Here is a 41,879-nt window from a genome sequence, read left to right as displayed (position 1 = left end):
GAGACGGGGTGGGAGAGTAGGTCGCCGCCGGACAACCATTCACCAAAGGCCCACCCCTCACGGGGTGGGCCTTTGGCGTGCCTGTGACCTACCGGGCAAGCCCCCACGACCCTGCTCGTGGGATGATGAACGTCAGTGCATATCGAAGGGACACCGCTGTGAACGACAGCCCAGAACGTCACGCCGACGACCGCGACCGTAGGTCTTCCGGGGCAGGGCGGTCCGGCGACACCGGTCGTTCCTCCGGCTCTCAGGGCCGTGGTCAGGGAGCGCCCCGTCGCGACGGAAGCTCGAGCAAGCCCCCGCGCGCCGGCGGCGACCGCCGCCAGGACTCCGGCGAGCGCCGTTCCTACGGTGACCGCCCCCAGTCCTCGGGCTCCGGCGAGCGTCGCTCTTACGGTGACCGCCCTCAGTCCGGTGGCGGGTCCTACGGTGGCGGCGAGCGCCGTTCCTACGGTGACCGTCCGCAGTCCTCGGGTTCCGGTGAGCGCAAGAGCTACGGTGACCGTCCGCAGGCTGGTGGCGGGTCCTACGGTGGCGGCGAGCGCCGTTCGTACGGTGACCGTCCGCAGTCCTCGGGTTCCGGTGAGCGCAAGAGCTACGGTGACCGTCCGCAGTCTGGTGGCGGGTCCTACGGTGGCGGCGAGCGCCGTTCCTACGGTGACCGCCCGCAGTCCTCGGGCTCTGGCGAGCGCCGTTCCTACGGTGACCGTCCGCAGGCTGGTGGTGGGTCCTACGGTGGCGGCGAGCGTCGCTCTTACGGTGACCGTCCGCAGTCTTCGGGCTCTGGTGAGCGTCGCTCCTACGGTGACCGTCCGCAGTCTTCGGGCTCTGGCGAGCGCCGTTCCTACGGTGACCGTCCGCAGTCTTCGGGCTCTGGCGAGCGCCGTTCCTACGGTGACCGTCCGCAGTCCTCGGGTTCCGGTGAGCGCCGTTCCTACGGTGACCGTCCGCAGTCCGGCGGTGGCGAGCGCAAGAGCTACGGCGACCGCCCGCAGTCCGGTGGTGGGTCCTACGGTGGCGGCGAGCGTCGCTCTTACGGTGACCGTCCGCAGTCTGGTGGTGGGTCCTACGGTGGCGGCGAGCGCCGCTCCTATGGTGACCGTCCGCAGTCTGGTGGTGGGTCCTACGGTGGCGGCGAACGCCGTTCCTACGGTGACCGCCCGCAGTCCGGCGGTGGCGAGCGCCGTTCCTACGGTGACCGCCCCCAGTCCGGTGGTGGGTCCTACGGTGGCGGCGAACGCCGTTCCTACGGCGACCGCCCCCAGTCCGGTGGTGGGTCCTACGGTGGCGGCGAACGTCGCTCCTACGGTGACCGTCCGCAGTCCGGCGGTGGCGAGCGCAAGAGCTACGGCGACCGCCCGCAGTCCGGTGGCGGGTCCCACGGCGGCGGCGAGCGCCGTTCCTACGGTGACCGCCCGCAGTCCTCGGGCTCCGGTGAGCGCAAGAGGTACGGCGACCGCCCGCAGCGTGCAGGAGACCAGGGCGAGCGCCAGTCGCGTCCGCCGCAGGACCAGCGTCACGCTGGCCCTGAGATCGACGAGGCCGTGCAGTTCTCGGACCTCGATCGCGACGTGCGCGGTCGTCTGCGGACGCTGAGCAAGGAGAACGCGACGGTCGTCGGGCGCCACCTCGTCATGGCCGGCAAGCTGATCGACACCGACCCCGAGCTGGCTTACGAGCACGCACAGGCTGCGGTGCGCCGCGCCGGCCGCGTCGACGTGGTCCGTGAGGCCGCAGGGCTGACGGCTTACCAGACGGGCCGGTATGCCGAGGCGCTGCGCGAGCTGCGCACCGTGCGTCGTCTCAACGGATCGTCGGAGCACCTGCCGATCATGGCGGACTGCGAGCGCGGGCTGGAGCGCCCCGAGCGAGCGATCGCCCTGGCCGCCTCGGAGGAGGCGAGCACCCTCGACGCCACGGGTCGTACGGAGCTCGCTCTCGTCGTGAGCGGTGCGCGCGTCGACCTCGGCGAGTTCGAGGCCGCACTCGCGGTGCTCGACCAGATCCCCGCGGCCGACGCCACGGGTGATCTCGCCCTTCGTGTGCTGCAGGCCAAGGCCAGCGTCCTGGAGGCCGCAGGCCGCACCGAGGAAGCGGCTGCGATCCTCGCGGACGTCGACCCCCGTGCGCTGGCCGCTGCCCTCGGCACGTCCCTCGACGAGGACGTCGTCGTCTACGACCTGACCGAGGACGCCGTCGAGATCGACGACGAGGCGGACAGCGACGACGAGACCGACGACTCGGCCGCGACGTCGACGGACGAGCCCGCGGACGAGAAGGACGCTGCGGCGTCGGGCGTGGAGAGCGACGAGGAGACCAAGTGAGCCTGGGGCTGATCTCGAGCGACGTCCCGCTCGCGGAACGCTACGACCTGGCCCTCGTCGACCTCGACGGCGTCGCCTACCGCGGGCACGAGCCCATCCCGAACGCCGCGACCGGCCTCGGGGGAGCTCGTGCCGCGGGCATGCGCCTCGTGTTCGTGACGAACAACGCGTCGCGCGAGCCGCAGTCGGTGGCCTCGCAGCTCACCGAGCTCGACATCCCCACGTCGTCCGACGAGGTCATGACCGCCGCACAAGCAGCGGCCGCGCTCCTGCGGACTCGCCTGGAGCCGGGCGCCCGTGTCCTGGTGGTCGGTGGTGCGGGCCTGTTCACGGCCGTGCACGACGCGGGCTTCGTGATCGTCGAGAGCGCCGACGAGGAGCCGGTCGCGGTCGCGCAGGGGTTCGCCCCCGAGCTCGGCTGGGCCCAGCTCGCCGAGGCCGCCTACGCGGTCCAGCGGGGTGCTTGGCACGTCGCGAGCAACCTCGACCTGTCGCTGCCCACGGCTCGGGGCTTCGCGCCGGGCAACGGCTCGCTCGTGCGTGCCGTCCAGGCTGCGACGGGGGTCGAGCCGTCGAGCGCGGGCAAGCCCTCGCCGACGATGTACCGGCTCGCGATCGAGCGAGCGGGAGCGTCCTCACCGCTCGTCGTGGGTGACCGCCTGGACACCGACCTCGCGGGCGCCCGCTCGGGCGGCTACCCGGGCCTGCACGTCCTGACGGGTGTCAACGGGGGCCGCGACGCGGTCCTCGCCGAGCCTGGGCTGCGCCCGCACTACATCGGTGCGGACCTCCTGAGCCTCCTCGAGCCGCACGCGGCGCCCACCCAGGGCGGCGAGGGCTGGTGGACGTGCGGCGACTCCGCCGCGCGTGTCACGGACGGCTCGCTCGAGCTGACCGGCCCCGAGGGCGTCGACCTGATCCGTGCCGCGTGCGGCGCGGCCTGGTCGACGGTCGACACGGGCGGCACGGTCGACGCCGACACCGTGCCCGAGCTGGCTGTCGGTAGCCGCTGAGATCCTGTCCCGACCGGTAGCGTTGCACCGGTGCGGCGACGCGCGCCCCTCGTGGCGGCGCCCGCCGTGCCGGTGCGACGCACCGCACCCTGGACACGGACTGGAGGTACACGCATGGCGCAGGACACCGTCGACGACGGCGTTCCCACCTCAACCCCCGTCCCCACCCCCGGGGACGTGCGGACCGGTGCGACGGCGTCGGGCAGCGACCCGGGCGACGACGCGGTCGCGGCGGCGCTCGGCCGGCTCGACGAGCTGGCCGAGGCACCCCTGACCCACCACGTCGCGGTGTTCGACGCGATCCACGAGGCCCTGCAGGCGCGCCTCGCGGACGCGGAGGACTGAGCGTGGGCACACGCGTCGACGCCGAGCTCGTCCGCCGCGGCCTCGCCCGGTCACGGCGCCAGGCCGCCGACCTCGTCGCCGCCGGACGCGTCACGATCGACGGCCGGACCGTCGCCAAGCCCTCGCTCACCGTGACGCAGGCGCAGTCGATCACCGTCGAGCTGGACCCCACGGACCCGGGCTACGCCTCCCGGGCCGCGTTCAAGCTCGCCGGAGCGCTCGACGCGATCACCGCCGCGGCCCCGGGCAGCGCCCCACGGGTCGCGGACGCGTCGTGCCTCGACCTGGGCGCCTCGACGGGCGGCTTCACCGACGTCCTGCTGCGCCGTGGTGCGCGGCGGGTCGTGGCGGTCGACGTCGGGCACGACCAGCTCGTGCCCGCCCTGCGCGAGGACCCGCGCGTCGTGGTCCGTGAGGGCTTCAACGTCCGCGACCTCGCCCCCGGTGACCTCGACGAGACCCCGGACGTCGTCGTGGCCGACCTGTCGTTCATCTCGCTGCGTCTGGTCCTGCCGCCCGTCGCCGCGGTCGTGGCTCCCGGCACGCACCTGCTGCTCATGGTCAAGCCGCAGTTCGAGGTCGGACGCGAGCGCCTCGGCACCGGGGGAGTGGTCCGCGACCGGACCCTGCACGCCCACGCGGTGCTCGACGTGGCCCTCGACGCAGCCGCGCTGGGGCTCCGGCCCGTCGGCGTGGTCCCCAGCCCGCTGCCCGGGCCCAGCGGCAACCGCGAGTTCTTCGTGTGGTTGCGCGCGACGGACGCACCCGCGCCGCCCGACGTGCCGGCGCTCGAGCGCGCGGTCGAGGCCGCGGTGTCCTCGACCGTGACGACCGTCCCCGTCGTGGCACTGGTCGGCGGGAGCGTCGCCCACGTCACGTCGCCGCCGGACGCGCGCGGGCGCGCGGACCTGACAGACTCGCAACCGGTGCCCGACGACGGCGCGCCCACCCAGGACCGCGGCACCGCCGTGGACCCACGACCGACCGGAGGAGCCCTGTGACCAGGAGAGTGCTGATCGTCACGCACGGTGGACGGCCCGAGGCGGTCGTCGCGCTGCACGAGGCGGTCAAGGAGCTCCAGGACGCGGGCTTCGAGGTCGGGCTGCACGACGACGACCTCGCCGAGACGTTCGGCGACCACATGGCCCAGCTGCGCACGAGGGAGGGCGTCGCGGAGTCCGAGGTCGTCATGGTCCTCGGTGGTGACGGGACGATCCTGCGTGCCGCCGAGCTCACGCACGGCACGGGGGTCCCGCTGCTCGGAGTGAACCTCGGCCACGTGGGCTTCCTCGCCGAGGCCGAGCGTGAGGGCCTGCCCGCCGCCGTCCAGCGCCTCGCCGCCCGCGACTACGTGGTCGAGGAGCGCGGGGTGCTCGAGGTCCGCGTCACGCTGCCCGGCGAGGACGAGCCACGGATCGGCTGGGCGCTGAACGAGGCGACGGTCGAGAAGGCGTCCCGCGAACGCATGATCGAGGTCGCGATCGGGGTCGACGGCCGGCCGCTGTCGTCGTTCGGCTGCGACGGCGTGGTCATGTCGACCGCGACCGGCTCGACGGCGCACGCGTTCTCGGCCGGGGGACCGGTCGTATGGCCCGACGTCGACGCGATGCTGCTCGTCCCGCTCGCGGCGCACGCCCTGTTCGCGCGCCCGCTCGTCGTCGGCCCACGCTCGACCTTCGCTCTCGAGCTGCTGCAACGCTCGGGCGCCGCGGTGCTCACGTGCGACGGTCGTCGCCGCATCGACCTGCCGGCAGGCGCCCGCGTCGAGGTCTCGCGCGGGGACTCACCGATCCTCCTGGCCAGGCTCTCCACGGCTCCCTTCACGGACCGGCTCGTCTCCAAGTTCTCGCTGCCGGTGGTCGGTTGGCGCGGCCGCGTCGCCGAGGACGCCGCGGACGCTGTCCGCGTCGCCCGCCAGGCCGCAGCCGACGCCGTCGACGCCGCACGGCTGGGCAGCCCGCGTCCCACCGCTCCCGACCCGAAGGAGGACTGACCGTGCTCGAAGAGATCTCGATCGAGAACCTCGGCGTCATCCGCTCCGCGCGCGTCCCCCTCCACCCCGGACTGACCGTCATCACGGGCGAGACCGGCGCCGGCAAGACCATGGTCCTGACCGGCCTGGGCCTCCTCATGGGCGGCAAGGCCGACCCGTCGTCGGTCCGCCCCGGCGCGACCGGTGCCGTGGTCGAGGGGCGCCTGCGAGTGAGCGGGCGCGACGCCGTCGGGCAGCGCATCGACGAGGCCGGCGGGAGCGTCGACGACGACGGGACGGTCGTCGTCCTGCGCACCGTCGCGGCCGAGGGGCGCTCGCGCGCGCACCTGGGCGGCCGCAGCGTGCCCCAGGGCGTGCTCGCGGACATCGCCGACGACCTCGTCACCGTCCACGGCCAGGCCGACCAGCTGCGCCTGCGCACGCCGAGCCACCAGCGCGTCGCGCTCGACGCGTTCGCGGGGCGCGCGCACGCCGAGCTGCTCGACGAGTACCGGGCGGCGTGGGCCGAGCGCACCGGCCTGCTCGAGGAGATCGCCGACCTCACGGCCCGCGCCCAGGAGCGCGCGCGCGAGGCGGAGCTCCTGCGCATCGGCCTCACCGAGATCGAGCGGGTCGACCCGCAGCCCGGCGAGGACACCGAGCTGACGTCGCTCGTCGCGCGTCTCGGGAACGCCGAGGAGCTGCGCCTGGGAGCCCAGGCGGCCCACGACGCGATCGTGGGTGACGACGCCCTCGACGGGACGGACGCGCCCGGCGACGCGACGTCGGCCGTCGAGCGCGCCCGGCGTGCGCTCGAGACCGCGAGCCACCTCGACCCGAGCCTGGCCGGGCTCGTCGAGCGCATCGCGGGCGTCGGCTACGCGCTCGCCGACATCGCGACCGAGGTCTCGGGCTACGTCGAGGACCTCCAGGCAGACCCCGGGGGCCTCGAGCAGGCGCACACGCGCCTGGCCGCCCTGGGCGGGCTCACCCGCACCTACGGCGAGACGATCGACGACGTCCTGGCCTGGGCCAGCGACGCCGGGCTGCGACTGCTGGACCTCGACGACGGCGGCGAGCGCCTGCGCTCGATGACCGAGCGGGCCGACGAGCTCACCGCGACGCTGTCCGATCTCGGCGCCCGGATCACCGCCGCACGCACCGCGACGGGGGAGCGCCTCGCGCGCGCCGTGACGGACGAGCTCGCGGGGCTCGCCATGACCGGTTCGAGCCTCGTGGTCGACGTGACCCCCGCCGACGAGCCCGGCCCGTGGGGCGCCGACGTCGTGACGCTCTCGCTCGTCCCGCACCCCGGCTCCCCGCCGCGCCCGCTCGGCAAGGGTGCCTCGGGCGGTGAGCTGTCCCGCGTGATGCTCGCGATCGAGGTGGCGCTGGCCACGTCGGGCGCGGACGCGGGCACCGACGACGCCGCACCGCTGCCCACGTTCGTCTTCGACGAGGTCGACGCGGGCGTCGGCGGCCGGGCGGCCGTCGAGGTGGGCAGACGCCTCGCGTCCCTGGCCCGCACTGCCCAGGTGATCGTCGTGACGCACCTCGCGCAGGTCGCCGCGTTCGCCGACTCCCAGCTCGTGGTCACCAAGTCGCCCGGTGGCGCGGACGGTGTCGACCCGGTCACGGTCACGGGCGTGCACGAGGTCACGGGCGAGGACCGCGTCCGCGAGCTGGCGCGCATGCTCTCGGGGCAGGAGGAGTCCGACGCCGCCCGCCAGCACGCGCTCGAACTGCTCGAGTCCTCGGTCGTGGGACGATAGCGGCGATGAGAATCACTCTGCGCAGAACTACGTCCGACGTGGCGGAACCGGGAACCAGGGGTCCCGCCCGCGTCGATGCCCGCACCAAGGCACTCACCAAGCGGCTCAAGCCCGGTGACGTCGCGGTCATCGACCACCTCGACATCGACCGGGTCGCGGCCGACGCCCTCGTCACCGCCAAGCCCCTCGCGGTGCTCAACGCCGCGAAGTCGATCTCGGGCCGCTACCCGAACCTCGGTCCGGAGATCCTGGTCGACGCCGGGATCATCCTGATCGACGACCTCGGCAGCGGCATCATGAGCATCTCGGACGGTCGCGAGCTGCGCCTCGAGGACGGCAAGGTCTACGCGGGCGAGGACCTGCTCGCCGAGGGCGTGCGGCAGACCTCCGAGACGATCGCGGTGAGCCTCGACGAGGCCCGTGCAGGGCTGTCCGAGGAGATCGAGCGCTTCGCCGAGAACACCATGGACTACATGCGGCGCGAGCGGGAGCTCCTGCTCGACGGCGTGGGCGTCCCGGACATCCGTACCGACATCGAGGGCCGGCAGGTCCTCATCGTCGTGCGCGGCTACCACTACCGCGAGGACCTCGCGACGCTGCGCCCCTACATCAAGGAGTACCGCCCCCTGCTCATCGGGGTCGACGGCGGCGCCGACGCGATCCTCGACGCCGGCTGGAAGCCCGACATGATCGTGGGCGACATGGACTCGGTCTCGGACCGCGCGCTCTCGTGCGGTGCCGAGATCGTGGTGCACGCCTACCGTGACGGCAAGGCTCCGGGGCTCGAACGGGTCCAGGCGCTCGGCGTCGAGCCGGTGGTCTTCCCGGCGACGGGCACGAGCGAGGACATCGCGATGCTCATGGCCGACGACAAGGGAGCAGAGCTCATCGTCGCCGTCGGCACGCACGCGACGCTCGTGGAGTTCCTCGACAAGGGCCGCTCGGGCATGGCCTCCACGTTCCTCACGCGCCTGCGCGTGGGCGGCAAGCTCGTCGACGCCAAGGGCGTCTCGCGCCTCTACCAGCACCGGATCTCGAACCTGCAGCTCACGCTGCTGTCCCTCGCGGGGCTCTTCGCCGTGATCATGGCGATGTGGTCCACCGCCGCCGGACAGACGGTCTTCGGCATCATCGGCGCCCGGTTCGACGACTTCGTCTCGTGGATCGGCGCACTGTTCGGGGGCGCATGAGCCGCCGGACGACCGACCTCATCTCCCTGACGCGCACCGATCGCACGTCGCCCCGTACGGACACGAAGGACGCAACAGCACAGTGATCGACTTCAGGTACCACATCGTCTCGTTGATCTCGGTCTTCCTGGCGCTGGCGGTCGGGATCATCCTGGGCGCGGGTCCGCTCCAGGGTGCGATCGGTGACCAGCTCACGGGACAGGTCGAGCAGCTGCGGCTCGAGCGCAACGAGCTGCGCGACCAGCTCGACGCCACGAACCTCGAGGCCGCCGACAACGAGGAGTTCATCGTCGCGGCCGGCCCCCAGCTCGTCGCCGGCTCCCTCCAGGACCGCCGGGTCGCCGTGGTCGACCTCGGCAAGGTCGACGGCGACCGCTACGAGGCCGTGCAGAAGCAGCTGGAGAGCGCCGGCGCGAGCGTCGTCGGGCACGTCCGGCTCCACGATGCCTGGACGTCGAAGGACCAGACGGACGCACGCAAGACCGTCGCGACCGAGGTGACCAACCTCGTGTCCGGTGTCGAGGACGCCGGGACCGACGAGAAGCTGGCTGCCGCGCTCGCCACGTCGCTCAGCGCGAAGCAGCTCGCCGCCCCCGAGGCCCGCACCTCGGAGGCCGTGCTGATCGAGCAGAAGCTGGCCGAGGCAGAGCTCCTCGAGGTCGTGCAGCAGCAGGACGTGCCCGCCGACGTCATCCTTCTCCTGGAACCCCAGCCGAAGGCCGTCCCTGCGGCCGGCACGACGGAGGAAGCCTCCGTCGACGAGGCCAAGGCCTACGCGGTCGACATCGAGGTCCTGCTCGCCCAGGCAGCGCAGGCGCGGTCCGAGGGCTCGCTCGTCGCGGGCTCGACCCCCGTGCCGGGCGACCTGATCTCGACCATCACGGCCGACGCCGACCTCGCGGCGGTCCTCTCCACGGTCAGCGGTATCGAAGAGCCTGCCGGTCAGATCTCGGTCCCGCTGGCTCTCGCGGCACGCCTGGGCGACAAAGTCGGTCAGTTCGGCTTCGAGGAGGGCGCGACGGCGGTCATCCCGCCGGCCGTCCAGCTCCCGCCCGTCGACCGCGCGCCCCTCGGGGCCCCGGGCACGGCCACCGACACCGGCGACACCGGCACGACAGGCGACACCGGCACGACCGGCGAGCAGACGGAGGGCTGAGACCAGTGGGCACCTTCCTGCGCGCCGTCGGCGCCGCACTCACCTCGGCCACGGCCACGGCGACCGCCCGCGCGTACCTCGACGCCACCCCGCCCGGTGGGGACGAACGCTGGACCCGGACCAACCACCGTGGGGAGCCCATCAGCCTGCTCGAGGGCCCGGCGGTCGCCGCGGGTCTCGTGGCAGGGGCTCTCGTCGCAGGACCCGACGCCCGCACCCGCACCGCGGCCGCACTGGCGACCGTGGGAGGCGGCGCGTTCGGGCTGGTCGACGACCTCGCCGAGGACGCCTCGACCCGGACCAAGGGCATCAAGGGGCACGTCGGTGCGCTGCTCGAGGGGCGAGTGACCACGGGGGGCCTCAAGGTCCTGGGGATCGGGACGACGTCGCTCACGGCGGCCTTCGTCGGTACGCGCCGGACCGGCTCGGCCCTCGGGTACCTGACGGACGTCGCGGTCAACGGCTCGATCGTCGCGCTCAGCGCCAACCTCTTCAACCTTCTCGACCTGCGTCCCGGGCGCGCGCTCAAGGCGGGCGCCGCCCTGGCGGTCCCGCTCGCGGCCACGCCCGTAGGAGCGACGTCGGGCGCGGTGCTCGGTGCGGCGGCCGCAGCCGCTCCCGGCGACCTGGGCGAGCGCGACATGCTCGGCGACGGGGGCGCGAACGCGCTCGGCGCTCTGGTCGGCACGCAGATCGCGTTCGGTGCGCCACGGCCGGTGCGCCTGCTCGCGCTCGCCGGCATCCTGGGCCTCAACGTGGCGAGCGAGAAGGTCAGCTTCTCGAAGGTCATCGACGGCAACCGGGTGCTGCGCCGCGTGGACCAGTGGGGCCGCCGTCCGGCGTCCACCACTGGGGCGTCCACCACTGGGGCGTCCACCACTGGGGCGTCCACCACTGGGGCGTCCACCACCGCCACCCCCGCCAGCACCGCGACGACCACCGACCCGTCGCCGTCCGGACAGGACGCACCGGCTTGAGCGAGGACGTGACGCCGGGCCCGGAGACCGCGCCCGCGCCACGACCCGCACGCGGCTCCCGGCTGCGTGCGGGCACGCAGACGCTCGCGGGCGCGGCGCTCATGATCACGGTCGTGACGATCGCGAGCCGGCTGGTCGGCTTCGCCCGGTCGCTGGTCATGGCGTCGGCGGTCGGCACCGAGGGCATCGGGACGGCGTACACGTCGGCCAACATCCTGCCCAACGTCCTGTTCGAGGTCGCGGCGGGCGGTGCGCTCGCGGGCGCGGTCGTCCCGCTGCTCGCCGGGCCTATCGCGCGAGGTGCCCGCGTCGACGTCTCGAAGATCGCGTCCGCGCTGCTCGGCTGGACCCTCCTGGTCCTGGTCCCGCTGGGCGCCCTCCTCGCTGCGCTGGCGTACCCCATCGCGTACGTGCTGATGGGCAAGCACCCCGATCTGGTCGACGTCACGGCGCTCTTCGTGCGCGTCTTCGCGCTGCAGATCCCGATGTACGGGTTCGCCGTGATCCTCGGCGGGATCCTCCAGGCCCACAAGCGCTTCTTCTGGCAGGCCTTCGCACCGCTCGTCTCGAGCCTCGTGGTCATCGGGGTGTACCTGGTGTTCGCGGGCTTGGCGGACGGGGACCAGAACGACGTGGCGGCGCTGTCGTCGAGCGCGATCGCGTGGCTGGGCTGGGGGACGACGCTCGGGGTCGCGGCGCTGGCCCTGCCTCTCGTCCTGCCCGTCGCGCGCACCGGCACCCGGCTACGCCCGATCCTGCGCTTCCCTGGCGGTGAGGGCGTCCGGGCCCGCAACCTCGCGTTCGCCGGGGTCGGGGCGCTCGTCGCGCAGCAGGTCTCTGTGCTCGCGGCGATGTACGCGGCGAACACCTCCGGGCCCGAGGCGACCTTCCCGACGTACTTCTACGCGCAGCAGGTCTACCTGCTGCCGTACGCGGTGCTCGCGTTCCCGCTCGCGACGAGCGCGTTCCCTCGCCTGGCCGAGCACGTCGCCCAGGGGAGCCGCGAGCTCTTCGACGGGCTGCTGGCGTCGACGACGCGCACCCTGCTCCTGGTGTCCGGGGTGGGTGTGGCGGCGCTCGTGGCGGCCTCGGCCGCGGTCGAGTCGGTCTTCGACGTCGTCACCGGCTCGTCAGTTGAGGGCCTGGGCGTGGCCACGGCCACCATGGCGCCGGGCATCGTGGGCTTCGCCCTGATCCTGCACCTGTCGCGCGCTCTCTACGTCCTGGACCGTCAGCGCGCGGCCGTCGTGGCGACCGCGACCGGCTGGGTGGTCGTCGCCGTGCTGGCGGTCGTGGGCCCCGCGGCGCTCGGGGAGGGCGACCAGGTGAGGGTGCTGGCGCTCCTCGGCCTCGCGACCGCGGTGGGCATGACGGTCGCGGGCCTTCTGCTCCTGCTCGCGGTGCGTCGGCACGCCGGCCCGGAGGCGGTGGCCCACGTGCCGCGCACCGTCGCCGTCGTGATCCTGGGCGTGGCGCTCGGCAGTGCGGCAGGACGGGGCCTCAGCGCGGTCCTCCTGCCCGACGACGCGCACGTTGCGGCGGCGCTCGCCGTCGGCGTCGGGGTTGCCGTCCTGGCGGCCCTCGTCGTGGTCGGGCTGGCGTTCGTCGCGGACCGGTCGTCCGTCGTCGGGCTGGTGCGGCGCGGGCGGGGCACGGCACCCGCCGACGCGAGCCCGGACGCCTGACGGGCTGGGCGGTACCCGCCCGCCGGGCGCAGACTGGAGGGCGAACAGCCCGACTGAGAGTCATCCCACGGTCGCGGACCCCCGGATCCGGAGCGGCCCCGACGAGTCACTGTTAGGATGGAGTTCCGTGGCAGATCACCTGAACAGACCCCACGCCCTCACCGGCGGCCGCTCGGACCACAGCACCCGGCACATCTTCGTGACCGGCGGCGTGGCCTCCTCTCTCGGTAAGGGGCTGACGGCTTCGAGCCTGGGTCGCTTGCTCCGATCCCGTGGCCTGAGCGTCACGATGCAGAAGCTCGACCCCTACCTCAACGTCGACCCCGGCACCATGAACCCGTTCCAGCACGGCGAGGTCTTCGTGACCGAGGACGGCGCCGAGACGGACCTCGACATCGGGCACTACGAGCGATTCCTCGACGTGGAGCTCCCGGCCTCGTCCAACGTGACGACGGGCCAGGTCTACTCGCAGGTCATCGCCAAGGAGCGTCGCGGCGAGTACCTCGGCGACACGGTGCAGGTCATCCCGCACATCACCGACGAGATCAAGTCGCGCATGCGCGCCCAGGCGGGCGAGGGCGTCGACGTGATCATCACGGAGATCGGCGGCACGGTCGGCGACATCGAGTCCCAGCCCTTCCTCGAGGCCGCCCGTCAGGTCCGGCACGAGCTCGGCCGTGACGACGTCTTCTTCCTGCACGTCTCCCTGGTGCCGTACATCGGCCCGTCGGGCGAGCTCAAGACCAAGCCGACGCAGCACTCGGTCGCCGCGCTGCGCTCGATCGGCATCCAGCCCGACGCGATCGTGCTGCGCGCGGACCGTGTGGTCCCCGAGCCCGTGAAGCGCAAGATCGCGCTCATGTGCGACGTGGACAACGAGGCCGTGGTCAACGCGATCGACGCGCCGAGCATCTACGACATCCCGCGCGTGCTGCACTCGGAGGGCCTCGACGCGTACGTCGTGCGCCGTCTGGGCCTGGCGTTCCGCGACGTGGACTGGGACGGGTGGTCGCAGCTCCTCGAGCGCGTGCACCAGCCCGAGCACCAGGTCGAGGTCGCGCTCGTCGGCAAGTACATCGACCTGCCGGACGCCTACCTGTCCGTGACCGAGGCGCTGCGTGCGGGTGGCTTCGCCAACGACGCGAAGGTCACGATCCGCTGGGTCCCCTCGGACGACTGCCAGACGCCCGAGGGCGCCGAGGACGCGCTCGGCGGGGCCGACGCGATCCTGGTCCCGGGCGGCTTCGGCGTGCGCGGCATCGAGGGCAAGCTCGGCGCCCTGCGCTGGGCCCGCGAGAACAAGGTCCCGACGCTCGGCATCTGCCTGGGCCTGCAGTCGATGGTCATCGAGTACGCGCGCAACGTGCTGGGCATCGAGGACGCGTCGTCGAGCGAGTTCGACCCGGAGAGCAAGAACCCCGTCGTGGCCACGATGGAGGAGCAGCTCGCGATCGTCGACGGTGGGGGCGACCTGGGCGGCACCATGCGTCTGGGCTCGTACGAGGCCGCGCTGCGTCCTGGTTCCGTGGTCGCCAAGACCTACGGTTCCGAGTCGGTCACGGAGCGTCACCGTCACCGCTACGAGGTCAACAACGCCTACCGTGCGCGCCTCGAGGAGGCCGGCCTGGTCATCTCGGGCACCTCGCCCGACTCGTCGCTCGTCGAGTTCGTCGAGCTCCCGGCCGACGTGCACCCGTACTACGTGAGCACGCAGGCGCACCCCGAGTTCAAGAGCCGCCCGACGCGTGCCCACCCGTTGTTCGCGGGCCTGGTCGCGGCGGCGCTCGAGGCTCGGACGGCCTGACGTGAGCGTCCGCCCGCTCGCTGACGTCCCGGTGGCCCGGGACGTCAGCGCGGAGCGTGTCCTGCACGCGGGCCGCATCTTCGACCTGCGCTCGGAGTCCGTGGACCTGGGCGAGGGCGGCGTCGTGACGCGCGAGTTCGTCGACCACCCCGGTGCGGTCGCGATCGTCGTGCTCGACGAGGACGAACGGGTCCTGCTGCTGCACCAGTACCGGCACCCGGTGCGGCGCGAGCTGTGGGAGCCGCCGGCCGGTCTGCTCGACGTGGACGGGGAGGACGCGCAGGCCGCGGCCGCCCGGGAGCTGCTCGAGGAGGCGGACCTGCGCGCTGCGCGCTGGGACGTCCTGGCGGACTACTACACGTCGCCGGGCGGCAGCAACGAGGCCCTGCGGGTCTTCCTCGCGCGTGACCTGTCGCAGGTCCCCGAGGCCGAGCGCCACGAGCGTGAGGCCGAGGAGCTGGGCATGGAGCTGCGCTGGGTGCCGCTCGACGAGGCCGTGTCCGCGGTCCTTGCGGGGGACCTGCACAACCCGTCGGCCGTCGTCGGGATCCTGGCGGCCGCCGCCGCGCGCGCGACCGGCTGGTCCGCCCTGCGCCCGGCCGACAGCCCGTGGCCCGAGCGGCGCGGGGGAGACCCGCGCGCCTGAGGCGCGTACCGCAGCACTGCCACGAAGGGCCCGACGGCGTCACGCGCCGTCGAGCCCTTCGTCGTACCCCCGGGGTGGTGGCCCGGGGTGCTCGCCTCAGCTCGTGACCGTGAAGCCCGCCACGAGCAGCGCCTCGTCGCGCGACGACGGTCCGACGAGCAGCTCGAACGCGCCGGGCTCGACGACGCGCCGACCCTGGGCGTCGACGAGCGTGCAGTCCGCGACGGCGACCTCGAGGTCGACCACGAGCGACTCGCCCGGGGCGAGGTCGACCTGCCGGTACGCCTTGAGCTCCTTCTCGGCCCACGTCACGGACGTCACGGTGTCGCGCACGTAGACCTGGACGGTCTCCCGGGCCGGCCGCGCGCCCGTGTTGGTGACCGTGACCTGCGCGTGCACGGTGTCGTCGAGCCCCAGCGCGGTGTCGAGGACGGTCAGCGCCGAGTACTCGAGCGTCGTGTAGCTCAGGCCCTCGCCGAACGCGAAGGGCGGGCGCTGCGTGAGGTCGGCGTAGCGGGTCCCGTGCTGGCCGGGGAGCTGGTTGTAGTACACGGGAAGCTGCCCGACGTGCTCCGCGAACGACAGGGGCAGGCGGCCCGACGGCTCGACCAGACCGAGCACGAGCTCGGCGATCGCCCGCCCGCCGCGCATGCCGGGGTTGGCGGCCCACACGATCGCGGCCGCGTCGCGTGCCGAGGGCGGCAGGACGAGCGGCTTGGACGCGAGCACCACGACGACCAGCGGGGTCCCGGTCGCGGCGAGCGCGTCGAGGAGCGCGACCTGTGCGCCCACGAGGTCGAGCGTCGCGGTCGACCGTCCCTCGCCCACGAGCTCGATCCGGTCCCCGACGACTGCCACGACGTAGTCGGCGTCGTGCGCGGCCGCGACGGCCTCGGCGATCAGGTCGGCGTCCGGTGCGGCGGGCAGCACGACCTGGGGGCGGGGCTGCCCGTCGGGGAACAGCTCGCCGTCCGGGTCGGGGACGAGCGTCAGGATGTCGGCACCTCGTGCGTGCGTGACGGTCCACCCGGCGGGGACGTGGTCGCGGAACCCGTCGAGCACCGTCTGGGTCATCTCGCGCGGGTGCCCGTCGGGCAGCCAGTCGGCCTGACCGGACCGTCCGGCCCAGTCGCCGAGCTGGGTGTCCGGGTCGTCCGCGTTGGGCCCGACGACCGCGATCCGGCGTACGGGGCGCCCCGGGGCGTCGGCGCGGACCGCGCGTCCGTCCGGCCCGGCGACGTGCCCGCCGTCGAGCGGGAGGGTGCCGTCGTTGGTGAGCAGGACGAGCGAGCGCCGCGCGACCTCGAGGTTGAGGTCCGCGTGCTGCGCGCAGCCGATGACCTCGGCCTGCCGGGCCGGGTCGGGGCGGCGTGGGTCCTCGAACAGGCCGAGCTCGAACTTCAGGGTGAGGATGCGTGCCACGGCGGCGTCGAGGTCGACCTCGTCGAGCAGCCCCTGGCGGACGGCGTCCTGCGCTCCCTCGAAGAACTGCGGGGTCGTCATGACCATGTCGTTCCCCGCGCGGACCGCCGCGGCCGCGGCGTGGGTGTGGTCGGGCTGGATGTGCTGCTCCCAGACCATGCGTCCCACGTTGTCCCAGTCGGTGACGAGGGTCCCGGTGTAGCCCCACTCGCCGCGCAGCACCTCGCTCAGGAGCCAGTCGTTGACCGTGATCGGGACGCCGTCCATCGATTGGTAGCCCAGCATGAAGGTTCGGCACCCCTCGCGCGCGACGCGCTCGAACGGCGGGAGGAACCAGGAGCGCAGCTTGCGTCGTGAGATGTCGGCCTCGCTCGCGTCGCGCCCACCCTGGGTCTCGGAGTACCCGGCGAAGTGCTTGGCGGTCGCGAGGATCGCCGTCGGGTCGCTCAGACCCTCGCCCTGGTACCCGCGGACCATCGCGGACGCGAGCTCGCCGATGAGGAACGGGTCCTCGCCGAACGTCTCGCTGACCCGGCCCCAGCGCAGGTCGCGCGTGATGCACAGGACGGGCGAGAAGGTCCAGTGGTTGCCGGTCGAGGCGACCTCGACCGCTGTGGCCCGGGCGACCTGCTCGAGCAGCCCGGGGCTCCAGGTCGCGGCCATGCCGAGCTGGGTCGGGTAGATCGTCGCCCCCTCCCAGAACGAGTGCCCGTGGATGCAGTCCTCGGCGATGAGCAGGGGGATCCCGAGGCGGGTCGCGGACGCGAGCTCGTGGGCGCGCAGGACGTTCTCGGGGGAGGTGTGCAGGATCGAGCCGACGTGGATCTCGGTCACGAGCCGCTCGACGCCGTCGGCCGCGTTGAGCTGCATCATCTGTCCGACCTTCTCCGCGAGCGTCATGCGGCCGACGAGGTCGGCCACGCGGGAGGGCACCGGGAGGGTGGGGTCCTGGTAGAGGAGGCGGTCGGGCATGGGGTGTCCCTTCGAGACGACGACGGTGGCGCGGGGCGGAGGTCCGGGGCGGTGGGCCGGGGGGCGTCCGCGGGCGGTCCGAGAAAACCATACACTGATAGGTAAATGGTCCGACGCGAAGGAGCGAGAGGGTGGAGGGACGCCGCCAGAACCCCCGGCGCGGCCGTGGACTAGGGCCGCGCCAGGCCGAGCACGTCGTACAGCAGCGTGTCGAGCGGGCCCTCGAGGCTCGCTTCGTCGTCGACCATCCACTGGAGCTGCGCTCCGTCGGCGGTCGCCAGGATCAGACGGGCGAGAGCGTCGGGGTCGAGGCGCCCGGGCAGCTCGCCGGCCTCCTGCCGGGCGACGACGTCGTCGCGCAGCGTGGCCCGCAGACCCGCGTACCGCTGGGCCAGGACCTCGTGCGCCGGGTGCTCACGGTCGCGGGCCGCGGCCGTGAGGGACACGAACAGCTCGACGAGGCCGGGGCGCTCGGCGTTGCCCCGGACGTTCTCGGCGAGCGTGCGGGGAGCGTCGTGGTGCAGGGGCCGACCGGTCTGGTCCCGTCGCACGATCACCTGGGTCAGCAGGTCCTCGCGCGAGTCGAAGTAGTGCATGACCCCCGCGACCGTGAGCCCGCAGCGCGCCGCGATGGTCCGCAGGCTCGTGCCGCGGTACCCCTCGTCGGCGAAGACCTCGAGCGCGACGTCGAGGATCTCCTCGCGCTTGAGCCGCCCCTTCGCGTACACCCCGTCCCTCGCCACCCGACGATCCTATGCGTGACCGCACCCTGCCGACCGGTAGCGTGCGACGCCCACCGAACGACCAGGAGACCACGATGACCACCGAGCAGTACCGCTCCGTCCGAGCACGCATGAACACGGGCGAGCCCTACGTGGACTTCGGAGACGGCCTGGAGCAGCTCGAGGCCGAGCGCGTCGCGGGCAAGGAGCTCGCCTACGACTTCAACCACTCACGACCGGGCCAGGTCGCCGAGCGTGCCGCCATCCTGGGCGAGCTGTTCGGGTCGATCGGCGAGGGTGTGTGGATCGAGCCGCCGCTCAGCGTGTCCTACGGGTCGCACGTGCACCTCGGGGACCACGTCTACGCCAACTTCGACCTGGTCCTCGTCGACGACGCCGACATCCACGTCGGTGACCGGGTCCTGTTCGCCCCGCACGTCACGATCGCCACGGCCGGCCACCCCCTCTCGCCCGAGGCCCGTCGCGGCGGGTCCCAGTTCTCGCTGCCCGTGCGCATCGAGGACGACGTCTGGATCGGGTCGAACGTCGTCGTCCTGCCCGGGGTCACGATCGGCGCGGGCTCGGTCATCGGCGCCGGCAGCGTCGTGACGCGCGACGTCCCGCCGCGCGTGCTCGCGCTCGGTTCGCCGTGCCGTGTGGTGCGTCCGGTCGACGACCAGGACCGCGAGGCGCTCGCCGCGGGGACGCCGGTCGCCTGACGCGGACGGACCCGTGCCCGACGGCGTCGCGCTCCGTCGGGCCCCGGCGTCACCTCCAGGGTGCGCGGCCCGCGCGCACTAGAGTGTGGCGGGTGTCCTCGTCGGTTCCGCGCCCTCGCGCTCTCGTCCTCGGGCCGGTAGTCGTCGAAGGGCGCCACGGGGCCCTCGTCGCTCCCTCCAGCGCTCGCGCGAGAGCCCTGGTCGTCGCGCTCGTGCTCGCGCAGGGTCGGACCGTGAGCGCCTCGGCGCTGATCACGGACCTCTGGCCCGACGAGCAGCCGGCCGACCCTCGTGCGGCGCTCCAGAGCCTCGTCTCCCGCACGCGCGCCGTGCTGGCCGAGGGGGCGCTCGTCTCGGCCCCCGGCGGCTACGTGCTGCTCACCGAGAGCGACCTCGACGTCGCTCGCGAGCGCACCCGTGAGGCCGCGGTCGCGCTCGCGGCGGGAGACGCCCTCGGGGCCGTCGCGTCCGCACGCGCGGCGCTCGACCTGTGGCGGGGCGAACCCGGCGACGACCTGCTCGACCTGGTCGGCAGCCCGGTCGGTGAGGATCTCGTCGCGACGGCCGAGCGCCGCCGCGCCGAGGCAGAGCAGGCCCTCCTCGACGCCCTCCTCGCCGCGGGCGACCACCAGGACGCCGTCGGGTGGGCCGAGCGAGCGGTCGAGCGGGCGCCGCTCGACGAGGACGCGCACCTCGCGCTCCTGCGCGCCTACGTGGGCGCCGGCCGCTTCGCCGACGCGCTGCGCACCTTCGGGGCGCTGCGCACCCGGCTCGCCGACGAGCTGGGCGCCGACCCGCGTGCCGACCTGGTCGCGCTCAACACGGGCATCCTGCAGGGCACCGCCACGACCACCGCCACCACTCCCGTCGCCGCCGGCAGCGGCAGCACCGACGGCACCGCAGCCCTCGCGCCGTCGTCCCGCCCACCACGCCGCGGCACGGTGCTCGGTCTGCGTGCGGCGCCCAACGCCCTGGTCGGGCGCGAGGCCGACGTCGTCACGATCCTCGGCCTGCTCGCGCGCTCCCGGCTCGTCACGGTGCTCGGGCCGGGCGGGATGGGCAAGACCCGGGCCGTCCAGGAGGTCGCGCGCCGCGCGGGCGCGACGACCCCGCTCGTGGCCGTCGTCGAGCTCGCCAGCGTGCGCACGGGCCAGGACATCGGCCTGGCCCTCACGTCCGCCCTGGAGATCCGTGACACGCGCGGCCTGCGGCTCGGGGACCAGGTCGCGCGCACCGAGGTCCACGAGCTCGTCGCGGACCGCCTCGGGGAGGCCGAGACCCTGCTCGTGCTCGACAACTGCGAGCACGTCGTGGACGAGGCCGCCGCGTGGGCCGCCGAGCTCCTCGCCGTGGCCCCCGGGCTCACGATCCTCACGACCAGCCGGTCACCCCTGCAGGTCGGCGGCGAGCAGGTGCACCCTCTCGAACCGCTCGCGACGACCGGCGTCGTGGGCGGCGGGGCAGGGCCCGCCGTCGAGCTCTTCCGCGCCCGGGCGCTCGCGGCCCGCCCCGGCGCCGACCTGCCCGACGACGTCGTCGAACGGCTCTGCGCGCACCTCGACGGCCTGCCGCTCGCGATCGAGCTCGCTGCGGCGCGCGTGCGCACGCTGTCCGTCCAGGAGATCGAGCGCCGCCTCGACGCCCGCTTCGCGCTGCTCACCACGGGCGACCGCAGCGCCCCCGCGCGCCACCGGACCCTGCACGCCGTCATCGACTGGAGCTGGAACCTCCTCACCGCACCCCAGCAGGAGCTGCTGCGCCGCCTGTCCTTGCTGCCCGACGGGTTCGGCGTGCAGACGGCCCAGGCGGCCTCCGCCGTCGGGCTCGACGATGTCGAGGCGCTCGTCAACCAGTCCCTCCTGACCGTGACCGACGAACCTCTGTGCCGCACCGTGCGCTACCGCATGCTCGAGACCGTGCGTGAGTTCGGCGCGCTCGCGCTCGACGAGGCCGGTGAGCGCGAGACCGCCCAGGAAGCGACCTACCGATGGGCGGTCGACCTCGCACGTCGCGAGGTCGCCCGCCTCGAAGGGACCACGCAGGTCCCCGCGATGCTCGCCCTGCGCGTCGAGCAGGAGAACCTCCTGCACGTGCTGCGCACGGTGCTCGCGGCCGACCGCGCCGACGTGGTCCTGCCCGTCTTCCACGCGCTCGGCCTGCACTGGTCCCTGCGCGGTGCGCACACCGAGGTCGTCGGGCTCGGCCGCGACGTGCTGCGCGTCGTCGCGGGCTGGCAGGGCAGGCTCGTGCGGGGCATACCGGACGTCCCCGTCGAGCAGCTCACGCGCGAGGCGGGCATCGTGCTGTTCCTGCTCACCGCCTCGACGCCCAACGGGGACCCGGCCACCGGGGTCCGGGCCGCGGCGAGGCTGCGGCGCCTGCACCGCGACGCCGACATCGGCTCGCGCGCGGCCGCGCTCACCGACCTCCTGGCCGACGCGGGCGACCCGCTCGGCATGGGGCCGCGGCTCGCCGAGCTCCACACGTCCGACGACCCGTTCGTCGCGCTCGTGGCTCATCTGCTCAGCGCGCAGCTCTCGGAGAACAACGGACGCCTCGACGAGGCGATCGCCCAGGTCACGGTCGCGCACGGGTTCGCGACGCGCACCCAGGACACGTGGGGAGCCGCGACGTCGGCGCTCTTCCTCGCCCAGCTCGCGAGCGAGCAGGGCGACGCCGCGCGGGCGCTCGAGTGGGTGGACACGGCCCGCGAGGGGCTCGGCAGGCTGCACGCCGACGAGGACCTGCGCCAGCTCGACTGGCTCGAGGCGACCAACCTCGCGCTCGTCGGGCGCGTCGCGGAGGCAGAGCCGCTGTTCACGTCGCTCGTCGAGACCGACGACGACCCCGTGCCCTCCGGGATCGGGGGGACCGCGCACGAGCTGCGCTCGATCGGGCACGCCGGGCTGGCCGAGATCGCCGTCGCCCGCGGTGACCACGCGCGCGCCCTGGCCGAGCTCGAGGCCGCCAACGCGGCGGTCGGGAGCGGGGCCGCGCGGCGCTCGCCCTGGTACACGATGTTCGCGGCCGGCTGGCTGTCGACCCTGCTGCTGCCCGCGCCCGGGACGACCGGGCCGTGGGAGCCGGACGCGTTGCCCTCGGCCCAGGCCGAGCGCCTGGCCCGCGAGCTGCGGGTGCGGATGATCGCCGGTCATCGCGCCGCGCCCGGCATGGTCGACTACCCCGTCCTCGGCACGGCCGCGCTCGCCCTCGGGGCGTACCTGTGGGCCTCCCCGGGCCTCGACCGGGTCGACGACGGGCTCACCCTCCTCGAGCTCGCGCGCCGCATGGGAGCACGCCAGGACGTTCCCTCGCTCCGCACGCCCGCGCACGTCGCCTGGGCGCGCACCCTGCACGGTGACGCGCACGTGGACGAGGTGCGCGACGCCGTGGGGCAGCTGGGGCACGACGACCTGCCCGACCGGGTCATCAAGATCCTGCGCACCGCACCCTGGACCCGGCCCACGGCATGACGGGCGGGCGGTGCCCCGGCAAGATCCGCCGGGGCCCCCCCCCCCCCCCCCGCCCGTGGTCGATCGCGACGCTCAGGCCTTGCGCATGTACGCCCGCACCGTGAGCGGGGCGAAGACCGCGACGATGACCGCCGCGCCGACGAGCGAGATCACGGCGTCCGCACCGAGCACCCCGTCGTTCGTCAGCTCGCGCACCGCGGTGACCAGGTGCGAGACAGGGTTGAGGTTCACGAAGCCCTGGAGCCAGCCCGGCATGGTGTCGGGCTGGACGAACGCGTTCGACAGGAAAGTGAGCGGGAACAGGATGATCATCGAGATCCCCTGGACGCTCGACGCCGTCCGGGCGATCACGCCGAAGAACGCGAAGATCCAGCTCACGGCCCACGAGCACACGATCACGAGCAGGCCGGCCAGGACGACCGAACCCAGGCCGCCCGCCGGGCGGTAGCCCATGGCGTAGCCCATCGCGAACGTGAGCGTCGTCGCGATGCCGTACCGGACGGTGTCCGCGAGCAGCGCGCCCGACAACGGCGCGATGCGCGCGATCGGCAGCGAGCGGAAGCGGTCGAACACGCCCTTGTCCATGTCCTCGCGGAGCTGGACGCCCGTGACGACCGACGTCGTGATGACGGTCTGCACGAGGATGCCCGGGATGATGGTCGGCAGGTAGCTCACGACGTCGCCCGCGATCGCGCCGCCGAAGATGTACGTGAACATGAGCGTGAACAGGATCGGCTGGACCGTCACGTCGACGAGCTGCTCGGGCGTCCGGCGGATCTTGAGGAGCCCGCGGTACGCCATGGTGACCGTGTGGCGGACCGTCTGGCCGACGCTCGTGCGGTTGGACAGGCTGCGGTCGGAGCCGGCCTGGATCTGCTGACGGGGAGCGGTGAGGGTCGTGGTCATCGCAGGGCTTCCTCTCGCGTGCTGGTGGTGGCGTGGGCGACGTCGCCGGCGGCAGCCGTGCCCGGGCTGTCGTCCTCGACGTCGGCCGCGACGCCGTGGCCCGTGAGGGTCAGGAACACCTCGTCGAGGCTCGGCTTGTCCATGCTGATCGAGTCGACCGCGATGCGGGCCTCGCGCAGCCGGACCAGGAGGTCCGTGACCTCGTCGGGGCCCGTCACCGGGACCGTGATGCGCCGGGCCTCGGGGGACGTGGTCGCGGGCACGCCGAACGTCGTCACGATGTCGAGCGCCGACCCCAGGTCCGCGGCCGCGACGAGCCCGAGCTGGAGCGACTGGTTGCCGACCGCGTCCTTGAGCTCGTCGGCCGTGCCCTCCGCGACCACGCGGCCCCGGTCGATGACCGCGATCCGGTCCGCGAGCTGGTCCGCCTCGTCCAGGTACTGCGTCGTGAGCACGACCGTCGAACCCGTCGCGACGAGCTCGCGGATCGTGTCCCACATCTGCGCGCGGGTGCGAGGGTCGAGGCCCGTCGTGGGCTCGTCGAGGAAGATCAGCGGCGGCTGCGCGATGAGGCTCGCCGCGAGGTCCAGGCGACGGCGCATGCCGCCCGAGAAGTTCTTCAGGGGGCGCGTGGCCGCCTCGGTCAGGCCGAACGTCTCGAGGAGCTCGGCGGCCTTGCGTCGAGCCTCGGCCCGACCCAGTCCGAGCAGGCGCGAGAAGATCACGAGGTTCTCGGTCGCGCTCAGCGTCTCGTCGACCGAGGCGTACTGGCCCGTGACGCCTATGAGCTGGCGCACGACCTGGGACTCGCGGACGACGTCATGCCCGAAGACCCGGGCCTCGCCCGCGTCGGGGCGCAGGAGCGTCGCGAGCATGCTGATGGTGGTGGTCTTGCCGGCGCCGTTCGGGCCGAGCACGCCGTACACCGAGCCGGTGCGGATGCTCAGGTCGACGCCGTCGACCGCCCGGTTGTCGCCGAACGTCTTGACGAGGCCGTGTGCCTCGACCGCCCATTCGTGGGTCATGGATTCCTCCTGGTGGCTGATGGACCCAGCCTCCGGGAGGTGCCTGTCACGGCGGTGTCAGGGCGCTGTCACGTCGCTGTCGCCGCCGGGGCCCCCGGCGGCTCCCTGGACGCAGAAGGGCCACCGTCCCGAGGGGACGGTGGCCCATCTGGAACGCCGTGCGGCGCCCGGAGCGGTCAGTCGCGGACGCGGAACGAGAGCAGCGTCCAGGTGAGCGACGTGATGAGCAGGCCGGCGCCCAGCATGTGCGCCGCGACCAGGATCTCCGGCAGGCCCGTGAAGTACTGCACGTAGCCGATCAGGCCCTGCAGGAGCGTCACGGCGACCAGCACCACGACGGCCTTGCGGGCACGGGCGGGCGCGTCGGCCTGTCGGAGGACCCGCACCGCGAGCACGACGAGCACGATCAGGAAGAGCCACACCGAGGCCGCGTGGAGCTTGCTGACGAGCGCCGGGTCGAGGGCGAAGCGGTACGCGACCTCGTCGTCGCCCCCGTGCGGGCCCGAGCCCGTGGCCAGGACCCCCAGGACGAGGAGCGGCACCGAGACGGCCGCGAGCACGCGACCCACGACACGGGTGCCCGCGTCGACGACGGCCACAGGCGCCTTGTCGCCCTCGCCGTGGCGGTAGAGCAGGTACGCCGAGACCCACACGAGCGCGGCCGAGACGAGGAAGTGGAACCCGACGACCGCGGGGTGCAGGTGCAGCAGCACCGTGATGCCGCCGATCACGGCCTGCGCCGCGACACCACCGAGCGGCGCCCAGCCGAGTCGCCGGTACGAGGACGAGCGCGAAGCGTCCGTCCACACGAGCAGCAGGAGCGCGACCGCGATGATCCCCAGCACGCCCGTGAGCGTGCGGTTGCCGAACTCGATGATCGGGTGGATCGACATCGCGGAGTGGAACTCGGGCGTGAAGCTCCCGGGCTCGCACAGCGGCCACGTCGAGCAGCCGAGCCCGGAGCCCGTCAGACGCACCGCGCCCCCGGTCACGATGATGCCGATCTGGCCGACGAGGTTCGCGACGAGGACCGGTCGGGTCCAGCGGCGGAAGCGGCCGACCTTCGCGTACCAGGCGGGGGAGGTGGGTACGGGGGCGAGTTCTGCGCTGCTCACCGTCCAAAGGTAGCCGCGCGCGGAGCGGCGCCCGCCATCCGGGCGCGGCGTCCGGGTGTGATGTTGGCCCGGATCGGGCGCGGGGCCGCGGGAGAGCGAGCGGGCAGGCTCCGAGAGGCGAGCGTCGAGCAGGCGAGTTCTTGACACGACCGATACTCTGACGAGACTTTTTCTCGACCGTCCAGGGGGTTCGCATGGTTGCTCGCCGTCCATCCGTCGTCGCTCGGCCCGGCCGCCTGCTGGCGGTGACCCTGACCCTGGGCGTCCTCGCAGGCTGCACGTCAGGGGACCAGGCGCAGCCGGGCCCGAGCGCAGCGCACGCGACGGACGGTGGAGGGACGAGCGCGCCGTCGGACCCGACGCCGAGCCCGACCTCGACCGCCGTGGACGGAGCAGGGGACGGCACCCAGGAACCGCCCGTGGTGACAGGACCTGCGGACGGCCCCGACGAGCACGTGCCGGACCCCGAGGAGCTGCGCCGGGTGCTGGTCGACACCTACACCCCGCTCATGGTGCTCCAGCCCCAGGGGTTCTCGGTGTCCCACAGGTTCCAGGCCCGTGACGGGTGGACCGTCCTGAGCTCGAACGGGAGGTGCGCCCTGTCCACCACCACGACCGCGGCTCCGACCGACGGCCCGACGGACGACGTCCCGGGCGCCGCACGGGACGCGTCGTTCGCGGTGCTCCGGGACGTCCTCGCCGCCGAGCGGGGTGCGAAGAACGTGTCCGCCGAGTTCGAGTCCCTCGTGCTCGGGGAGGAGCGGACCGAGCCACGGAAGGGCACCAACGTCGCGACCCAGGAGTGGACCGTCGACCGCGCAGGGTCGCCGGTCCGGAGCAGGGTCCTCGTCCGGGCGAGGACGTTCACGAGCTACTCCGGGGTGGCGATGCGGACCAGCACCGTCCTGTCCTTCGAGTGCACTGGCACGACGATCGACGAGAAGGCGTGGACCGCCGTGCTGGAGTGGCTGCGCCTGCCCGCCACGGCGGCAGAGGCCGCGGGGGCCTGGCCCGGCGCCTGAGGCGACCTGGGGCCGGCGGCCCCTCGGTGCCGGCAGACCCTCAGTGCCAGCGGAACAGCTTGCCCGCTCCCCACCCGAGGGCCGCGGTCCAGCCGAGCAGCACGACCACCGAGAACGCGGGCACCTCGCCGAGGAGCAGCGCTCCCCGCATGGCCTCGCCGAGCGCGCCCGACGGCAGCAGCAGCGCGACCTGCTCGAGCGCCCCGGGGAGCTGGGCCGCAGGGACGAGCACGCCGCCCGCGACGGTCAGCAGGACGAGCAGCAGGTTCGCGACCGCGAGCACGCCCTCGGCGCGCAGCGTCCCCGCGAGCAGGAGTGCGAGGCTCGTGAACGCCGCGGTGCCGAGCAGCACCGCGAGCAGCGCGGGCAGGATCCCCGCCGGGTCCGGGGACCAGCCCAGGGCGAGCGCGACCCCGCCGAGCACGACCACCTGGACCACCTCGACCGCGAGCACCCCGAGGATCTTCCCCGCGAGCAGGCCTCCGCGGCCCAGCGGCGTCGTGGACAGCAGCCGCAGGACGCCGTTGCGACGGTCGAACGCCGTCGCGATGGCCTGCGACGTGAACGCCGTCGACATGACGGCCAGCGCCAGGACGCCCGGGGTCACGAAGTCGATGCGCGAGTACCCCTGCGTGTCGAGGTCGATGAAGGACGTGCGAGCGAGCCCGACGAGCAGCATCACGGGCAGGATGATCGTCACGAGCAGCTGCTCACCGTTGCGCAGGATCATGCGCGTCTCGAACGCCGTCTGCGACGCGACCCGGCGCCACGCGGGGGCGGCTCCGTCTGTCGCGGCCGGCGCGGCGGGGTCCGAGGCGACCGGGCCGGCCGTCGTCTGGTCGGTCATCGGAGCTCTCGTCCTGTCAGGTCGAGGAACACGTCCTCGAGGGTGCGGCGGCCGATCGTCAGGCGCGAGGCGAGCGCTCCCTCGTCCGCGAGCCACGCGGTCACGACGGCGACGGTCGACGGGTCGACCGGCCCGGTCACGCTGTACGAGCCGGGCTGCGTCTCGGTGACGGTCCACGCCGAGGCGGGCGACGTCGTCGGGCCGGACTCGACCCGCTTGCGGAGCGCACCGGTGTCCAGGCCCTCGCGGGCCTCCAGGCGCAGCGTGCGGTTCCCGTCCGCGGACGGGCCCGCGTGCAGGAGCTCGGCGGTCGCGCCCGAGGCGATGACCTGCCCGTGGTCCACGATGTACACGTGGTCCGCGAGGTCCTCGGCCTCGTCCATGAGGTGCGTCGTCAGGACGATCCCGACGCCGTCCGCGCGCAGCTCGCGCACGAGCTCCCACACCGCGTGGCGGCTCTGGGGGTCCATGCCCGCGCTCGGCTCGTCGAGGAACACGACCTCGGGGCGGCCCACGATCGCCGCGGCGAGCGCGAGGCGTTGACGTTGACCGCCCGACAGGCGCCGGACCGTCGTCCGGGCGAAGCTCGCGAGCCCCAGGCGTTCCGTGATCTCCGCCACGTCGCGAGGGTTCGCGTACATCGACGCGACGTGGTGCAGCATCTCCAGCGCGCGCACGCCCGTGGGCAGCCCGCCGTCCTGGAGCATGACCCCGACGCGCGGGCGCAGGTCGCGCGCGTTCAGCAGGGGGTCGAGGCCGAGGACCCGCACGCTGCCCTCGTCGGGGGCGCGCAGGCCTTCGCAGCACTCGATCGTGGTGGTCTTGCCGGCCCCGTTGGGGCCGAGGACGGCGGTCACGGCGCCTCGGGAGGCGGTCAGGCTCAGGTGGTCGACGACCGCCCGGCCGTCATAACGCTTGACCACGTCCTGGAGGACGACGGCGGGGGAGTCGGGCACGGTGGCGATTGTAGGGGAGCCGGCTGGGGGTGGCTGTGAGGTACGCCTTGCTTGCGTCGGAACAATTAGCGCATGAGACTGTTACCTATATCGATGACGCCTCCCGGGATCTTTGCGCGCCCGTGGGCCAGGCGGAAGGAACCCAGCAGGCCGACGACGTGGAGGTGAGGAATGAGCGACGACGCACCTACCTCCCGCGCCGTGCCGCCCGCAGGACCCCTCGCCCTCCAGGGCCCGAACGACATGCACGCCCCAGTCGACGGGGACGGCACCACGCGCGAGCGCGTGCTCGCGCTCATCGTCTCCGACGGTCCCGTGAGCGCTGCCTCGCTCGCGACCGACCTCGGCCTCACGCCCGCAGGCGTCCGCCGTCACCTCGCCCAGCTCGAGACCGACGGGCTCATCGCCGTCCACGAGTCGGGCGCGGGCACCGGGATGCGCGGGCGTCCTGCCCGCCACTACGTCGCCACGAACCGCGGCCAGTCCGAGCTCTCGGGCGCCTACCCCGACCTCGCGACGCAGGCGCTGCGCTACCTGCGGGACGTCGCCGGGGAGGACGCGGTCGAGGAGTTCGCGCACCGCCGCCTCGAGGAGCTCACCGACCGCTACGCGAGCCGCATCACGGCCGACGACGTCGCGGGCCGTGCCGAGCAGCTCGCCACGGTCCTCGCGGAGGACGGGTTCGCGGCGAGCGTGCGCCCCGTCGCCGGGACCGCGACCGTCCAGCTCTGCCAGGGGCACTGCCCCGTCCAGCACGTCGCCGAGGAGTTCCCCCAGCTCTGCGACGCCGAGGCCCAGGTCTTCTCCCAGCTCCTCGGCTCGCACGTCCAGCGGCTCGCGACCCTCGCGGGCGGCGGGCACGCCTGCACGACCAACGTCCCCGTGCTCCCCGCGGTGACCCGCGCCCCCGAGGCGAGCGACGCCGTCGGGTACCAGACCACCGGACGCCGTGCCACCGCGCGCGGACCGCGCGCCCCGGCGCACCCCCCAGCACGACACCCCGAACCGACAGGTTCATCGACCATCGCCCCACCGCCCCCCTCCGTCGTCGACGGAACGTGGAAGGAATGACATGAGCGCTCCCACCCAGGACACCGCCGGCGTGTCCCAGAGCACCGGCCAGTCCGACGAGGAGATCATCGCCTCGATCGGCTCCTACGGCTACGGCTGGCACGACAAGGACGACGCCGGCGCGACGGCGCAGCGTGGCCTCTCCGAGGCGGTCGTGCGCAACATCTCCGCGCTCAAGAGCGAGCCCGAGTGGATGCTGAACTACCGCCTCAAGGCCCTGCGCCTGTTCGACAAGAAGCCCATGCCCAACTGGGGCAGCGACCTGTCGGGCATCGACTTCGACAACATCAAGTACTTCGTGCGGTCCACCGAGAAGCAGGCGACCTCGTGGGACGACCTGCCCGAGGACATCAAGGAGACCTACGACAAGCTCGGCATCCCCGAGGCGGAGAAGCAGCGCCTCGTCGCCGGCGTCGCGGCCCAGTACGAGTCCGAGGTGGTCTACCACCAGATCAACGAGGAGCTCGAGAAGCAGGGCGTCATCTTCCTCGACACCGACACCGCGCTGCGCGAGCACCCCGAGCTCTTCCAGGAGTACTTCGGCACCGTCATCCCCTCGGGTGACAACAAGTTCGCCGCGCTCAACTCGTCCGTGTGGTCCGGCGGCTCGTTCGTCTACGTCCCCCCGGGCGTCCACGTCGAGATCCCGCTCCAGGCCTACTTCCGCATCAACACGGAGAACATGGGCCAGTTCGAGCGCACGCTGATCATCGCGGACGAGGGCTCGTACGTGCACTACGTCGAGGGCTGCACCGCCCCGATCTACTCGAGCGACTCGCTGCACTCCGCGGTCGTCGAGATCATCGTCAAGAAGAACGCCCGCGTGCGTTACACGACCATCCAGAACTGGTCGAACAACGTGTACAACCTCGTCACCAAGCGTGCGACGGCCGCCGAGGGCGCGACGATGGAGTGGGTCGACGGCAACATCGGCTCCAAGGTCACCATGAAGTACCCCGCGATCTACCTGCTCGGCGAGCACGCCAAGGGCGAGACGCTGTCGATCGCGTTCGCGGGCGAGGGCCAGCACCAGGACGCGGGCGCCAAGATGGTGCACGCCGCCCCCCACACGTCCTCCTCGATCGTCTCGAAGTCCGTGGCGCGCGGCGGTGGGCGCACGTCCTACCGCGGTCTCGTCCAGGTCCTCGAGGGAGCGGAGCACTCCGCCTCCACCGTTCTGTGCGACGCGCTGCTCGTCGACCAGATCTCCCGGTCCGACACCTACCCGTACGTCGACGTCCGCGAGGACGACGTGTCGATGGGTCACGAGGCGACCGTGTCGCGCGTGAGCGAGGACCAGCTGTTCTACCTCATGTCCCGAGGCATGGCGGAGACCGAGGCCATGGCCATGATCGTGCGCGGGTTCGTCGAGCCCATCGCCCGTGAGCTGCCCATGGAGTACGCGCTCGAGCTCAACCGCCTCATCGAACTGCAGATGGAAGGGTCCGTCGGCTAAATGACTACTACTGCGAGCACCACACAGACCGAGCCGGTCGGCCTGAGCACGGACCACTCCCAGGCCGTCCAGGACGGCGCTCACTCGCACGGGGTCGGCGGCACGCCGCAGGGCTCCCGCGCCGAGCGCATCACCTCGTTCGACCCGGCCGTCATCACCGAGCCCACGGGCCGCGAGGAGGAGTGGCGCTTCTCCCCGGTCAAGCGCCTCGCCCCGCTGTTCTCGACCCAGCTCGGCAGCGCCGGCGTGCGCACGACCGTGGTCGAGGCCCCCGAGGTCAACGTCGCGATCGTCGGCCGTGACGACGAGCGCCTCGGCCGTGCGGGCGTCCCGGGCGACCGCACCGCCGTGACCGCGTGGAACGCGTTCGCCGAGGCGACCGTCGTCACGATCCCGGCCGAGGCCGTGGCCAGCGACATCACGTCCGTGCGCATCGAAGGACTGTCCGACGAGCCCACCGCGACGCACCTGCTGATCCAGGCCGAGCGCCACAGCGAGTCCGTCGTGGTCATCGACCACGTGGGCTCCGCGACGCTCACCGAGACCGTCGAGATCGTCGTCGAGGACGGCGCGCACCTCACGGTCGTCTCCGTGCAGGACTGGAGCGCGGGCGCCGTGCACGCGAGCTCGCACCGCGCTCGCATCGGCCGCGACGCCAAGCTCAAGCACGTCGTCGTGACCTTCGGCGGAGACGTCGTCCGTGTGACCCCGGACGCCGAGTTCACCGGTACCGGTGGCGAGGTCGAGATGGTCGGCCTGTACTTCGCGGACGCCGACCAGCACCAGGAGCACCGCCTCTTCGTCGACCACGCCGTGCCGAGCTGCAAGTCGCGCGTCACCTACAAGGGCGCGCTGCAGGGCGAGGGCGCGCACACGGTCTGGGTCGGCGACGTGCTGATCCGTACCGAGGCCGAGGGCACCGACACCTACGAGCTCAACCGCAACCTCGTCCTGTCGGACGGCGCGCGCGCGGACTCGGTGCCGAACCTCGAGATCGAGACGGGCCTCATCGAGGGAGCCGGGCACGCCTCGGCGACCGGCCGCTTCGACGACGAGCAGCTCTTCTACCTGCAGGCGCGCGGCATCCCCGAGGCCGACGCGCGTCGCCTCGTGGTCCGCGGGTTCTTCGCCGAGCTCATCCAGGAGATCGGCGTCCCCTCGGTCGAGGAGCGCCTGCTCACCTCGATCGAGGCCGAGCTCGCCAAGTCGATGAGCGTCATCGAAGGCCGGTGACCCGACCCGCATGACTGCACAGCTTGCTTGCATGACCGACGACGTGGCGCCCGAGGAGGCGCTGCGTGTGGAGCTCGAGGGCGAGAGCGGCCCCGTCGAGGTCGCGGTCGTCCGCGACGGCGACGGGAACTGGCACGCCATCTCGGACATCTGCTCCCACGGCGCGGTCTCGCTGTCCGACGGCGAGGTCGAGGGCTGCTTCATCGAGTGCTGGCTGCACGGCTCGCAGTTCGACCTGCGGACCGGCATGCCCACCGCGCTGCCCGCGATGCGCCCCGTGCCCGTCTACCCGGTCACGATCGACGGCGAGCGCGTGCTCGTCGACATCGACCAGACCGTCTCCCCGTCCTGACCCCCTGAACTTTCTCGAATACTGGAGAACACCACATGTCCACTCTGGAGATCCGCGACCTGCACGTCAGCGTCGAGACCAAGGAAGGGCCGAAGCCGATCCTGCGCGGCGTCGACCTGACCATCAACGCGGGCGAGACCCACGCGATCATGGGCCCCAACGGCTCGGGCAAGTCGACCCTCGCCTACTCGATCGCCGGCCACCCCAAGTACACGATCACGAGCGGCACCGTGACGCTCGACGGCGAGGACGTCCTCGCGATGACGGTCGACGAGCGCGCCCGCGCGGGCATGTTCCTCGCCATGCAGTACCCGGTCGAGGTCCCCGGCGTGTCCGTCTCGAACTTCCTGCGCACCGCCAAGACCGCGATCGACGGCGAGGCCCCCGCGCTGCGCACGTGGGTCAAGGACGTCAAGGGCGCCATGGAGAACCTGCGCATGGACTCGTCCTTCGCGGAGCGCTCGGTCAACGAGGGCTTCTCCGGTGGTGAGAAGAAGCGCCACGAGATCCTGCAGATGGAGCTCCTCAAGCCGAGCATCGCGATCCTCGACGAGACCGACTCGGGCCTCGACGTCGACGCGCTGCGCATCGTCTCCGAGGGCGTCAACCGCGCCAAGGAGTCCACGGACGTCGGCGTGCTGCTCATCACGCACTACACGCGCATCCTGCGCTACATCAAGCCGGACTTCGTGCACGTGTTCGTCGACGGCCGCATCGCCGAGGAGGGCGGCCCCGAGCTCGCCGACCGTCTCGAGAACGAGGGCTACGACCGCTTCCTGACGACGGGCGCGGCCACGGCCTGACCTGGGCCTGCGGGTGGCCGGTCCGCCGGCCACCCGCCCGCCAGATCTCGGCGGGCACCTGACACCTTGAGGAGACTTCCGATGACCACCACCGACACCGTGCGGGCCGGGCTGAGCGCCACCGAGCTCGCCGCCGTGCGAGCCGACTTCCCGCTGCTCGCCCGCACGGTGCGGGGTGGCCGTCCGCTCGTCTACCTCGACTCGGGCGCCACGTCGCAGAAGCCGCAGGTCGTCCTCGACACCGAGGTCGACTTCTACGAGGAGCGCAACGCCGCGGTGCACCGCGGCGCGCACCAGCTCGCGGAGGAGGCGACCGAGGCGTTCGAGGACGCCCGGTCGGCGGTCGCCCGCTTCGTGGGGGCCGACGCAGACGAGATCGTCTGGACGTCCGGGGCGACGGCCGCGATCAACCTCGTCACGTACGCGCTGTCCAACGCGACGATCGGTCGTGGGGGAGAGGCGGCCCGCCGCTTCGCCCTGGCGCCGGGCGACGAGATCGTCCTGACCGAGGCCGAGCACCACGCCAACCTCGTGCCGTGGCAGGAGCTCGCCGCGCGCACGGGCGCCGTGCTGCGCTGGTTCGGCGTCGACGACGACGGGCGCATCCGCGTCGACGAGGCGGACTCGGTCATCACCGAGCGCACGCGTGTCGTCGCGTTCACGCACGCCTCGAACGTGACGGGCGCGATCACGCCAGTCGCGCCGATCGTGGCACGGGCCAAGGAGGTCGGGGCGCTCACGTTCCTCGACGCGTGCCAGTCCGTGCCGCACCTGCCCGTGGACCTGCACGCCCTCGACGTCGACTTCGCGGCGTTCTCGGGGCACAAGATGCTCGGCCCCACGGGGATCGGGGCGCTCTACGGGCGCCGTGAGCTGCTCGAGGCGCTGCCCCCGGTCACGACCGGCGGGTCCATGATCGAGGTCGTCACCATGACCGAGGCCACGTACATGCCGCCGCCGCAGCGCTTCGAGGCCGGCACGCAGGCCGTCGCGCAGATCGTCGGCCTCGGCGTCGCCGCGCAGTACCTCGACGAGCTGGGCATGGAGAACGTCGCCGCCCACGAGCACGACCTCGCGGTCGAGCTCCTCAAGATCGCCGACGTCCCGGGCGTGCGGATCATCGGCCCGGCCACACCGGAGGACCGCCTCGCGGTCGTCTCGTTCGTCGTCGAGGGCGTCCACGCGCACGACGTGGGCCAGGTGCTCGACGCCGCCGGGATCGCCGTGCGGGTCGGTCACCACTGCGCGCAGCCCCTGCACCGCCGGTTCGGGATCGCCGCCACGGCGCGCGCCTCGGCCTCGGTGTACACGACGTCCGAGGACGTCACGGCGTTCCGGGAAGGTTTGGCGGGGGTCCGGGCGTTCTTCTCAGTGGACTGAGAACCCGCACGTCCCTCACTTGTTCGCGCGGTCCCCACGGCCACGCAGGATGTACCGAAGGAGCACGACCCCCGCCATGAGCAGCTCGTTGGAGCAGATGTACCAGCAGGTCATCCTCGACCACGCGAAGTCCCCCCACGGGCGAGGCTTCGTGGAACTCTCGGAGGGGCACCTGCACGGTGAGTCGCACCAGATCAACCCCACGTGCGGCGACGAGGTCACGATGCGCGTCGAGTTCGACACCGCCGACCCGCAGTCCCCGACCATCTCGAGCGTGAGCTGGGAGGGGCAGGGCTGCAGCATCTCGCAGGCTTCCCTGTCGGTGCTCACGGACCTCGTCACCGGGGCACCCGTCGCGGAGTCCGAGCACCTCGGCGACGTCTTCCGCCAGCTCATGCAGTCGCGCGGCAAGGGCCTCGACGACGACCTCGAGGACCAGCTCGGCGACGCCACGGCCTTCACCGGGGTCGCACAGTTCCCGGCCCGCATCAAGTGCGCGCTGCTCGGCTGGGCCGCGCTGCGTGACACCCTGGCGACGTCGGGGGTCCTCACGGACGCCCACTCCACCCAGCAGCCCGCGCTCGACCAGACCACGTCCCCTCAGTCACCTCAGGAGAACCGATGACGACCGAGACCCCCGCCGCCTCCGCGGCGCCGACCCCGCCGACCGCGGCCGACGTCGAGGAGGCCATGCGCGACGTCATCGACCCCGAGCTCGGGATCAACGTCGTAGACCTCGGCCTCGTCTACGGCATCCAGGTCGACCAGAACAACCACGCGGTCATCGACATGACGCTCACGTCCGCGGCCTGCCCGCTGACCGACGTCATCGAGGACCAGACGGCGCAGTCCCTCGACGGGCTGATCGACGGCTTCCGGGTCAACTGGGTCTGGATGCCGCCGTGGGGCCCCGAGAAGATCACGCAGGACGGCAAGGACCAGCTGCGCGCGCTGGGTTTCAACGTCTGACGTCAGCCCTCACTGAGGGTCGTGCGTCGAAGGGGCCGTCGTTCCTCCCGGAACGGCGGCCCCTTCGACGTGCTCGTCAGTTCGTGCCCGCCGACCGGGGGGACATGGCCGGCGGCCGGTCAGCCCGCGCGAGCCGCGGCGCCCGCACTCACTTCGAGTGCTTGTGGTCCGTCCCCGGGTAGACGGCGTCCACCTCGACCTCGACGAGCCACCCGTTGACCGGCAGGTTCTCGATCTCGAGCGCGAAGCGCGAGGGACGCGCCTCGTTGACGACCATCGGCTGAGTCGTCACGGAGCCGAGCTGGACGTCGAGCGTCGCGCCGGTCGCGAGGTTCGTGTTGGCGAAGAACTGACGGTACGCGCGGTTCCACCCCGCGAAGTCCATCTTCGCCTCGCCCTCGGGGTTCTGCAGGAAGACCCGCATCGAGACGACGTCCTCATAGGACAGCCCGGCCTTCGTGAGGTTCTCACCGATGCGCATGAGGGCGTTGATGCCCTGGGCCTCGGTGAGCGTGACCCCGGCGGGCAGCTGTCCGCCCGGGAAGACGTCGATCGGGATGTACCGTGCCTCGGCCGACACGCCGGGGGCCGTGTTCATCGCCGACGGACCGAGTCCCGAGGACTTGTACCAGGAGACGTTCTTGCCGATCGCGACGCCGTCGGCGATCGAGGCCGTGTCGCCCGTGATGAACGAGACGGCCTCGGTGGGCGCGGGCTCGAAGAGCTTGCCCTTCGCGTAGGCGGTGCCCGGGACGGCGACGGCTGCGGTCACGACGACCGCGGCGATGACCTTGACGCTGTTCTTCATGAGGACCTCCGGTGGCGGTGCAGCGCGCGGGGGCGCCTGGCACGTGTTCGGTCCGGCGGGTACCGGATGGCGAGGACCGTAGTGAGGTGCCGTTTCGGCGCGATGAACGCGGAGGTTCGGGCTGAAGTCGGACTGATGCCTCGTATCACCCGATCCACATGCAGAGGGCATCCGACCGGAACCTCGCGAAACAGACTTGTTACTACCCGCAACTGTCAGGAAACGCTGGAGAACCGTCCTGGGAACGTACGGCGCCTAGCGTCACGCACGGTGCTGGCGGCGGCACCCGGCGCGTGCGGCCGTGAACCCCGTCCGTCAGACCGACAAGACGAGAGGTAGGGCATCGTGGTCTCAGAGAACGACTCCTCCGGCGTCTCACGCCGAAGCTTCCTCCAGGCGGTCGGCGTGGGTTCGAGCGCCGGCGTCATGTTCGCGACGATGGGCGCCGTCGGGCTGGCTCCGACGGCTGCGGCGCAGCCGCGGAACGAGTCCTGGACCCCTCCCCAGGGCAGCGACTTCTCGCTGACCGGGCGCTCGGCCAAGAAGGTCGTCGTCGTCGGAGCCGGTCCCGCCGGCCTGGCGTCGGCGTACGAGCTGCAGAAGGCCGGCTACAAGGTCACGGTGCTCGAGGCTCGCCACCGGGTCGGCGGTCGCACCCTCACGATCCGCGGCGGAGACTCCGAGACGGACGTCAACGGCGTCACCCAGACCGCGCGCTTCGCCGACGGCCTCTACATGAACGCGGGTGCCGGGCGCATCGCGCAGTGGATGGTCACCATGGACTACCTGCGTGAGCTGGGTGTGCCGTACGAGGTCTTCACCAATGCGAACGCCGATGCCTACCTCTACAACGAGCGCTCGGGCGCGACCCCGGGCAACCCGGTCCGCTACCGCACGGCCAAGGCCGACGTATTCGGGTACACCTCGGAGCTGCTCAGCATGGCGGCCGACCAGGGCGCGCTCGACCAGAGGCTGACCGCCGCGGACAAGGAGAACTTGCGGTCCTTCCTGCGCAGCTGGGGGTCGCTGACGGCCGACGGGAAGTACCAGGGCGGGAGCAACCGCGGGTACTCGGTCTACCCGACGGCGTGGAACGAGCACGGCACGCCGCTGCCCGGACCGGGCACGGTCTCGGAGGTGCTCGCCTCGAAGGTGGGGCAGTACTTCCCGTTCGAGATCAACTGGGAGCAGTCGATGCTCATGTTCCAGCCCAAGGGCGGCATGGACACGACCTACGAGTACTTCGTGCGCGCCATCGGCAAGCAGAACGTGCTCTTCAACTCACCGGTCACCGGCGTCGAGAACACGAGCAGCGGGGTCAAGGTCACCTACACCGCGGCGAACGGCAAGGCGCGGCAGATCGAGGTGGACTTCGCGATCGTGTCCGCTCCTGCGGGCCTCATGCGTCGCTGGGCCACCAATTGGGGGCCCGACATCGACGCCGCGCTGGGCGAGTTCGCGGTCGGCTCCCCTGCGGGCAAGATCGGGCTGCAGTACCGGTCCCGCTTCTGGGAGGACGACCACCGCATCTTCGGCGGGATCACCGAGACGGATATGGACCTGGCCCACGTCTGGTATCCGTCGTACGGGTACGGCGAGAAGAAGGGTCTCGTCGTCGGGTACTACAACACGGGGGCGAATGCGCGGGCCTATGCCGACATGACCCCCAGGCAGCGACAGATGCGCGCCGTCGAGCAGGGCGTCAAGATCCACGGCGAGAAGTACCGCACGGAGCTGGAGAGCTCGTTCTCGATCGCCTGGCACAAGGTGCCGTACATCGAGGGCGCCTGGGCGTACCCGAACACCGGGTCACCGCGGTTCAAGCAGCTCCAGCAGGGAACCGGCAACACGTACTTCGCGGGGGACTGGATGTCCGAGATCTCCGCGTGGCAGCACGGTGCCTTCTGGTCGGCGCGGTACGCGGTGCAGAACCTCCACCAGCGCGTCATGGCGACCTGATGCGCACGAGGTCCGGGTTCCCCGACTCGTTCGAGGAGCCCGGACCGGCTGCTCGTCCGGCATGCTCGTCGGCGCCTGGGCGCGGGGCGCATCGCCCGTGCCCCGGAGCGCCGGAATCCAGCCCGACCCGGCGCGTTCACCCGTCGGCTGCCGCCCCGGGCGGGCCCTCCAGGACGCGTGGGCGGTACTCGACGAACTGGATGCCGGTGTCGAAGGTGCGATGGTCGATCATCTCGAGGGCCACGTCGGGGTAGCCGTCGTAGATCCGCTCGGATCCCGTCGCGCCGGTGATCACGGGGAACATCCCGACGCGGAACCGGTCGACGAGTCCGGCGCTCAGCAGCGCCCGTGCCAGGCTGAGGCTGCCGATCGTGCTGAGGATCCCGTCCTCGTGGTCCTTCAGGGCGCGGACCGCCTCGACCGCGTCGCCGCGCACGAGCGTGGAGTTGGCCCACGTCAACGGCTCGGGGAGCGTGCTGGAGAAGACCACCTTCCGCGCGGCCGTGAGCTCGTCGACCGAGGCCTCCTCGTCGGCCGTGAACTCGTCCGTCCCCTCCGGCATCTGACCGGCCGCGAATCCCGACATCAGCCGGTAGGTGTTCGCACCCATCAGGTAGGTGACCTCGGGGTGCTCCTGCAGCCACCCGAGGTACTCAGGCCCTTCGAGCCCCCAGAACCCGGGCCAGCCCTCGCCCGACGCATAGCCGTCGAGCGAGGTGATGAAGTCGACGAGCAGCTCTGCCATGGGTCCGTCCCCGTCCGTGTCGTTCCCCTGCCGTGGCGCCGCCTGGCGGCGGCCTGGTCTCACCACTGAGACGGCGGCACGACCGGAAACTCATCGGTCCGGGGCGCTCAGAGCGTCGACGCCTCGAGCGCGTTGCAGTCCTGGAGCGTCCCGCCGTCGTAGCCCGTCATGAACCAGCGCTGGCGCTGCTCGCTCGACCCGTGGGTCCACGCCTCGGGGTTCACCGAGCCGGTCGCGGACTGCTGGATGCGGTCGTCGCCCACGGCGGACGCGGCGGAGAGGGCGTCCTTCAGCTCGTCCGGGCTGATCTCCTGCAGGAACGGCACGCCGCGGTCGGGGTCGATCGTCTTCGCCGCGGTCCCCGCCCACATGCCTGCGAGGCAGTCGGCCATGAGCTCGATGCGCACCGAGTCGGACTCGGGTCCGGTGCCGGACCGGTCCGCCGACGCCATGACCCCGGAGAGCTGTTCGATGTGGTGGCCGAACTCGTGCGCCGTGACGTACTCCTCGGCGAGCGGACCGCCCGAGGACCCGAAGCGGTCGCGCAGCTCGTCGAAGAACGAGACGTCGATGTACACGGTCTGGTCGGGCGGGCAGTAGAAGGGCCCGACAGCGCTGGTCGCCGCACCGCAGCCCGTCTGGGTCGACCCCGTGAAGCTGTAGACCTCCGGGAGGACGTACTCGACGCCGACCTGCGCGGGGAGCGCTTCAGCCCAGTAGGCGTCGAGCGACTGGGCGGTCGCCGACAGCCGGCACTCACGCTCGCTGTTGGCCTGCTCGACCGTGCACTCCTCGACGAACTGCTGCTGCGCGGTGTCCTCGGCCCCGGAAGGCTGGACCACCTGGTCGCTCACCGACCCCAGCACGCTGCCCAGGTCGCCGCCGTTGAGCAGCGCGACCACGACTGCCACGAGCACGGCGGCGAGGCCACCGCCCGCGATCACGGGTCCCTTGCCGCGCCCGCCCTTGCGGACCCGGCCACCCTCGAATGAACCACCCTCGTTGAACGTCACGGGTCAACGCTACTCGTCGCCGCAGGTCACGGCGTCCTGCGGTGCGACGTCGGGCGAGGACGGCCGGTCGGTGGTAGCGGCCCGACGGCACCGCTCACCTCGGTCGCGTCCCGCGCCCGCCCGCAGCCCGTACCGGGAAGGCGAGCGCCGCCGTCGGGCAGGCGAGGGCCGAGAACGGGCTTGAGGTCGCAACGGCGCCCGGGACGACCGCAACCCCGTCCTCAGCACCCCAGGCGCGACCAGCAGCCCGACTGTGACGGACCAGCCCGCGAAATCCCGTTCCGTGCGCGGGCTCCCGGCACTAGAATCGGTGGCGTTTGTGTCTCGCGCACAGCGCGACCGCGCGAACCCCTACGCCCCCTGAACACCTCACCATCCTGCCGGAGGAATTCTCTGTGATCACTGCCCACGCCGTCGAGCTGCGCGTCGGCGCCCGCGTCCTGCTGGACGAGGCGTCCTTCCGCATCGCAGCCGGAGACCGGATCGGCCTGGTGGGTCGCAACGGAGCGGGCAAGACCACCCTGACGAAGACCCTCGCGGGGGAGACCCAGCCCACGGCCGGGCAGATCGTGCGCACGGGAGACGTCGGCTACCTGCCGCAGGACCCGCGCACGGGCGACCTCGACGTGATCGCGATGGACCGCGTCCTCTCGGCACGTGGCCTCGACGTGCTGGTCCGCAAGATGCGTGAGACCGAGGGGGAGATGGCGAGCGCCGACGAGGAGACCCACCTCGCCGCGATGGAGCGCTACCCCAAGCTCGAGGAGCGGTTCACGGCCGCGGGCGGCTACGCCGCGGAGAGCGAGGCGCAGCGCATCACGTCGAACCTGGGCCTCGACGACCGCATCCTCGCGCAGCCCCTCAAGACTCTCTCGGGTGGCCAGCGCCGACGCATCGAGCTCGCGCGCATCCTGTTCTCGGGGGTCGAGACCCTGCTGCTCGACGAGCCGACCAACCACCTCGACGCCGACTCGATCCTGTGGCTGCGCGACTACCTGAAGAACTACTCGGGCGGGTTCGTGGTCATCAGCCACGACGTCGAGCTGCTCTCGGCGACCGTCAACAGGGTCTTCTACCTCGACGCGACGCGCGGCGTCCTCGACCAGTACAACCTGGGCTACAAGGCGTACCTCGAGCAGCGCGAGACCGACGAGCGCCGCCGTCGCCGCGAGCGCGCCAACGCCGAGAAGAAGGCCGGCACGCTGCTCGCGCAGGCCGAGAAGATGCGCGCCAAGGCCACCAAGGCCGTGGCCGCGCAGAACATGATCAAGCGCGCCGAGCGCATGCTCTCGGGCCTCGAGGGCGAGCGCGTGAGCGACAAGGTCGCCAAGCTGCGGTTCCCCACCCCGGCACCGTGCGGCCGCACGCCCATCACGGCCGAGGGACTGTCCAAGTCGTACGGGTCGCAGGAGATCTTCGCGGGTGTCGACCTCGCGATCGACCGCGGCAGCCGCGTCGTCGTCCTCGGGCTCAACGGTGCGGGCAAGACGACCCTGCTGCGCATCCTCGCGGGCGTCGAGAAGCCCGACACGGGCGAGGTCATCGCCGGGCACGGGCTCAAGCTGGGCTACTACGCCCAGGAGCACGACACGCTCGACATGGACGTGACGGTCGTCGAGAACCTGCGCCACGCCGCGCCGGACCTCACCGACACCCAGGTGCGCTCGGTCCTCGGCTCGTTCCTGTTCTCCGGCGACGACGCGAACAAGCCGACCAACGTCCTGTCCGGTGGCGAGAAGACCCGCCTCGCGCTCGCGACCATCGTCGTCTCGGGGGCGAACGTGCTGCTCCTCGACGAGCCCACCAACAACCTGGACCCGGCCTCGCGCGCCGAGATCCTCGACGCGCTCAAGAACTACGAGGGCGCGGTCGTCATGGTCACCCACGACGACGGTGCGGTCGAGGCGCTCTCCCCGGAGCGCGTCCTCCTGCTGCCCGACGGCGACGAGGACCTGTGGAACGACTCGTACGCGGAGCTCATCTCCCTCGCCTGACGCGCCAGGACGACGAACGGCCCGCCTGCT

General features: G+C 72.4%; 35 protein-coding genes. 25 read left to right on the top strand and 10 right to left on the bottom strand.

The window, feature by feature from the left end; all coding sequences use genetic code 11:
* The first annotated feature begins 1,547 nt into the window (after positions 1-1,547).
* From H9640_RS14480 to H9640_RS14425, 12 genes are all read left to right on the top strand, one after another.
* Positions 1,548-2,327, top strand: a complete 780-nt coding sequence (locus H9640_RS14480) for a tetratricopeptide repeat protein (RefSeq protein WP_307824063.1) — start codon at positions 1,548-1,550, stop codon at positions 2,325-2,327.
* A complete protein-coding gene (locus H9640_RS14475) occupies positions 2,324-3,340 on the top strand; it encodes an HAD-IIA family hydrolase (RefSeq protein WP_191791393.1) in 1,017 nt (338 codons plus the stop codon). Before H9640_RS14480 ends, H9640_RS14475 begins: the two co-directional genes overlap by 4 nt.
* Positions 3,341-3,454: 114 nt before the next feature.
* Positions 3,455-3,685: a hypothetical protein gene (locus tag H9640_RS14470; RefSeq protein ID WP_191791426.1), complete on the top strand. Its 231-nt coding sequence runs from the start codon at positions 3,455-3,457 to the stop codon at positions 3,683-3,685.
* A gap of 2 nt (positions 3,686-3,687) precedes the next feature.
* Complete coding sequence (locus tag H9640_RS14465) at positions 3,688-4,686, top strand: TlyA family RNA methyltransferase (protein ID WP_191791392.1); 999 nt, start codon at positions 3,688-3,690, stop codon at positions 4,684-4,686.
* Positions 4,683-5,678 (top strand): NAD kinase, encoded by a 996-nt coding sequence (locus H9640_RS14460; protein WP_191791391.1) that lies wholly within the window; start codon positions 4,683-4,685, stop codon positions 5,676-5,678. The genes H9640_RS14465 and H9640_RS14460 overlap by 4 nt, the downstream gene beginning before the upstream one ends.
* Positions 5,679-5,680: 2 nt before the next feature.
* The gene (recN, locus tag H9640_RS14455; protein WP_191791390.1) at positions 5,681-7,429 is read left to right on the top strand and encodes a DNA repair protein RecN; all 1,749 of its coding nucleotides are present in this window, start codon (positions 5,681-5,683) and stop codon (positions 7,427-7,429) included.
* Between the two features lie 5 nt (positions 7,430-7,434).
* The gene (steA, locus tag H9640_RS14450) at positions 7,435-8,619 is read left to right on the top strand and encodes a putative cytokinetic ring protein SteA (protein ID WP_191791389.1); all 1,185 of its coding nucleotides are present in this window, start codon (positions 7,435-7,437) and stop codon (positions 8,617-8,619) included.
* 82 nt (positions 8,620-8,701) lie between these two features.
* Positions 8,702-9,775, top strand: a complete 1,074-nt coding sequence (locus tag H9640_RS14445; protein WP_191791388.1) for a copper transporter — start codon at positions 8,702-8,704, stop codon at positions 9,773-9,775.
* Positions 9,776-9,780: 5 nt separating this feature from the next.
* Positions 9,781-10,752 carry a hypothetical protein gene (locus tag H9640_RS14440; protein WP_318243786.1) on the top strand — a complete coding sequence of 324 codons (972 nt, stop codon included), beginning with the start codon at positions 9,781-9,783 and terminating at the stop codon, positions 10,750-10,752.
* Entirely contained in the window at positions 10,749-12,437 is a 1,689-nt protein-coding gene (murJ, locus tag H9640_RS14435) for a murein biosynthesis integral membrane protein MurJ (protein ID WP_225227228.1), read from the top strand. The genes H9640_RS14440 and murJ overlap by 4 nt, the downstream gene beginning before the upstream one ends.
* A gap of 127 nt (positions 12,438-12,564) precedes the next feature.
* Positions 12,565-14,241 carry a CTP synthase gene (locus tag H9640_RS14430; RefSeq protein WP_307824065.1) on the top strand — a complete coding sequence of 559 codons (1,677 nt, stop codon included), beginning with the start codon at positions 12,565-12,567 and terminating at the stop codon, positions 14,239-14,241.
* 1 nt (position 14,242) lies between these two features.
* The gene (locus H9640_RS14425; RefSeq protein ID WP_191791387.1) at positions 14,243-14,887 is read left to right on the top strand and encodes an NUDIX domain-containing protein; all 645 of its coding nucleotides are present in this window, start codon (positions 14,243-14,245) and stop codon (positions 14,885-14,887) included.
* Positions 14,888-14,983: 96 nt separating this feature from the next.
* On the opposite strand, the gene H9640_RS14420 is transcribed toward H9640_RS14425, so the two are convergent.
* Complete coding sequence (locus H9640_RS14420) at positions 14,984-17,281, bottom strand: exo-beta-d-1,3/1,6-glucosidase (protein ID WP_191791386.1); 2,298 nt, start codon at positions 17,279-17,281, stop codon at positions 14,984-14,986.
* Positions 17,282-17,451: 170 nt separating this feature from the next.
* Positions 17,452-18,024, bottom strand: coding sequence for a TetR/AcrR family transcriptional regulator (locus H9640_RS14415; protein ID WP_191791385.1), 573 nt, complete (start codon positions 18,022-18,024; stop codon positions 17,452-17,454).
* Between the two features lie 74 nt (positions 18,025-18,098).
* Between H9640_RS14415 and H9640_RS14410 the strand changes: the two genes are divergently transcribed.
* Positions 18,099-18,722 (top strand): sugar O-acetyltransferase, encoded by a 624-nt coding sequence (locus tag H9640_RS14410; RefSeq protein WP_191791384.1) that lies wholly within the window; start codon positions 18,099-18,101, stop codon positions 18,720-18,722.
* Positions 18,723-18,955: 233 nt separating this feature from the next.
* A complete protein-coding gene (locus tag H9640_RS14405) occupies positions 18,956-22,195 on the top strand; it encodes an ATP-binding protein (protein WP_191791383.1) in 3,240 nt (1,079 codons plus the stop codon).
* Positions 22,196-22,267: 72 nt separating this feature from the next.
* Here H9640_RS14405 and H9640_RS14400 read toward each other — a convergent pair whose 3' ends face one another.
* From H9640_RS14400 to H9640_RS14390, 3 genes are all read right to left on the bottom strand, one after another.
* Entirely contained in the window at positions 22,268-23,101 is an 834-nt protein-coding gene (locus H9640_RS14400; RefSeq protein ID WP_191791382.1) for an ABC transporter permease, read from the bottom strand.
* Positions 23,098-24,126 (bottom strand): ATP-binding cassette domain-containing protein, encoded by a 1,029-nt coding sequence (locus H9640_RS14395; protein WP_191791381.1) that lies wholly within the window; start codon positions 24,124-24,126, stop codon positions 23,098-23,100. The genes H9640_RS14400 and H9640_RS14395 overlap by 4 nt, the downstream gene beginning before the upstream one ends.
* Before the next feature lie 176 nt (positions 24,127-24,302).
* Positions 24,303-25,241, bottom strand: coding sequence for a COX15/CtaA family protein (locus tag H9640_RS14390; RefSeq protein WP_318243785.1), 939 nt, complete (start codon positions 25,239-25,241; stop codon positions 24,303-24,305).
* 194 nt (positions 25,242-25,435) lie between these two features.
* Here H9640_RS14390 and H9640_RS14385 point away from each other — a divergent pair, with 194 nt between their 5' ends.
* On the top strand, positions 25,436-26,263 hold the full coding sequence (locus tag H9640_RS14385) for a hypothetical protein (RefSeq protein WP_191791379.1): 828 nt from the start codon (positions 25,436-25,438) through the stop codon (positions 26,261-26,263).
* A gap of 40 nt (positions 26,264-26,303) precedes the next feature.
* On the opposite strand, the gene H9640_RS14380 is transcribed toward H9640_RS14385, so the two are convergent.
* Together H9640_RS14380 and H9640_RS14375 are read right to left on the bottom strand one after the other, a co-directional pair.
* Positions 26,304-27,110 (bottom strand): ABC transporter permease, encoded by an 807-nt coding sequence (locus H9640_RS14380; RefSeq protein ID WP_191791378.1) that lies wholly within the window; start codon positions 27,108-27,110, stop codon positions 26,304-26,306.
* The gene (locus H9640_RS14375) at positions 27,107-28,066 is read right to left on the bottom strand and encodes an ABC transporter ATP-binding protein (protein WP_191791377.1); all 960 of its coding nucleotides are present in this window, start codon (positions 28,064-28,066) and stop codon (positions 27,107-27,109) included. Before H9640_RS14375 ends, H9640_RS14380 begins: the two co-directional genes overlap by 4 nt.
* A gap of 171 nt (positions 28,067-28,237) precedes the next feature.
* On the opposite strand from H9640_RS14375, the gene H9640_RS14370 reads away from it, so the two are divergent.
* The 8 genes from H9640_RS14370 (at position 28,238) to H9640_RS14335 (ending at position 35,330) form a co-directional block, all read left to right on the top strand.
* Positions 28,238-29,137, top strand: coding sequence for a helix-turn-helix transcriptional regulator (locus H9640_RS14370; RefSeq protein ID WP_318243784.1), 900 nt, complete (start codon positions 28,238-28,240; stop codon positions 29,135-29,137).
* A gap of 1 nt (position 29,138) precedes the next feature.
* Positions 29,139-30,593, top strand: a complete 1,455-nt coding sequence (gene sufB / locus H9640_RS14365; RefSeq protein WP_191791376.1) for a Fe-S cluster assembly protein SufB — start codon at positions 29,139-29,141, stop codon at positions 30,591-30,593.
* Positions 30,594-31,826, top strand: coding sequence for a Fe-S cluster assembly protein SufD (gene sufD / locus H9640_RS14360; RefSeq protein ID WP_191791375.1), 1,233 nt, complete (start codon positions 30,594-30,596; stop codon positions 31,824-31,826). It begins immediately after the preceding gene.
* 10 nt (positions 31,827-31,836) lie between these two features.
* Complete coding sequence (locus H9640_RS14355) at positions 31,837-32,178, top strand: non-heme iron oxygenase ferredoxin subunit (RefSeq protein WP_030152220.1); 342 nt, start codon at positions 31,837-31,839, stop codon at positions 32,176-32,178.
* Between the two features lie 35 nt (positions 32,179-32,213).
* Positions 32,214-32,981, top strand: a complete 768-nt coding sequence (sufC, locus tag H9640_RS14350) for a Fe-S cluster assembly ATPase SufC (RefSeq protein ID WP_138824653.1) — start codon at positions 32,214-32,216, stop codon at positions 32,979-32,981.
* A gap of 81 nt (positions 32,982-33,062) precedes the next feature.
* Positions 33,063-34,361, top strand: coding sequence for a cysteine desulfurase (locus tag H9640_RS14345; RefSeq protein ID WP_191791374.1), 1,299 nt, complete (start codon positions 33,063-33,065; stop codon positions 34,359-34,361).
* A gap of 76 nt (positions 34,362-34,437) precedes the next feature.
* Positions 34,438-34,986, top strand: a complete 549-nt coding sequence (gene sufU, locus H9640_RS14340) for a Fe-S cluster assembly sulfur transfer protein SufU (RefSeq protein WP_191791373.1) — start codon at positions 34,438-34,440, stop codon at positions 34,984-34,986.
* A complete protein-coding gene (locus tag H9640_RS14335; RefSeq protein ID WP_056647167.1) occupies positions 34,983-35,330 on the top strand; it encodes a metal-sulfur cluster assembly factor in 348 nt (115 codons plus the stop codon). Before sufU ends, H9640_RS14335 begins: the two co-directional genes overlap by 4 nt.
* Before the next feature lie 148 nt (positions 35,331-35,478).
* On the opposite strand, the gene H9640_RS14330 is transcribed toward H9640_RS14335, so the two are convergent.
* Positions 35,479-36,138, bottom strand: coding sequence for a Rid family hydrolase (locus H9640_RS14330; protein WP_191791372.1), 660 nt, complete (start codon positions 36,136-36,138; stop codon positions 35,479-35,481).
* A 345-nt stretch (positions 36,139-36,483) separates the two neighbouring features.
* Here H9640_RS14330 and H9640_RS14325 point away from each other — a divergent pair, with 345 nt between their 5' ends.
* A complete protein-coding gene (locus H9640_RS14325; RefSeq protein WP_191791371.1) occupies positions 36,484-38,097 on the top strand; it encodes a flavin monoamine oxidase family protein in 1,614 nt (537 codons plus the stop codon).
* A 136-nt stretch (positions 38,098-38,233) separates the two neighbouring features.
* Here the strand turns inward: H9640_RS14325 and H9640_RS14320 are convergent, their stop codons facing one another.
* Both H9640_RS14320 and ypfJ read right to left on the bottom strand, forming a co-directional pair.
* Positions 38,234-38,842 (bottom strand): dihydrofolate reductase family protein, encoded by a 609-nt coding sequence (locus tag H9640_RS14320; protein WP_191791370.1) that lies wholly within the window; start codon positions 38,840-38,842, stop codon positions 38,234-38,236.
* A 107-nt stretch (positions 38,843-38,949) separates the two neighbouring features.
* Positions 38,950-39,855 (bottom strand): KPN_02809 family neutral zinc metallopeptidase, encoded by a 906-nt coding sequence (gene ypfJ, locus H9640_RS14315; RefSeq protein WP_191791369.1) that lies wholly within the window; start codon positions 39,853-39,855, stop codon positions 38,950-38,952.
* A 395-nt stretch (positions 39,856-40,250) separates the two neighbouring features.
* On the opposite strand from ypfJ, the gene H9640_RS14310 reads away from it, so the two are divergent.
* A complete protein-coding gene (locus H9640_RS14310; protein WP_191791368.1) occupies positions 40,251-41,849 on the top strand; it encodes an ABC-F family ATP-binding cassette domain-containing protein in 1,599 nt (532 codons plus the stop codon).
* The last annotated feature ends 30 nt before the right edge of the window (positions 41,850-41,879 follow it).

The sequence above is a fragment of the Oerskovia gallyi genome (genome assembly GCF_014836745.1).
In the GTDB taxonomy this organism is placed as follows: Bacteria; Actinomycetota; Actinomycetes; order Actinomycetales; family Cellulomonadaceae; genus Oerskovia; species Oerskovia paurometabola.
Note: the sequence above shows the minus strand (reverse complement) of the source record. Positions and strands in the feature narration are given on the sequence as shown.

Excerpts from the sequence above, each read along its gene's own strand:
- sufD (WP_191791375.1), top strand. The coding sequence starts at position 30,594 with ATGACTACTACTGCGAGCACCACACAGACCGAGCCGGTCGGCCTGAGC.
- H9640_RS14345 (WP_191791374.1), top strand. The coding sequence starts at position 33,063 with ATGACCACCACCGACACCGTGCGGGCCGGGCTGAGCGCCACCGAGCTC.
- H9640_RS14330 (WP_191791372.1), bottom strand. The coding sequence starts at position 36,138 with ATGAAGAACAGCGTCAAGGTCATCGCCGCGGTCGTCGTGACCGCAGCC.
- H9640_RS14470 (WP_191791426.1), top strand. The coding sequence starts at position 3,455 with ATGGCGCAGGACACCGTCGACGACGGCGTTCCCACCTCAACCCCCGTC.
- sufC (WP_138824653.1), top strand. The coding sequence starts at position 32,214 with ATGTCCACTCTGGAGATCCGCGACCTGCACGTCAGCGTCGAGACCAAG.
- H9640_RS14400 (WP_191791382.1), bottom strand. The coding sequence starts at position 23,101 with ATGACCACGACCCTCACCGCTCCCCGTCAGCAGATCCAGGCCGGCTCC.
- H9640_RS14380 (WP_191791378.1), bottom strand. The coding sequence starts at position 27,110 with ATGACCGACCAGACGACGGCCGGCCCGGTCGCCTCGGACCCCGCCGCG.
- H9640_RS14320 (WP_191791370.1), bottom strand. The coding sequence starts at position 38,842 with ATGGCAGAGCTGCTCGTCGACTTCATCACCTCGCTCGACGGCTATGCG.
- H9640_RS14370 (WP_318243784.1), top strand. The coding sequence starts at position 28,238 with ATGAGCGACGACGCACCTACCTCCCGCGCCGTGCCGCCCGCAGGACCC.
- H9640_RS14410 (WP_191791384.1), top strand. The coding sequence starts at position 18,099 with ATGACCACCGAGCAGTACCGCTCCGTCCGAGCACGCATGAACACGGGC.
- H9640_RS14385 (WP_191791379.1), top strand. The coding sequence starts at position 25,436 with ATGGTTGCTCGCCGTCCATCCGTCGTCGCTCGGCCCGGCCGCCTGCTG.
- steA (WP_191791389.1), top strand. The coding sequence starts at position 7,435 with ATGAGAATCACTCTGCGCAGAACTACGTCCGACGTGGCGGAACCGGGA.
- H9640_RS14355 (WP_030152220.1), top strand. The coding sequence starts at position 31,837 with ATGACTGCACAGCTTGCTTGCATGACCGACGACGTGGCGCCCGAGGAG.
- sufU (WP_191791373.1), top strand. The coding sequence starts at position 34,438 with ATGAGCAGCTCGTTGGAGCAGATGTACCAGCAGGTCATCCTCGACCAC.
- H9640_RS14420 (WP_191791386.1), bottom strand. The coding sequence starts at position 17,281 with ATGCCCGACCGCCTCCTCTACCAGGACCCCACCCTCCCGGTGCCCTCC.
- sufB (WP_191791376.1), top strand. The coding sequence starts at position 29,139 with ATGAGCGCTCCCACCCAGGACACCGCCGGCGTGTCCCAGAGCACCGGC.
- H9640_RS14335 (WP_056647167.1), top strand. The coding sequence starts at position 34,983 with ATGACGACCGAGACCCCCGCCGCCTCCGCGGCGCCGACCCCGCCGACC.
- H9640_RS14395 (WP_191791381.1), bottom strand. The coding sequence starts at position 24,126 with ATGACCCACGAATGGGCGGTCGAGGCACACGGCCTCGTCAAGACGTTC.